55 protein-coding genes and 1 tRNA gene (2 of these 56 only partly in view) are annotated in these 55,844 nt (G+C 67.6%); 35 read left to right on the top strand and 21 right to left on the bottom strand.

Translation table 11 applies throughout. The annotated features are described in order from the left end of the window. Positions 1-575 carry the 3' portion of an efflux RND transporter periplasmic adaptor subunit gene (locus LZ686_RS05215; protein ID WP_349547174.1) on the top strand. Its footprint begins 526 nt before the window's first position, so 575 of the gene's 1,101 nt are visible here — the last part of the coding sequence; its start codon lies beyond the left edge, outside the window; the stop codon is at positions 573-575. After that, positions 572-3,625: an efflux RND transporter permease subunit gene (locus LZ686_RS05210; RefSeq protein ID WP_127897698.1), complete on the top strand. Its 3,054-nt coding sequence runs from the start codon at positions 572-574 to the stop codon at positions 3,623-3,625. Before LZ686_RS05215 ends, LZ686_RS05210 begins: the two co-directional genes overlap by 4 nt. 139 nt (positions 3,626-3,764) lie before the next feature. Here LZ686_RS05210 and msrA read toward each other — a convergent pair whose 3' ends face one another. From msrA to LZ686_RS05195, 3 genes are all read right to left on the bottom strand, one after another. Continuing rightward, entirely contained in the window at positions 3,765-4,271 is a 507-nt protein-coding gene (msrA, locus tag LZ686_RS05205; protein ID WP_046000698.1) for a peptide-methionine (S)-S-oxide reductase MsrA, read from the bottom strand. Continuing rightward, entirely contained in the window at positions 4,264-4,713 is a 450-nt protein-coding gene (msrB, locus tag LZ686_RS05200; RefSeq protein WP_347917774.1) for a peptide-methionine (R)-S-oxide reductase MsrB, read from the bottom strand. The genes msrA and msrB overlap by 8 nt, the downstream gene beginning before the upstream one ends. Positions 4,714-4,778: 65 nt before the next feature. Beyond that, positions 4,779-5,747: an NAD(P)H-dependent flavin oxidoreductase gene (locus LZ686_RS05195; RefSeq protein ID WP_349547173.1), complete on the bottom strand. Its 969-nt coding sequence runs from the start codon at positions 5,745-5,747 to the stop codon at positions 4,779-4,781. Between the two features lie 147 nt (positions 5,748-5,894). Between LZ686_RS05195 and LZ686_RS05190 the strand changes: the two genes are divergently transcribed. Then, on the top strand, positions 5,895-6,785 hold the full coding sequence (locus LZ686_RS05190) for a 5'-methylthioadenosine/S-adenosylhomocysteine nucleosidase (protein WP_349547172.1): 891 nt from the start codon (positions 5,895-5,897) through the stop codon (positions 6,783-6,785). A gap of 38 nt (positions 6,786-6,823) precedes the next feature. On the opposite strand, the gene clpB is transcribed toward LZ686_RS05190, so the two are convergent. Continuing rightward, positions 6,824-9,454: an ATP-dependent chaperone ClpB gene (gene clpB, locus LZ686_RS05185; protein ID WP_349547171.1), complete on the bottom strand. Its 2,631-nt coding sequence runs from the start codon at positions 9,452-9,454 to the stop codon at positions 6,824-6,826. Between the two features lie 147 nt (positions 9,455-9,601). Here clpB and pyrF point away from each other — a divergent pair, with 147 nt between their 5' ends. Next, positions 9,602-10,282: an orotidine-5'-phosphate decarboxylase gene (pyrF, locus tag LZ686_RS05180; protein WP_349547170.1), complete on the top strand. Its 681-nt coding sequence runs from the start codon at positions 9,602-9,604 to the stop codon at positions 10,280-10,282. Positions 10,283-10,330: 48 nt separating this feature from the next. Further along, a complete protein-coding gene (locus LZ686_RS05175) occupies positions 10,331-11,035 on the top strand; it encodes a DUF998 domain-containing protein (protein WP_349547169.1) in 705 nt (234 codons plus the stop codon). On the opposite strand, the gene LZ686_RS05170 is transcribed toward LZ686_RS05175, so the two are convergent. Then, positions 11,016-11,426, bottom strand: a complete 411-nt coding sequence (locus tag LZ686_RS05170; protein ID WP_282028191.1) for an NUDIX hydrolase — start codon at positions 11,424-11,426, stop codon at positions 11,016-11,018. The two genes, LZ686_RS05175 and LZ686_RS05170, sit on opposite strands and share 20 nt — an antisense overlap. After that, positions 11,423-12,286 (bottom strand): N-formylglutamate amidohydrolase, encoded by an 864-nt coding sequence (locus LZ686_RS05165; protein ID WP_232303332.1) that lies wholly within the window; start codon positions 12,284-12,286, stop codon positions 11,423-11,425. Before LZ686_RS05165 ends, LZ686_RS05170 begins: the two co-directional genes overlap by 4 nt. Before the next feature lie 155 nt (positions 12,287-12,441). On the opposite strand from LZ686_RS05165, the gene LZ686_RS05160 reads away from it, so the two are divergent. From LZ686_RS05160 to LZ686_RS05120, 9 genes are all read left to right on the top strand, one after another. Then, a tRNA-Val gene (locus LZ686_RS05160) sits at positions 12,442-12,516 on the top strand. 82 nt (positions 12,517-12,598) lie between these two features. Next, a complete protein-coding gene (gene ykgO, locus LZ686_RS05155; protein WP_042245282.1) occupies positions 12,599-12,724 on the top strand; it encodes a type B 50S ribosomal protein L36 in 126 nt (41 codons plus the stop codon). Between the two features lie 197 nt (positions 12,725-12,921). Continuing rightward, the gene (locus tag LZ686_RS05150; RefSeq protein ID WP_349547168.1) at positions 12,922-13,875 is read left to right on the top strand and encodes a calcium-binding protein; all 954 of its coding nucleotides are present in this window, start codon (positions 12,922-12,924) and stop codon (positions 13,873-13,875) included. A 134-nt stretch (positions 13,876-14,009) separates the two neighbouring features. Continuing rightward, positions 14,010-14,279 carry a 30S ribosomal protein S15 gene (gene rpsO, locus LZ686_RS05145; RefSeq protein WP_045982834.1) on the top strand — a complete coding sequence of 90 codons (270 nt, stop codon included), beginning with the start codon at positions 14,010-14,012 and terminating at the stop codon, positions 14,277-14,279. Positions 14,280-14,578: 299 nt separating this feature from the next. Then, on the top strand, positions 14,579-15,109 hold the full coding sequence (locus LZ686_RS05140; RefSeq protein WP_349547167.1) for a hypothetical protein: 531 nt from the start codon (positions 14,579-14,581) through the stop codon (positions 15,107-15,109). A gap of 230 nt (positions 15,110-15,339) precedes the next feature. Continuing rightward, positions 15,340-17,484 (top strand): polyribonucleotide nucleotidyltransferase, encoded by a 2,145-nt coding sequence (pnp, locus tag LZ686_RS05135; protein WP_046000707.1) that lies wholly within the window; start codon positions 15,340-15,342, stop codon positions 17,482-17,484. Between the two features lie 91 nt (positions 17,485-17,575). After that, on the top strand, positions 17,576-18,700 hold the full coding sequence (locus tag LZ686_RS05130) for a rhamnan synthesis F family protein (protein ID WP_349547166.1): 1,125 nt from the start codon (positions 17,576-17,578) through the stop codon (positions 18,698-18,700). Continuing rightward, entirely contained in the window at positions 18,697-19,488 is a 792-nt protein-coding gene (locus tag LZ686_RS05125; RefSeq protein ID WP_349547165.1) for a hypothetical protein, read from the top strand. Before LZ686_RS05130 ends, LZ686_RS05125 begins: the two co-directional genes overlap by 4 nt. Then, positions 19,485-20,309, top strand: a complete 825-nt coding sequence (locus LZ686_RS05120) for a glycosyltransferase (protein ID WP_349547164.1) — start codon at positions 19,485-19,487, stop codon at positions 20,307-20,309. Before LZ686_RS05125 ends, LZ686_RS05120 begins: the two co-directional genes overlap by 4 nt. Here the strand turns inward: LZ686_RS05120 and LZ686_RS05115 are convergent, their stop codons facing one another. Further along, positions 20,310-20,966, bottom strand: coding sequence for a peroxiredoxin (locus tag LZ686_RS05115; protein ID WP_349547163.1), 657 nt, complete (start codon positions 20,964-20,966; stop codon positions 20,310-20,312). Between the two features lie 142 nt (positions 20,967-21,108). On the opposite strand from LZ686_RS05115, the gene LZ686_RS05110 reads away from it, so the two are divergent. After that, the gene (locus LZ686_RS05110; protein ID WP_349547162.1) at positions 21,109-22,551 is read left to right on the top strand and encodes an aldehyde dehydrogenase family protein; all 1,443 of its coding nucleotides are present in this window, start codon (positions 21,109-21,111) and stop codon (positions 22,549-22,551) included. A 235-nt stretch (positions 22,552-22,786) separates the two neighbouring features. Here LZ686_RS05110 and LZ686_RS05105 read toward each other — a convergent pair whose 3' ends face one another. Both LZ686_RS05105 and LZ686_RS05100 read right to left on the bottom strand, forming a co-directional pair. Beyond that, the gene (locus tag LZ686_RS05105) at positions 22,787-23,488 is read right to left on the bottom strand and encodes a response regulator transcription factor (RefSeq protein WP_045980995.1); all 702 of its coding nucleotides are present in this window, start codon (positions 23,486-23,488) and stop codon (positions 22,787-22,789) included. Then, positions 23,485-25,371, bottom strand: coding sequence for a hybrid sensor histidine kinase/response regulator (locus tag LZ686_RS05100; protein ID WP_349547161.1), 1,887 nt, complete (start codon positions 25,369-25,371; stop codon positions 23,485-23,487). The genes LZ686_RS05105 and LZ686_RS05100 overlap by 4 nt, the downstream gene beginning before the upstream one ends. A gap of 171 nt (positions 25,372-25,542) precedes the next feature. Between LZ686_RS05100 and LZ686_RS05095 the strand changes: the two genes are divergently transcribed. The 12 genes from LZ686_RS05095 to LZ686_RS05040 all read left to right on the top strand — a co-directional run bounded on the left by LZ686_RS05095 (position 25,543) and on the right by LZ686_RS05040 (position 39,769). Further along, a complete protein-coding gene (locus tag LZ686_RS05095; protein WP_295167275.1) occupies positions 25,543-27,519 on the top strand; it encodes an AMP-binding protein in 1,977 nt (658 codons plus the stop codon). After that, the gene (locus LZ686_RS05090) at positions 27,516-28,337 is read left to right on the top strand and encodes an ABC transporter ATP-binding protein (RefSeq protein ID WP_349547160.1); all 822 of its coding nucleotides are present in this window, start codon (positions 27,516-27,518) and stop codon (positions 28,335-28,337) included. Before LZ686_RS05095 ends, LZ686_RS05090 begins: the two co-directional genes overlap by 4 nt. A gap of 33 nt (positions 28,338-28,370) precedes the next feature. After that, entirely contained in the window at positions 28,371-29,354 is a 984-nt protein-coding gene (locus LZ686_RS05085) for a branched-chain amino acid ABC transporter permease (protein ID WP_045980991.1), read from the top strand. Positions 29,355-29,433: 79 nt separating this feature from the next. Then, positions 29,434-30,510, top strand: coding sequence for a branched-chain amino acid ABC transporter permease (locus LZ686_RS05080; protein WP_045980990.1), 1,077 nt, complete (start codon positions 29,434-29,436; stop codon positions 30,508-30,510). A gap of 47 nt (positions 30,511-30,557) precedes the next feature. Further along, a complete protein-coding gene (locus tag LZ686_RS05075) occupies positions 30,558-31,838 on the top strand; it encodes an ABC transporter substrate-binding protein (protein ID WP_045980989.1) in 1,281 nt (426 codons plus the stop codon). A 55-nt stretch (positions 31,839-31,893) separates the two neighbouring features. Continuing rightward, on the top strand, positions 31,894-32,715 hold the full coding sequence (locus tag LZ686_RS05070; protein WP_045980988.1) for an ABC transporter ATP-binding protein: 822 nt from the start codon (positions 31,894-31,896) through the stop codon (positions 32,713-32,715). A gap of 10 nt (positions 32,716-32,725) precedes the next feature. Then, positions 32,726-33,940 carry a phenylacetate--CoA ligase family protein gene (locus LZ686_RS05065; protein ID WP_349547159.1) on the top strand — a complete coding sequence of 405 codons (1,215 nt, stop codon included), beginning with the start codon at positions 32,726-32,728 and terminating at the stop codon, positions 33,938-33,940. A gap of 79 nt (positions 33,941-34,019) precedes the next feature. After that, positions 34,020-34,796, top strand: coding sequence for a flagellar motor protein MotB (locus LZ686_RS05060; protein ID WP_349547158.1), 777 nt, complete (start codon positions 34,020-34,022; stop codon positions 34,794-34,796). Between the two features lie 76 nt (positions 34,797-34,872). Next, positions 34,873-36,171 (top strand): flagellar hook protein FlgE, encoded by a 1,299-nt coding sequence (locus LZ686_RS05055; RefSeq protein ID WP_045980985.1) that lies wholly within the window; start codon positions 34,873-34,875, stop codon positions 36,169-36,171. 36 nt (positions 36,172-36,207) lie between these two features. Next, the gene (gene flgK, locus LZ686_RS05050) at positions 36,208-37,653 is read left to right on the top strand and encodes a flagellar hook-associated protein FlgK (protein ID WP_349547157.1); all 1,446 of its coding nucleotides are present in this window, start codon (positions 36,208-36,210) and stop codon (positions 37,651-37,653) included. Positions 37,654-37,655: 2 nt separating this feature from the next. Further along, on the top strand, positions 37,656-38,669 hold the full coding sequence (locus tag LZ686_RS05045; protein WP_045980983.1) for a flagellin family protein: 1,014 nt from the start codon (positions 37,656-37,658) through the stop codon (positions 38,667-38,669). Continuing rightward, positions 38,666-39,769 carry a flagellar basal body P-ring protein FlgI gene (locus tag LZ686_RS05040; protein ID WP_045980982.1) on the top strand — a complete coding sequence of 368 codons (1,104 nt, stop codon included), beginning with the start codon at positions 38,666-38,668 and terminating at the stop codon, positions 39,767-39,769. Before LZ686_RS05045 ends, LZ686_RS05040 begins: the two co-directional genes overlap by 4 nt. Positions 39,770-39,772: 3 nt before the next feature. Here the strand turns inward: LZ686_RS05040 and LZ686_RS05035 are convergent, their stop codons facing one another. The 10 genes from LZ686_RS05035 to LZ686_RS04990 form a co-directional block, all read right to left on the bottom strand. Further along, positions 39,773-40,699, bottom strand: coding sequence for a glycosyltransferase (locus LZ686_RS05035; RefSeq protein WP_295167295.1), 927 nt, complete (start codon positions 40,697-40,699; stop codon positions 39,773-39,775). A gap of 84 nt (positions 40,700-40,783) precedes the next feature. After that, complete coding sequence (locus LZ686_RS05030; RefSeq protein ID WP_349547156.1) at positions 40,784-41,350, bottom strand: hypothetical protein; 567 nt, start codon at positions 41,348-41,350, stop codon at positions 40,784-40,786. A 10-nt stretch (positions 41,351-41,360) separates the two neighbouring features. After that, a complete protein-coding gene (flgH, locus tag LZ686_RS05025; protein WP_046000723.1) occupies positions 41,361-42,086 on the bottom strand; it encodes a flagellar basal body L-ring protein FlgH in 726 nt (241 codons plus the stop codon). A gap of 11 nt (positions 42,087-42,097) precedes the next feature. Next, the gene (flgA, locus tag LZ686_RS05020; RefSeq protein ID WP_349547155.1) at positions 42,098-42,511 is read right to left on the bottom strand and encodes a flagellar basal body P-ring formation chaperone FlgA; all 414 of its coding nucleotides are present in this window, start codon (positions 42,509-42,511) and stop codon (positions 42,098-42,100) included. After that, complete coding sequence (gene flgG, locus LZ686_RS05015; RefSeq protein ID WP_045980979.1) at positions 42,511-43,296, bottom strand: flagellar basal-body rod protein FlgG; 786 nt, start codon at positions 43,294-43,296, stop codon at positions 42,511-42,513. Before flgG ends, flgA begins: the two co-directional genes overlap by 1 nt. Positions 43,297-43,305: 9 nt before the next feature. Further along, a complete protein-coding gene (locus tag LZ686_RS05010) occupies positions 43,306-44,022 on the bottom strand; it encodes a flagellar hook-basal body complex protein (RefSeq protein ID WP_045980978.1) in 717 nt (238 codons plus the stop codon). A 1-nt stretch (position 44,023) separates the two neighbouring features. Then, on the bottom strand, positions 44,024-44,290 hold the full coding sequence (locus LZ686_RS05005; RefSeq protein ID WP_042250834.1) for a flagellar biosynthetic protein FliQ: 267 nt from the start codon (positions 44,288-44,290) through the stop codon (positions 44,024-44,026). 15 nt (positions 44,291-44,305) lie between these two features. Then, entirely contained in the window at positions 44,306-44,590 is a 285-nt protein-coding gene (gene fliE / locus LZ686_RS05000; RefSeq protein ID WP_127897719.1) for a flagellar hook-basal body complex protein FliE, read from the bottom strand. Positions 44,591-44,602: 12 nt separating this feature from the next. After that, positions 44,603-44,995: a flagellar basal body rod protein FlgC gene (gene flgC / locus LZ686_RS04995; RefSeq protein ID WP_045980976.1), complete on the bottom strand. Its 393-nt coding sequence runs from the start codon at positions 44,993-44,995 to the stop codon at positions 44,603-44,605. Positions 44,996-45,007: 12 nt separating this feature from the next. Beyond that, a complete protein-coding gene (locus LZ686_RS04990; RefSeq protein WP_045980975.1) occupies positions 45,008-45,397 on the bottom strand; it encodes a FlgB family protein in 390 nt (129 codons plus the stop codon). A gap of 99 nt (positions 45,398-45,496) precedes the next feature. Here LZ686_RS04990 and LZ686_RS04985 point away from each other — a divergent pair, with 99 nt between their 5' ends. Both LZ686_RS04985 and LZ686_RS04980 read left to right on the top strand, forming a co-directional pair. Further along, positions 45,497-46,819, top strand: coding sequence for a FliI/YscN family ATPase (locus LZ686_RS04985; protein ID WP_046000726.1), 1,323 nt, complete (start codon positions 45,497-45,499; stop codon positions 46,817-46,819). 113 nt (positions 46,820-46,932) lie between these two features. Continuing rightward, positions 46,933-47,664, top strand: coding sequence for a Crp/Fnr family transcriptional regulator (locus LZ686_RS04980; protein WP_045980973.1), 732 nt, complete (start codon positions 46,933-46,935; stop codon positions 47,662-47,664). Between the two features lie 4 nt (positions 47,665-47,668). Here LZ686_RS04980 and LZ686_RS04975 read toward each other — a convergent pair whose 3' ends face one another. Together LZ686_RS04975 and LZ686_RS04970 are read right to left on the bottom strand one after the other, a co-directional pair. Beyond that, on the bottom strand, positions 47,669-48,490 hold the full coding sequence (locus tag LZ686_RS04975; protein WP_349547154.1) for an extensin-like domain-containing protein: 822 nt from the start codon (positions 48,488-48,490) through the stop codon (positions 47,669-47,671). After that, entirely contained in the window at positions 48,487-49,824 is a 1,338-nt protein-coding gene (locus LZ686_RS04970; protein ID WP_349547153.1) for a L,D-transpeptidase family protein, read from the bottom strand. Before LZ686_RS04970 ends, LZ686_RS04975 begins: the two co-directional genes overlap by 4 nt. Before the next feature lie 145 nt (positions 49,825-49,969). On the opposite strand from LZ686_RS04970, the gene LZ686_RS04965 reads away from it, so the two are divergent. The 6 genes in view from LZ686_RS04965 to LZ686_RS04940 are tightly spaced (at most 13 nt apart) and all read left to right on the top strand, a layout consistent with a single transcriptional unit that may run on beyond the window. After that, a complete protein-coding gene (locus tag LZ686_RS04965) occupies positions 49,970-51,028 on the top strand; it encodes a C4-dicarboxylate TRAP transporter substrate-binding protein (protein ID WP_046000728.1) in 1,059 nt (352 codons plus the stop codon). Between the two features lie 4 nt (positions 51,029-51,032). Then, positions 51,033-51,539, top strand: a complete 507-nt coding sequence (locus tag LZ686_RS04960; RefSeq protein WP_045980970.1) for a TRAP transporter small permease — start codon at positions 51,033-51,035, stop codon at positions 51,537-51,539. Further along, positions 51,539-52,867 (top strand): TRAP transporter large permease, encoded by a 1,329-nt coding sequence (locus tag LZ686_RS04955; protein ID WP_045980969.1) that lies wholly within the window; start codon positions 51,539-51,541, stop codon positions 52,865-52,867. Before LZ686_RS04960 ends, LZ686_RS04955 begins: the two co-directional genes overlap by 1 nt. Beyond that, a complete protein-coding gene (locus tag LZ686_RS04950; RefSeq protein ID WP_349547152.1) occupies positions 52,867-53,700 on the top strand; it encodes an IclR family transcriptional regulator in 834 nt (277 codons plus the stop codon). Before LZ686_RS04955 ends, LZ686_RS04950 begins: the two co-directional genes overlap by 1 nt. Before the next feature lie 13 nt (positions 53,701-53,713). Beyond that, positions 53,714-55,798, top strand: coding sequence for a 3-hydroxyacyl-CoA dehydrogenase NAD-binding domain-containing protein (locus LZ686_RS04945; protein WP_349547151.1), 2,085 nt, complete (start codon positions 53,714-53,716; stop codon positions 55,796-55,798). After that, on the top strand, positions 55,795-55,844 hold the start of the coding sequence (locus LZ686_RS04940) for an acetyl-CoA C-acyltransferase (RefSeq protein WP_349547150.1). It continues 1,126 nt past the right edge of the window; 50 of the gene's 1,176 nt are visible here — the first part of the coding sequence; the start codon lies at positions 55,795-55,797; its stop codon lies off the right edge, out of view. Before LZ686_RS04945 ends, LZ686_RS04940 begins: the two co-directional genes overlap by 4 nt.

Raw genomic sequence — 55,844 nt, 5'->3', positions numbered from 1 at the left:
AGATGACCGCGCCTTTTGCCGGTGTGGTCAGCGCCGTCTATGAGGCGCCGGGCGCGGTCGTGGATGCGGGCGCGCCCGTGATCCAGCTGTCGGCCCAGGACACCCCCGAGGTGGTGATCGACCTGCCCGAACAGGCGCTGGTCGGGCTGGCACCGGGCGCCGACTTTACCGTCTGGCATCGCAGCGACCCCCAGGTCGAGATCGCCGCCACGCTGGACCGGGTCGACCCCATCGCCGACAGCGCCACCCGGACGCGGCGGCTGTACCTGACGCTGCCGCCCGGCGCGCCGTTCCGCCTTGGCGCGCTGGTGCGGGCGCGGTTCGGAACGGTCGATGCGCCATCCCTGTCGCTGCCGGCCGAGGCGCTGGTCGCGACCGAGGGCATGCCCTTCGTCTGGCGGGTGATCCGCGACGATGCGGGGGCGCGGGTCGAACAGGCCCCCGTGCAGGCGGCCGCCCCCTTTCGCGGGCGCGTCTCCATCACCCACGGCCTTGACGCGGGCGACGAGGTCGTGATCCGCGGCGTGAAATCCCTGGCCCCCGGCCAGCCCGTCGGCCGGAGGCTGGAGCCGTGAGCACCCCCAAGACCCGCTTCAACCTGTCCGACTGGGCACTGAAGCATCGCAGTTTCGTGTGGTTCCTGCTGATCGTGTCGATGATCGCGGGCACCATCAGCTATCTGAACCTGGGCCGCGAGGAGGACCCGGACTTCACGATCAAGACGATGATCATCGGCGCGGCCCTTCCCGGCGCCACCATCGACGAGACGCTGAAGCAGGTCACCACCCGGATCGAGACCAAGTTGGAGGAGCTGGACGAGCTGGACTTTACCCGGTCGGTCACGACGCCCGGCCAGGCGGTCGTCTATGTCGAGCTGGACCCCACCATCCGCGGCCCCGCCGTTCCCGAGGTGTGGAAGCGGGTCCGCCAGATGATGGGCGACATCCGCCCCGAATTCCCCCAGGAATTCGCGGGATTTCAGTTCAACGACAATTTCGGCGACGTGTTCGGCAACATCTATGCCTTCACCGCCGACGGATTCACGCCGCGCGAGCTGCGCGACCGGGTCGAGGCGATCCGTCGCCAGGTCGCGGCCCTGGACGCCGCCGGCAAGACCGAGCTGCTGGGCGTGCAGGACGAACAGGTGTTCCTGGAGTTCTCCGCCGCGCGACTGGCGGCCCTGGGCCTGAACCAGGCGCAGGTGATCCAGACCCTGGCCCAACAGAATGCCATCGCGCCGTCCGGCGTGATCCAGGCCGGGCCCGAACGCATCCTGGTGCGCGTCGGCGGCCAGTTCGACGGGGCGGAATCGATCGAGGCCGTGAACCTGCGCGTCGGAGAGCGGTTCTTCAATCTGGGCGACGTGGCTACCGTCACACGCGGCTATCAGGACCCGCCGACATCGCTGTTCCGCCACAACGGCCAGCCCGCGATCGGGCTGCAGATCGGCATGCGCCAGGGCGGCAACATCCTGGAATTCGGCGCCGAACTGGAGGCGCTGATGGACCGCATCGCCGCCGACCTGCCCATCGGCATCGAAATGGCGAAATTCGCCGACCAGCCGCATGTGGTCGAAGACGCCGTGGGCCATTTCGTCAAGGCCCTGGCCGAGGCCGTGGCCATCGTCCTGGTCGTCAGCTTCATCAGCCTGGGCCTGCGCGCGGGGCTGGTGGTGACGCTGACCATCCCGCTGTGCCTGGCGATCACCTTCGTGATCCTAGACCTTTACGGCATCACGCTGCAGCGGATCTCTCTGGGCGCGCTGATCATCGCTCTTGGCCTGCTGGTCGACGATGCGATGATCGCCATCGAGACGATGATCTCAAGGCTGGAGATCGGGGAATCGCTGACCGACGCGGCCAGCTATGCCTGGACCTCGATCGCCTTTCCGATGCTGACCGGCACGCTGGTGACGGTCGCAGGCTTCATCCCCATCGGTCTGAACAGCTCTGCCGCGGGAGAGTTCACGTTCTCGCTGTTCGTGGTCATCGCGGTTTCGCTGATCGTGTCCTGGATCGTGGCGGTGCTGTTCGCGCCGCTGCTGGGGGTCACCTTCCTGCGGGCCGACATGGGGCATGGCCACAAGGGGCCGGGCCGGTTGCGGCGCGCCTTCCACGGCCTGCTGCGGGCGGCGATGCGGTTCAAGTGGCTGACCATCGCGGTGACGCTGGCGATCTTTGCGACATCGGTCTGGGGGATGCGCTTCGTGGAACAGCAGTTCTTCCCCACCTCCGACCGGACCGAGGTGCTGGTCGACATCACGGAACGCCAGAACGCCTCGATCGCGCGGACCCGCGCCGACATGGACCGGCTGGAGGCGAGCCTGGCGGATGATGACGACGTGCTGTTCTGGACCTCCTATGTGGGGCAGGGGGCGCCGCGCTTCGTGCTGTCGATGGACGTGCCCACGGCAGGGCCGCATATGGGCCAGATCGTGATCCAGACCCCCGACCTGGCCGCGCGCGACCGCGTCAAGGCGCGGCTGAGCGCGCTGGCGGCCGCCGAATTTCCGGGCGTCGACATCTATGTAAAGAACCTGGAAATCGGCCCGCCCGTGGGCAAGCCCGTCCAGTACCGCGTGACCAGCCCCGACACCGACGCCGCCCGCGACGCGGCCCAGGGCCTTGCCACGCTGATCGCCTCCGAGCCGCGCCTGCGCGACATCGCGCTGGACTGGAACGAGCCCGCGCGCATGGTTCGTCTGGTCGTCGACCAGGACCAGGCCCGCCGGCTCAGCGTGACCAGCCAGGACATCGCCCAGGCCCTGTCGGCCCTGTTCAGCGGCACCAGCGTGACGCAGCTGCGCGACGACATCTTCCTGATCGACGTGGTCGCCCGCGGCGTGGCCGACGATCGCCAGTCGCTGGCCTCGATCCGCAACATGCAGCTGAACCTGGCGGACGGGCGGGTCGTGCCGCTGGCCGCGCTGGTGACTCTGGAATACGGATCCGAACAGCCGCTGATCATGCAGAGAAACGGCCTGCCCACCGTCACGGTCAAGGCCGCCATCGGCACCGCCGACCAGCCCGCGACCCTGGTCACGGCGCTGGCTGCGCAAGTGGCCGAATACCAGGAAACCCTGCCCCCCGACGTCCGCATCGAGGTCGGCGGCAGCGTCGAGACCTCGGCCGACAGCCAGGCGCCCATCGCCGCGGTGGTGCCAGTGATGCTGCTGATCATGGCCGTCCTGGTGATGGCGCAGATGCAAAGCTTTCGGATGTCGCTGGTGGTGATCGCCGCGGCCCCCCTGGGCCTGATCGGCGTGGTGGCGGTGCTGGTGCCCTTCGGCGTGCCGATGGGCTTCGTGGCGATCCTGGGGATCCTGGCGCTGATCGGCATCCTGATCCGTAACTCGGTCATCCTGGTCCACGAGATCCAGGAGCTGCTGCACAAGGGCCGCAGCCAGTGGGACGCCGTGTTCGAGGCCTCTGACAGCCGCGCCCGCCCCATTCTGCTAACCGCGGCTGCGGCGTCGCTGGCGCTGATCCCGATCTCGCGGCAGGTGTTCTGGGGGCCGATGGCTTATGCGATGATGGGCGGCATCATCGCCGGCACGCTGGTCACGCTGGTCTTCGTGCCCGCGCTCTACTGCGCGGTGTTCCGGGTCAGGCCGCCCCGCTCCTGAAACGTCCGTCCCGGAACCAATCGGGCCTGAACCGTTTTGACCTGAACCGTCCGGGCTGGGGGTCCGGGGGGCGGCAGCCCCTCGGCCGTCGCGGGACGCAAGAGAACGCCCCGGAACCGCGTTCCGGGGCGCCCGCGCCTCACTCGGCCGCGTCGCGTTTGGGCAGCACCCAATCGGGGCGCGGGAAATGGCAGGTATAGCCGTTGGGGAACCGCTCCAGGTAATCCTGGTGCTCGGGCTCGGCCTCCCAAAAATCGCCCACCGGCTCGACCTCGGTCACGACGCGTCCCGGCCAGATGCCGGATGCGTCCACATCCGCGATCGTATCCAGCGCCACCTGCTTCTGTGCCTCGTCCGCGTAATAGATCGCGGAACGATAGCCCGGCCCGATGTCGTTGCCCTGCCGGTTCGGCGTGGACGGGTCGTGGATCTGGAAGAAGAACTCCAGCAGCCGGCGATAGCTGATCAGGTCGGGGTCGAACATGATCTCGATCGCCTCGGCATGGGTGCCGTGGTTGCGATAGGTCGCGTTGGGCACGTCGCCGCCGGAATAACCGACGCGCGTCGCGATCACGCCCGGCATGCGCCGGATCAGGTCCTGCATGCCCCAGAAGCAGCCACCGGCCAGAACCGCACGTTCAACCATGATGCGCCTCCTCGATCTGGGCCAGATAGTCGCCGTAACCCTCGGCCTCCATCCGGTCCTTGGGGACAAAGCGCAGCGACGCCGAATTGATGCAATAGCGCAGCCCGCCCTGATCGCGCGGACCGTCCGGGAAGACGTGGCCCAGATGGCTGTCGCCGTGCTTCGAGCGCACCTCGACCCGGACCATGCCGTGGGTGGTGTCGCGATGCTCGGTCACGTTGCCGTCGATGGGCTTGGTGAAGGCGGGCCAGCCGCAGCCGGAATTGTATTTCGTGCTGCTGACGAACAGCGGCTCTCCAGAGACGACATCGACATAGATGCCCGCATCGAAATGGTGGTCGTATTCGCCGGTGAAGGCCCGCTCGGTGCCGTTCTCCTGGGTGACGCGATACTGCTCCGGGGTCAGCCGGGCGATCGCGTCGGGGGTTTTCTCATAGGCCATCTGGTCCTCCACGGATGGGACGGTTCGATCCCCTATATGGGAAGCGTCCCGCCCATCCGCAAAGGTCACAGCCGCGAAACGGCCTCTTTCGCGGCTTGATATTCCGCAGCCAGCCGGTCGATGCGCGCGCCCGCCGGTTCCACCGCCCGCACCGCGCCGATCCCCTGGCCCGCGCCCCAGATGGTGGACCAGGCCTTGGGCTTCGACGATCCGTCGCTGAAATTCATCGCGCTGGCATCCGCCCCCGCCAGATTGTCCGGGTCCAGCCCCGCCTTGCGGATCGACGGCGCCAGATAGTTGCCCGACACGCCCGTGAACAGCGACGATGTCACGATGTCGGCCGCCGTGCTGTCCACGATCATCTGCTTGTAGTCGGGCTGGGCGTTCGCCTCCTCGGTCGCGATGAACGGGCTGCCGATATAGGCCAGATCCGCCCCCATCACCTGCGCCGCCAGCACCGCGCGCCCCGTGGCGATCGAGCCCGACAGAAGCAGCGGCCCGTCGAACCATTCGCGGATCTCCTGGATCAGGGCGAAAGGCGATTGCGGCCCGGCATGGCCTCCCGCACCCGCCGCCACCGCAATCAGCCCGTCGGCGCCCTTCTCGATGGCCTTCTTCGCGAACATGTTGTTGATCACGTCATGCAGCGCGATCCCGCCGCAGTCATGGGCGGCCTGGTTCACCTCGATCCGCGCACCAAGCGAGGTGATCCAGATCGGCACCTTGTGGCGGTGACAGATCTCGATGTCGCGCTCCAGCCGGGCATTGCTGCGATGGACGATCTGGTTGACCGCGAAGGGGGCGGCGGGGTGGTCGGGGTTCGCCTGGTTGTGACGGTCCAGCTCCTCTTCGATCCGGGTCAGCCAGGCGTCCAGCATGGAGGGCTCGCCGTCCTTCTCGCGGGCGTTCAGCGCCGGAAAGCTGCCGACGATGCCCGCCTTGCACTGCGCGATGACCAGATCGGGCCCCGAGACGATGAACATGGGCGAGGCGACGACCGGAATGCGCAGGCCCTGCAGGATCGGTGGCAGCATGGATGATCTCCCTTGGATTTGCGTCACGATGCCCGCGCCTTGGGCAACGGGCAAGCCGTGACGCGGCGACAGGGTGGCGGCTCTGGCCATCGCGGGTGCCGCAGCGTAAGCCGGGGGCGGAATTGCATATCGTGAAAGGCCCGCCCCATGATCCGTCCCGTCCTTGCCCTGATGCTGTCTGCCGCGCCCCTGGCCGCGCATGGCGTCGACGACACGCCCCGCATCGCCGTCATGTCGGCCTTCGAGCCGGAATGGATCAGCCTGCAGGCTGACCTGGAGGGCGCGGAAACCCAGACCATCAACGGTACCGACTTCATCACCGGCACCCTGTCAGGGCAGGAGGTCGTGCTGTTCCTGTCGGGCGTGTCGATGGTCAACGCGGCCATGACCACCCAGATGGCGCTGGAGCGGTTCGACATCGAGGCGATCGTGTTCTCGGGCATCGCGGGCGGGGTCGATCCGGCGCTGAACATCGGCGACGTGGTCGTGGCCGACCAGTGGGGCCAGTGGCTGGAGACGGTCATGGCGCGCCGGACCGAGGACGGCTTCGCCCTGCCGGGGTTCCTGGAATCGCCCTTTCCGAATTATGACATGATCTACACGCGCGAGACGACCGTGGCCTCGGACCGGGGCGAGCCCGAGACGCGGTTCTGGTTTCCCGCCGACCCGGCCCTGCTGGAGGTCGCCGCCCGCGTGGCCGAGGCGACCGATCTGGCCGACTGCAATGCCCAGAACGACTGCCTGACCACCGCGCCGCAGATCCGCGTGGGCGGGAACGGCGTGTCGGGGTCGTCCTTCATGGACAATGCGGGGGTGCGCGACTGGCTGTCCACGACCTTCGAGGCGCAGGTGGTCGACATGGAATCGGCCGCCGTGGCGCAGGTGGCCTGGGCGAACCAGGTGCCGTTCATCGCCTTCCGCTCGCTGTCGGACTTGGCCGGCGGCGGCGAGGGCGAGAACGAGATGGGCGTCTTCATGTCGCTGGCCTCCGACAATTCGGCGGCGCTGGTCAAGGCCTTCCTGGCCGAGATGCCCTGACGGAAACGGCCCCCGGATCGCTCCGGGGGCCGTCTTCCTTAGTGGATCGGCGGACGTGGGCCTTCGCCGATCGCGCCAAGCCGCGGTCCCGCCTGGCCCACACGGTTGCCGACCAGCAGGCCGTCCGGCCCGGCGCTGACATGGACGGTCGCCCCGTCCATGACCTCTCCGGACAGCAGCAGTTCCGCCAGCGGATCCTGCAGGGCGCGCTGGATCACACGCTTCAGCGGGCGCGCGCCGAAGACCGGGTCGTAACCCTGATCGGCCAGCCACATCCGCGTCGCGTCGTCCATGTTCAGCGTGATCTTGCGACCCGCCAGGCGCTTTTCCAGCCGCGCCATCTGCACCTTGACGATCCCGTCCATGTTCGTCCGCGAGAGCCTGCGGAAGATGATGATCTCGTCCAGGCGGTTCAGGAATTCGGGGCGGAAATGGCCGCGCACCGCCTCCATCACCTGATGGCGGGCGTCCGACGCATCCGCCTCCTCGGGCAGATGCGACAGCGCCTGAGAGCCCAGGTTCGACGTCAGGATGATCAGCGTCTGCTTGAAGTCCACCGTCCGGCCCTGGCCGTCCGTCAGCACCCCGTCATCCAGCACCTGCAACAGCACGTTGAAGACGTCCGGATGCGCCTTTTCGACCTCGTCAAACAGGATCACCTGATAGGGACGCCGCCGCACGGCCTCGGTCAGCACGCCGCCCTCGTCGTAACCCACATAGCCCGGAGGCGCGCCGATCAGCCGGGCCACGGAATGCTTTTCCATGAACTCGGACATGTCGATGCGGACCATCGCGCTGTCATCGTCGAACATGTATTCGGCCAGCGCCTTGGTCAGTTCCGTCTTGCCGACGCCGGTGGGCCCCAGGAACAGGAAGCTGCCAAGCGGCCGGTTCTCGTCGTTCAGACCCGCGCGGGCGCGGCGGACGGCATTGCTGACCGCGGTGACGGCCTCCTGCTGGCCGATCACGCGCTTGCCGATCTGCTCTTCCATCTTCAACAGCTTGTCGCGCTCGCCCTCCAGCATCTTGGCGGTGGGGATGCCGGTCCAGCGTTCGACGACCTCGGCGATCTGCTCGGGGCGGACGGCCTCCTCGACCATCAGACCGTCGCCCTGCTCGGCTTCGGCCAATTGCTTCTCCAGCCCGGGGATGATGCCATAGGACAGCTCTCCGGCGCGGGCCAGGTTCCCCTCGCGTTTGGCCTGATCCAGGTCGGCGCGGGCGCGGTCAAGCTGCTCCTTGAGGTCGCGCGATCCCTGCAGCTTGTCGCGTTCCGCCTGCCAGCGGGCGGTCATCTCGGCGCTGCGCTCCTGCAGGCCGGACAGGTCCTTCTCCAGCCGTTCCAGCCGGTCCTTCGATGCCGCGTCGTCCTCCTTCTTCAGCGCCTCGGCCTCGATCTGCAGCTGCAGGATCTGGCGATCCAGCTGGTCCAGCTCCTCGGGCTTGCTGTCGACCTCCATGCGCAGGCGCGAGGCCGCCTCATCCATCAGGTCGATGGCCTTGTCGGGCAGGAAACGGTCGGTGATGTAGCGATGCGACAGCGTCGCAGCCGCGACCAGGGCCGCGTCGCTGATCCGCACGCCGTGGTGCAGCTCGTACTTCTCCTTGATGCCGCGCAGGATGCTGATCGTGTCCTCGACCGTCGGCTCCTCGACCAGCACGGGCTGGAAGCGCCGGGCCAGGGCCGCGTCCTTCTCGATATACTTGCGGTATTCGTCCAGCGTGGTCGCGCCGACGCAATGCAGCTCGCCCCGCGCCAGGGCCGGCTTGATCAGGTTGGCGGCATCCATCGCGCCGTCGCCCTTGCCTGCGCCGACCAACGTGTGCAGCTCGTCGATGAACAGGATGATCTCGCCGGCGGCGGTCTCGATCTCCTTCAGGATCGACTTCAGCCGCTCCTCGAAATCGCCGCGATATTTGGCGCCCGCAATCAGCGCGCCCATGTCCAGTGCCATCAGCCGCTTGTTGCGCAGCGATTCCGGCACGTCGCCGTCGATGATGCGCAGCGCGAGGCCCTCGGCAATGGCGGTCTTGCCGACGCCGGGTTCGCCGATCAGGACGGGGTTGTTCTTGGTGCGCCGCGACAGGACCTGCATGGCGCGGCGGATCTCCTCGTCGCGGCCGATGATCGGGTCGATCTTGCCGTCGCGCGCGGCCGCCGTCAGGTCGCGGGCATATTTCTCCAACGCCTCATAGCTGTCCTCGGCGGATGCCGTGTCAGCGGTGCGTCCCTTGCGGATGTCGTTGATCGCGGCGTTCAGCGCCTGCGCGTTGACCGAACCCGCGGCCAGCGCATCGCGGGCGTTCGTGTTGACCATGGCCAGCGCCATCAGCACCCGTTCGGCGGGCACGAAGCTGTCGCCGGCCTTCTTGGCCACGGACTCCGCCTCGTCCAGCACGCGGACCAGCGTGGGGTCGACATAGACCTGACCGCTGCCCGACCCGCTGACCTTGGGCTGTTTCGCCACGGCGGCATCCACCGCCTCGCGCACGCGCTTGGCGTCGCCGCCCGCACGGGTGATCAGGTTCGAGGCCAGTCCCTGGTCGTCATCCATCAGCGCCTTCAGCAGATGCTCGGGCATCACGCGCTGCTGATTCTCGCGGATCGCGATGGTCTGGGCGGATTGCAGGAAGCCGCGCGACCGTTCCGTGAACTTTTCCATGTTCATCGGCAGTACTCCTTTTGCAAAGCCCCCGTGCTGGTGGCGCCCTGTTGCGGCACGCCCCGGTCCGGGTCTGATGGATCAGATTTGGGGGGGTCGCGGGGTGGTTTCAAGCATGTCATAAGGCCCGCGGAACAAAGAAGGGGATGGGTGATGGATGACCGGCTGATCGTGGCGCTGGACGTGCCGAATGCCGTGGCGGGGCTGGACCTGGCGGGACGCCTGGGCGACGCCGTGGGCTTCTACAAGATCGGGCTGGGCATGCTGACCGGCGGCGGCCTGGCCCTGGCCAACGAGCTGAAGCAGGAGCACGGCAAGCGCATCTTCCTGGACATGAAGCTGTTCGACATCGGCGCGACCGTCGAGGCCGCGGTGCGCGGCCTGGCGCAGTTCGACCTGGACTTCCTGACCGTGCATGGCGACCCGCATGTGGTGGCGGCGGCAAAGCAGGGGGCTGCGGGGTCGAACCTGAAGATCCTGGGCGTGACTATCCTGACCTCGCTGGACCGTGCCGACCTGGACGCGGGGCTGATGCAGGCGGGCGATTTGCACGACATCACCGTGGAACGCGCCGCCCGCGCCTTCGAGGCGGGGGCCGACGGCATCATCTGCTCCCCGCGCGAGGCGGCCGACATCCGCGCCCTGCCGGGATCGCGCCTGATCGTGACGCCGGGCGTGCGCCCCGCGGGCAGCGCCCTGGGCGACCAGAAGCGGGTCGAGACGCCCGCATTGGCCATCGCCGCCGGGGTCGACCACATCGTGGTAGGCCGCCCGGTCTGGCAGGCCGCCGATCCGCGCGCGGCGGCGCAGGCGATCCTGGCCGAACTGGCTTGACGCCCGGCGCCCCCGCGTCCCAGCATGGCGCGAAACGCGGGGGTGGCGATGGACGATGACGGCGGCGTGCAGAAGGTCCGCAACGAGTTGGTCCTGTCCTTCCTGGCGGTGCGCCGCGCCATCGGCGCCCTGGGGTTCTTCCTGCCGCTGGCGCTGATCGACTATGCGGTGCTGTGGCCCGAGCCGCTGCGGACCAGCATCTCGGCCTACTATTACTCTCCGATGCGCGAGGTCTTCGTCGGCACGCTGATCGCGCAGGCCGTGTTTCTGTGGAGCTATGAGGGGTTCCGCCCCGATGCGGGCGAATGGATCACCGACAAGGCCATGGCGCGGCTGGCGGCGGTCTCCATCGCGCTGGTGGCCCTGGTGCCCACCGACGGGCCGGACGGACCCTGCACCGCGCTGGAATGCATCGCGGGTCCGGGCCTGTCGGCGCTGATCCATGTCGTCGCGGCGGGGCTGTTCTTTGCCGCGCTGGCGGTGTTCTGCCTGGTGCTGTTCGTCAGGGGTACCGTGGACGGCCCGGAAAAGGCCGCGTCGAACCGCATCTATCGCATCTGCGGCTGGACGATCATCGTCAGCATCGGCCTGATCGGGCTGCTGTTCGCGACGGGCCTGGACGATACGCTGGCGCGCCTGCGTCCTGTCTTCTGGCTGGAGACGGCGGCCACCTTCGCCTTTGCGACCAGTTGGGCGGTCAAGGGCGACAGCCTGCGCCCGCTGACCCGCGCCGTCATTGCCGCATCGCGGTGATCCAGCGGCAGAAATGCGGGATAGCGCGCGGATGGGTCAGATAGTCGGCCACCGGCATCATGCACCACCCCTGACCTTCGTCCCCGAACCGGATCGCGGCGATCTGGGCCGCGCTGATCTGCCCCGCGAACAGCCAGGACATCAGTCCGGGCGCGGAATGCGACGGAAACGCCCGACCGGTCAGCGCCTGCGGTGACAGGTGCAGCCCGAACTCCTCGTCCAGCTCGCGCAGGGCGCATTGGACGGGCGTCTCCTGTCCTTCGCGGCCGCCGCCGGGCAGGTCCCAATGCGCCGGAAAGGGAATGTCGGGGCGATCGTCGCGCAGGCAGGTCAGCAACCGGTCGCCATGGGTCAGCAGCAGCTTGGCACCGTTGAAGGCCGCAGCGGTCATTCCGCGGCGACGCGCCCGCCCGACTGATCCTGGCCCAGGCCGGACAGGCGGCCGATCACCCGGGCGATTCGCGCCGCGAAGTCGTCGAAGTCGGGGCGGGGGGTGATCGTCGCCTCGTCCATGTAGAGCGAGCGGTCGATCTCCAGCTGCACGACATGGACGTTCTGGGCGGGGCGGCCATAGGCCGAGCAGATGTAGGCCCCCGAGAAGGGAGCATTGCGGCGCAGGGTCCAGCCCTCGGCCTCGACCGCGGCGCTGACCGCGTCCGAGATGCGCGCCGCCGCCGACAGGCCGTGACGGTTGCCCAGCACCATGTCGGGCCGCGTCCCCTGCAGATGCGACAGCGCATCATGGGGCATGGAGTGCATGTCGATCAGGATCGCCTGCCCGAATCGGGCGCGGGCCTGCGCGATCAGCCCGGCCAGCGCCGCGTGATAGGGGCGCCAGCAGGCGTCGATCCGGCGGTCGGCCTCGGCCCGGTCGATCTGGCGGTCGTGAATCACCCGGCCCTGGCTGACCACGCGGGGAATCACCCCCAGCCCGGCCAGGGTGCGCTGGTTCAGCGGGTGGCGCGGCACGCCGCGCACGACCAGGGGGTCGATCTCGTCCGCGCCGCGGTTGAGGTCCACGATGCAGCGCGGGATGCGCGCGGCCAGCGTGACCGCGCCGAAGGCCGTGGCGGGCGCGATCAGGCGATCGATGAAGGCGTCCTCGGACGATCGCAGGGTCTGGATGGGCAGGCGGGTGCCCTGCAGGAACCAGTCGGGATAGTCGTGGCCCGAATGCGGGGATGCAAAGATCACCCCCGAAAGCCAGTGGCGGGGGCGGGTCACGACATAGGGCAGATCAGGCTGGGACAAGGCAGACCTCGGCATCCGGCGCGTCATCGCATATAAACCTGAAAAATTGCCCACCGATAGGCCTTGAATACCCCAGACACCTCGGTTAAAGACCTGCGGACCGAGGGGATTGCACCGGGTTTTCGCAAGGAAGCGTGATGGAATCACCAAGGAACGGGCGGTTAGCTCAGCGGTAGAGCACTACGTTGACATCGTAGTGGCCACTGGTTCGATCCCAGTACCGCCCACCATTATTTCGCCGCCCCCGGCCAAAACCGGGGGCATTTCGTTTTCCAATGCGGCTGCGACGCGCCGCGACGATGGAGAAAACCGATGAAGGTTCGCAACTCGCTCCGCTCGCTCAAGAGCCGGCACCGCGACTGCCAGGTCGTGCGCCGCAAGGGCCGCATCTACGTGATCAACAAGACCAACCGCCGCTTCAAGGCCCGCCAGGGCTGATCGGTCGGGTCCTGGCCGGATCATCCGGCAGGTCACGCGGAAACGACAGTACCACCCGCCCCTCACAGGGCGGGTTTTTTCATGCCGGGCCGCCAACCCGCATTAAGGTTTTATTAACTTTTCCGTACGATGCCGGGCCATGGCGCGTTAGTATCGGGGCATCGGCATGGGGCCGGTCGCGAACGGGGTCTGGGTCGATGATCATTCTGGGCGGGATTCTGGGCGTGCTGATGGCCGGGATGATGGTCGATGTCAGCGCGCTGACCAGTCGGCATGCAGAGGATGACGACGACGACACCCCCGTCCCCGATGAGGAGGAGGGCGAGAGCCTGCCCCCCACCATGCCCGAACCCCAGCCGGAGCCCGAGCCCGAACCGGAGCCCGAGGTGCCGGCCGCGCCGGACGAATCGGTGATCGACGGATCGGACGGGTTGGATTTCCTGATGGGGACGCCCGGCGACGATCTGATTCGCGGTCAGGGCGGCGCGGACGACCTGCGGGGCGGCCTGGGCGCCGACACGATCGAGGCGGGGGCCGGCGATGACTGGGTCCAGGGCGACGCGGTCTATGGGCCTGGCGGCGACGACCTGATCTATGGCGGCGAGGGTGACGACCTGCTGGCCGGTCAGGGCGGCAATGACATGCTGTTCGGAGAGGATGGCGACGACACCCTGATGGGCGGCGAGGGCGATGATTCGCTGTTCGGAGGTGAGGGCGACGACATCCTGGCCGGGCACGAGGGAAACGACCTGCTGGTCTCGACCGGCGGCACGGATGATCTGGACGGGGGCGCGGGCGACGACGTGCTGATCGGCCATGACGGCCCCGAAACGGTCTGGATGAACGGCGGGGACGGCAACGACACGCTGATGCCCGGCGCGCATGACTTTGCGTCGGGCAACGCGGGCGACGACACCTTCTTGCTGCGCCAGGTCCAGGAGGGCTTTCCGACGCTGGCCGATTTCCACGGCGATCACGACCAGTTGGTCCTGCATCTGGATGCGCAGGTCGCGCGCGACGTGCAGCTGTCGCTGCGCGAGGACGCGGATGGCAGCACGCTGCTGGAGGTGAACGGCCAGGCCGTGGGGCGCCTGCTGAACCCCGAGGCCCTGCGCCTGGGCGACATTCGCATCGTGGCCATCGGCGGCTGAACGGGCTTTCCTTTTCGCCCCTGATAGGCTAGACGCGCGCATCCGCCGGACATCCGGTCCGTGCGGTGTTTCATGGACCTTGCTGGACGACATCCCGGCCTGTGCCCTCACCCTTCATCCGAAAGGAGATCCCGATGTCGATCACCGTCGAAGAAAAAGCCCGCGTCATCGCAGAGTTCGGCACCAAGGAAGGCGATACCGGTTCGCCGGAAGTGCAGATCGCGATCCTGTCCTCGCGCATCGCCACCCTGACCGAGCACTTCAAGTCGCACAAGAAAGACAACCACTCGCGTCGTGGTCTGCTGATGATGGTCGCACAGCGCCGCAAGCTGCTGGACTATCTGAAGAAGAAGGAAGAGGCGCGTTACACCGCCCTGATCGGCAAGCTGGGCCTGCGTCGCTAAGACCGGCACCCCGCATTTCCCTGGCGCCCGCGACCCTGTCGCGGGCGTTTTGCATTGCGGGCAGCGGCTGTCCTTAAGGGCAGGTCGCCTGGCGATCCCCGAACGGCCCGGTGGTGCCGCCTGGGCAGTCACCCGGAAAGAATCAAAATCAAATCAATATGCTGTCGAAAACAGCCTGCATGCCCGGCAATCGCGGGGCTTTGCCGCGTCCCGGCAATCGCTAAAACTTTCAGGACCGTCTTCTGGATCGTGTGGTGACTGAAACGTTAACAGCCCGCCATCATCGTAGGAGAGTTGACATGTTGATCAGTGGCCTGACCAGTGGCTGGCGTACGAACACCGCACCGGCACCCAGCAGCCCCCCGCCGCAGCAACCGCAGGAAACCGCCCTGGCGCAGCAGACCCAGCCCGTCCCGGCCGAGGAGCAGGCCGTGGCGGTGCAACCGGAACCGACGCCGGACGTCGAGGCCGGTTATGATCCCGACGCGATGGCACGCGCCGCCGAAGGCAGCCAGGTGGCCCGGACGGAGCCTGCCCCCGATGCGACGCCCGCGGCAGCCCCCGCCGCCCCGCGCCCCGCGCCGCTGGGCGAGGCCGCCCCTGTCGCGGATGCCGTACCCGCTGCCGTCAAATCCGAGGAGCCGCGTCTGGGTGAGGAGGCGCAGGCGCGCAGCTTTGCCGAAAGCCAGCTCCAGCGCGACCGCCTGCTGAACCTTGCCAGGACGGGCTATGCCGAACTGCGCGACCTGTTCCGCGCGCCAGAGGCCGCGGCCCCGATTTCGGCCACCGCCGCCCCGGTGGCCGATCGCCGTGTTCCGGTCGCCGCCTGACGCGACCGCCCGGTCGGCGGGCCGGAAACGGGCGGCCGCACCGTGGTCCGGCCGCCTTTGGCGCATCCGTCGCCGCCCTTCCCAAATCCGGCGTTTTCCTGTATGGCCCCTGTCATCTGTGACGTGAGGTCCTGCCCCGGGGCACATGCAAAGGATAGGGGCGGCGGCAATGGGGCCGCGATACATGACATGGGTGGCCGGAGGGCCGGAGCACCCTTTGAGGAAATCAGATGTTTGATGAAGTGAAGAAATCGATCCAGTGGGGCCAGGAAACCCTGACGCTGGAAACGGGCAAGGTTGCCCGTCAGGCCGACGGCAGTGTCATCGCCACTTTGGGCGAGACCAGCGTCATGGCCAACGTCACCTTCGCGAAGGCGCCGAAGCCCGGACAGGACTTCTTTCCGCTGACGGTGCATTACCAGGAAAAATACTATGCCGCCGGCAAGGTCCCGGGCGGCTTCTTCAAGCGCGAGGCGCGTCCGTCCGAAAAGGAGACGCTGACCGCGCGCCTGATCGACCGTCCGATCCGCCCGCTGTTCGCCCCCGGCTTCAAGCATGAAGTGCTGGTGATGTGCACCGTGCTGAGCCACGACCTGGTCAACGATCCCGACATCGTCGCGATGATCGCGGCCAGCGCCGCGCTGACCATCTCGGGCGTGCCCTTCATGGGCCCGATCGCAGGCGCCCGCGTCGGCTTCTCGAACGGCGAATACGTGCTGAACCCCGAGGTTCAGGACATGGACGGCCTTCGCAACAACCCCGAACAGCGCCTGGACTTGGTCATTGCCGGCACCGCCGACGCCGTGATGATGGTCGAATCCGAGGCCTATGAGCTGACCGAGCAGGAGATGCTGGGCGCGGTCAAGTTCGGCCATGACGCGATCAAGCCGGTGATCGACCTGATCATCGACCTGGCCGAGGATGCCGCCAAGGAGCCGTTCGACTTCCAGTCGCCCGACTACAGCGCGCTCTACAACCGCGTGAAGTCGCTGGGCGAGGCCGACATGCGCGCGGCTTACGCGATCCGCGACAAGTCCGAACGTCAGGACGCCATCGCCGCCGCCAAGACAAAGGTCAAGGACGCCCTGACCGAGGAAGAACTGGCCGATGCCAACCTGGGTTCGGCGCTGAAGAAGCTGGAATCGGGCATCCTGCGCGGCGACATCATCAGCGGGGGCGCCCGCATCGACGGCCGCGACACCAAGACCGTTCGTCCGATCGTCAGCCAGGTCGGCATCCTGCCGCGCACCCACGGTTCGTCGCTGTTCACCCGTGGCGAGACGCAGGCGCTGGTCGTGACGACCCTGGGCACCGGCGATGACGAACAGATCATCGACGCGCTGCACGGAAACTCGCGCTCGAACTTCCTGCTGCACTACAACTTCCCGCCCTATTCGGTCGGCGAGGTTGGTCGCGTGGGCAGCCCCGGCCGTCGCGAAATCGGCCATGGCAAGCTGGCATGGCGCGCGCTGCAGGCGGTTCTGCCCGCGGCGACGGACTTTCCCTACACCATCCGCGTCGTGTCCGAGATCACCGAATCGAACGGGTCGTCCTCGATGGCGTCGGTCTGCGGCGGTTCGCTGTCGATGATGGATGCGGGCGTGCCGCTCAAGGCGCCGGTCGCGGGCGTGGCGATGGGCCTGATCCTGGAAGAGGACGGCCGCTTTGCCGTGCTGACCGACATCCTGGGTGACGAAGACCACCTGGGCGACATGGACTTCAAGGTGGCGGGGACCGAGAACGGGATCACGTCGCTGCAGATGGACATCAAGGTCGCGGGCATCACGCCCGAGATCATGGAGCAGGCCCTGGCCCAGGCCAAGGACGGTCGTCTGCACATCCTGTCGGAAATGGCCAATGCCCTGACCGCAGGCCGGACCGAGTTCAGCGCCCATGCACCGCGCATCGAGACGATGCAGATCCCGACCGACAAGATCCGCGAAGTGATCGGTTCGGGCGGCAAGGTCATCCGCGAGATCGTCGAGGTTTCGGGTGCCAAGGTCGACATCAACGACGACGGCATCATCAAGATCGCGTCGGCCAACGCCGATTCGATCAAGAAGGCCTATGACATGATCTATTCGATCGTGGCCGAGCCGGAAGAGGGCAAGGTCTATACCGGCAAGGTCGTCAAGCTGGTCGACTTTGGCGCCTTCGTGAACTTCTTCGGCAAGCGTGACGGGCTGGTCCATGTCAGCCAGATCGCCAACCGCCGCCTGGGTCATCCGAATGAGATCCTGAAGGAGGGCCAGGAGGTCAAGGTCAAGCTGCTGGGCTTCGACGATCGCGGCAAGGTTCGTCTGGGCATGAAGATGGTCGACCAAGAGACCGGTGCCGAGATCGAGGAAAAGCAGGACCAGTCGGCCGAAGGCTGATATCCGCACCGAAAGACAGAAGGGGGCAGGGCATCTGCCCCCTTTCGACGTTCCGCACGCCGTGGCGTGCACGCTGCACAAGGCCAGTGTCGTGACCGAAAAACCCTTCATGCCGCCCGAGAAGACGCTTTCCGAAAAGCTGGTCCGAGAGACGCGGCGCGTCGGTCGTCAGATCGCGGCCTTGGTGCTGCCGTCCTGGGGCCACGTCGCGCGGGCGGCGCACGATCTGCGGCGCCACAAGACGGTTCACGTGACAGAAGGCACCCAGCCCCTGATGGACGAGGTCGCGGTCCTTCTGATCTATCAGCCGCGCGGGTTGCTGGATTCGACGCTGTGGCAGCTGCGCTGGATGGCGTCGCAGGGCGTGTCGGTGGTCGTGGTGACCAATGCACCGCTGGCGGCGGATGACCGCGCGCGTCTGGCAGAGCTGTCCCATCTTGTCGTCGAACGGCCCAACCTGGGCTATGATTTCGGCGGATACCGCGAGGGCGTGCTGCAGGTTCTTGACCGCGGCATTCGCCCCAAGGCGCTGTACATCATGAACGACAGCATGTGGTTCCCCCTGTCCGAGAATTCCGACGTGCTGAAGCGCAGCCGTGCCGCGCCCGAGGATCTGTGGGGCCTGTTCATCGACCTGGACCAGCAGCATCGAGAGACGGGCGACATGAACGCCCAGCATGTGCAGTCATATTTCTTCCGCTTTTCGGGCCGGATGGTGCGCGACCCGGATTTCGACCGCTATTGGCGCAAGATGTCGTTGGTCAACGAGAAGCGCATCGTGATCCAGCTGCGCGAGCTGGGTCTGACCCGCCATTTCCGCAAGCTGGGTTATTCCGTCGGCGGATTGCACAGCTGGCGCGAGGTGGTGCAATTCCTGCTGACGCTGGATGACGAACAGATGATGCGCGACATCCTGCACCACCAGGCGCAGGTGAACCGCAAGGATTCGCGCCTGCTGGATCCGCTGCTGGCGGACCCGACGCTCAGCGCGCTGCAGATCCGCGACATGCTGCGCGAGCGTATCGACAACACCGAACTGCTGGTCTTTTCGACCGCGCTGCATCCGGCGGTCATGACCTCGCTCGGGTTTCCGTTCCTCAAGAAGCAGCGCGTCGAGATGATGGTCGGCAAGCGTGCCAAGATGATCGAGCTGGGCCTGCACGCCGCCTATCCCGAACCGATCCGGCGCGAAGTCGAAATGTGGGACAAGCGATGACCGAACCCCTGCTGATCCTGACGATGAAATGGGGCACGCTCTACAGCAGTGCCGATGTGAACCGGCTTGCGGCACAGGTCCGGCGGCATCTGGACCGGCCGCACCGGTTCATCTGCTTCACGGACGATGCGGCGGGCCTCGATCCGCAAGTCGAGGCGTTGCCGCTGCCGGAGCTGGGGCTGCCCGAGGGCCATTCGGACACCCGCTGGCGCAAGCTGGCCCTGTTCCGGCGCGACTTGGGCGGCGCCGATGCGGCCCTGTCGGGGACGGCGCTGTTCTTGGACATCGACCTGGTGGTGGTGGATGACCTGGGCCCGTTCTTCGATCTGCCGGGCGACTTCCTCATCATCCGTGACGACGACCTGTTCCGGGCAAAACCCCTGCGCAAGGTGAATCCGAACCGCGACCGGTTCCTGCACAGCGTCGGCAATTCCAGCGTGTTCCGCTATCGGGTGGGCGATCATGGCTATGTGCTGGACGCCTATCTGGCCGATCCGGCGGCCGCGACCCGGGACTATGAGATCAGCCAGCAGTTCCAGTCGGCGCAGCTGGCCGCGCATGGGAACCTGCATTACTGGCCAAAGGGCTGGTGCGTCAGCTTCAAGAACGACTGCGTGCCGCGCAATCTGGCCAGCTATCTGCGCGACCCGTCGCTGCCCCAGGGGGCAAGGATCGTGCTGTTCGCGGGCGCGCCCAAGATGGAGGACGTCTTTGCCGGGCGTGGGCACAAGTGGTATCGCCGCATCGGCGACATTGGCTGGCTGCGCCGCGCGTGGGAAAACCCGTGATCCGCGACGCGTTCCGCCGGTTCAAGCACCGCCGCAGGCTGGCCAGCGCGCTGACGGAAACCGCCAGCCGCCCGGACCGTCCCGGCAGGCCGCACGGCCTGCCTGCGCCGCTGATCGTGTCGCTGACCAGCCACCGCGCGCGGTTCGCGACGCTGGCGCCGACGCTGCGCGCGCTTCTGCGCCAGACGGTGCAGCCCGATCGCGTGATCCTGTGGCTGGACGAGGGCGATCAGCAGCACCTGCCCGCCGAAGTCCGGGCGATGTCCCGGTTGGAGATCCGCGTCTGCCCGCTGTGGCGGTCCTACAAGAAGATCGTGCCGACCCTGCTGGAGCACCCCGACGCCTATGTCGCCACGGCGGATGACGACCTGTACTACCCTGCCGACTGGCTGGAGCGTCTGGTCGAAGCCGCGCATCGGGGCGCGGGCGTCGCCTGCCTGCGGGCACACGGCGTGGTGATGGAAGGCAGCCGTCCCGCCCCTTACGAGGGCTGGGATCACAATCTGCGGACGCCACAGACCGGGCCGCTGGTCTTTCCGACCGGCGTGTCGGGGGTGATCTATGCCCCCGGCGTGTTCCATGCCGACGTCACGCGCGACGACCTGTTCATGCGACTGTCACCGGGCGCGGACGACATCTGGCTGTACTGGATGCATCGCATGGCCGGATCTCAGCCCGTCAAGATCGGCGAACGTGCCCGCATCTTTGAATGGGAAGGCAGCCAGGCGGTCAGCCTGCGTTCGGTGAACCGCCCCGCCGCAGGGCAGGGCGGCAATGACCGTGCCATCGCCGCCCTGCTGGATCATTACGGTTGGCCGTGATCAGGCCGGGTCCTTGGCATAGCGCAGATAGGGCAGCTTGATGTCCAGGGGGCCGTATTTCGCCTCGGCCGCGGCATCGTCCAGGGACAGTGCCACGATCACGTCCTGGCCCGGCATCCAATTGGCAGGCGTGGCGATCGGCACGCCGTCGGTCTTCTGCACCGCGTCCAGCGCGCGCAGGATCTCGGCAAAGTTGCGGCCCACGGACATGGGATAGGTCATGGTCAGGCGGACCTTCTTGTCCGGCCCGATGATGAAGACGGTGCGCACGGTCGCGGAATGGGCGGGCGTGCGGCCTTCGGTCGGCAGGTAGTATTCGGCCGGCAGCATGTCATAGGCCTTGGCGACGCCCAGGTCGCTGTCGTCGATGATGGCGAAGTTCGCAGGAACGCCCGCGACCTTGCCGATATCGGCCTTCCATTTCTGGTGGTCATCCACGCTGTCCACAGACACGCCCAGCACCTTGGTGTTGCGCTTTTCGAATTCGGGGGCCAGTTGCGCCACGGCGCCGAATTCGGTGGTGCAGACCGGGGTGAAGTCGCGCGGATGGCTGAAGACGATGGCATAGCTGTCGCCGATCCAGTCGTGGAAGCGGATCTGCCCTTCGGTCGAATTGGCGGTGAAGTCGGGGGCCGTGTCATTGATGCGCAGGGACATGGGCGCTCCTTTTCCGGTTGGTTGCGTCGCCCCATAGATAAGCGCCGCGGCGCGGAATGCCAGTGGGGGCGCCATGCGGCCGGGGTTGCGGCGCGGCCTGCGGGGTGACAGGCTTTGCCCGAATGCCAGTCAGGAGGACCAGATGCTGGACCAGCGAGAATTCTATATCGACGGAGCCTGGGTCGACCCCGTGCAGGCACGCGACCTGGAGGTGATCGACCCGTCGACCGAGGATGCGGTCGCGGTGATCTCGATCGGCGATCAGGCGGATACCGATGCCGCGGTGGCCGCGGCCAAGCGTGCCTTTCCGGCCTGGGCCGCGACGCCGCCCGCCGAACGCCTGGCCGTGGTCGAGCGCATCCTGGCGATCTATGAGCGGCGCATGCCCGACATCGCCCGTGCGATCAGCCTGGAGATGGGCGCGCCCGAGGACATGTCCTTGGCCGACCAGGCCGAGGCCGGGGCATGGCACACCCGAAATTTCATCACCGCCTTCAGGGAGTTCCAGTTCGTTCGGCCCTTGGGGGCGCATGCGCCGACCAGCATGGTCGCGTGGGAGCCGGTGGGCGTGGTGGGCCTGATCACGCCCTGGAACTGGCCGATGAACCAGGTGACGCTGAAGGTGATCCCGGCGCTGCTGGCGGGGGATACCTGCGTGCTGAAGCCCTCCGAGATCGCGCCTTTGTCGTCGATGGTCTTTGCCGAGGTGCTGGACGAGGCGGGCGTGCCAGCGGGCGTCTTCAACCTGGTGAACGGCGACGGGGCGGGGGTCGGCAGCCAGCTGTCGGTGCATCCGGATGTCGAGATGATCAGCTTCACCGGCTCGACCCGCGCCGGCATCGCGATCAGCAAGGCCGCGGCCGACAGCCTGAAGAAGGTCGTGCTGGAGTTGGGTGGCAAGGGCGCCAACATCGTCTTTGCCGATGCCGACGACAAGGCCGTGGTGCGCGGCGCACGGCACTGCTTCTACAACAGCGGGCAGTCCTGCAACGCCCCGACGCGGATGCTGGTCGAACGCTCGGTCTATGACCGCGCGGTCGAGGTTGCGGCCAAGGTGGCCGAGGAGATCGCCGTGGCGACGGCCCATCAGCCGGGCAAGCATATTGGCCCGGTGGTCAGCCGCCAGCAATGGGACAAGATCCAGGGCCTGATCCAGGCCGGCATCGACGAGGGCGCGCGGCTGGTCGCCGGCGGGCCGGGCCTGCCGGAGGGGGTCAACCGCGGCTATTTCGTGCGGCCGACGGTCTTTGCGGATGTGTCGAACGTCATGACCGTCGCGCAGCAGGAGATCTTTGGCCCGGTTCTGTCGATCATCCCCTTCGACAGCGAGGAGGAGGCCGTAGCCATCGCCAATGACACCCCCTACGGGCTGACGAACTATGTCCAGAGCCAGGATGGCGCGCGCCGTAACCGCGTGGCGCGGCAGCTGCGGGCGGGCATGGTCGAGATGAACGGCGAATCGCGCGGGGCCGGATCGGCCTTTGGCGGGGTCAAGAAATCCGGCCGGGCGCGCGAAGGCGGCGTGATGGGGCTGGAGGAGTTCATGGACAGCAAGGCCATCAGCGGATGGGACCGCGACGCCTGACCGTCGGGCCATCTGCGTCCCGCGACGTGCCGGGGGGACTTCCCGTCCCCCCGGACCCCCCTGCGGGGATACCCCAAGGGCCGGGTCAAGATGCGACAGCGGTGCAGGATTGCGACGACGTCGACGGTGTAGGGCCTGCGGGGGCAGGGCCCCCGCGCGCAAGCCGGCCCCCCTCGATGGGGGCCGGCTTGCGCCGCTACCGCCCGGCAGGGCAATCGGCGATCCGCTGCGGAACTCAGCCGATCTCGGCCAGAAAGATGTAGCCCGCGCCATAGATCGTCTTGATCAGCCGCGGGTTCTTGGGATCCTCGCCCAGCTTGGTCCGCAGGCGCGAGATGCGGACGTCCATCGCCCGATCAAAGCTGTCGCCGGCCGTGCCGCCCAGGGTTTCCAGCATCTGTGCGCGGGTGATCAGGCGGCGGGGATTGTCGGTGAACAGGCGCAGCACCTCTGCCTCGGCGTGGCTCAGCGGTGTCTCGATGCCGTCGGGCGCGGTCAGCAGGTAACGGTCGAAATCCGCCGTCCAGCCCGCAAAGCGCAGCGTCTGGGGGCGTTGGGTCGCGTTCTGGGACGGCCGTCGCAGGCGGGCGCGGATGCGGGCCACGACCTCGGCCGGCTCGAAGGGCTTGGTGATGTAGTCGTCGGCCCCCAGCTCCAATCCCGTCACCCGGTCCTGGACCTGCGCCCGTCCCGACACGATGATGATCACCGCCCCCGAATCGGATGCCAGCCGATGGACCAGCGCCAACCCGTCCCGGTCCGGCAGGCCCAAATCGATCAGGCAGGCATCCGGCGTGATGCGGCGCAGCGCGGCCTCGAACTCGGTCGCACGGCCGAAGCTTTGCGTGCGAAAGCCTGCCTGCTCCAGCGCGGCGGACAGGATGCGGCGGATCTGCGGCTCGTCGTCCAGGATCGCGATCAGGGGGGCGTCGGTCATGGCATCTCCTTTACGGGGGCTGCCAGTGCGGCGGCCAGGCGCGGGGCCGTTACGGGCTTGGTCAGCACCGGCCCCGGCGCGCGGGCGCGCAGCGGATCGCCCGGTGGCAGCGATGTCATCATCACCAGGGGTACCGTCCCCGCCAGATCCAGTCCCAGCCCGTCGCCCAGCTGGATGTCCGACAGGATCACCTCCAACCCCGGCAGGTCCGTCAGGGCGCGGGCCTCCGACAGGGACGCGGCCTCGATCACCGCATGGCCCAGCCCGGTCAGCTGGTCGCGGACCTGAGCGCGGATCTGGTCGTCATCCTCGACCAGCAGCACCATCCGCCGCGCCACGGGCCGCCAGGGCAGGCGCAGCATCACCTGCGCGCCCCGTGGCCCGTTCGACAGGCGCATGGTGCCCCCGACCATCTTGGTCTGGTCATAGACCATCGACAGGCCCAGACCCGATCCCTGGCCCTTCTTGGTGGTGAAGAACGGCTCGGTCGCGCGGGATAGGGCTTCGGGGGTGAAGCCGGGTCCGGTATCGCCCACCGTCAGTTCCAGCCAGTCGCCGCTGCGCCGCGCCTTCAGCGTGATGACGCCGGGCGGGGTGATCGCGGCATTGGCGTTCAGGATCAGGTTCAGCGCCGAATCCTGCAGCGCGCCGGGGTCCAGCAGCAGTTGTCCGGGCGGCAGGGCCACGGCCAGGTCCAGCCGCGTCCCCTCGGACAACGACGGGCGGGCCAGCACCGCCAGATCGGACAGCAATGTCGGCAGGTCCGTCGGCTCCAGCGCGGGTTCGCGCGCGCCGGTGATCTGCGCCAGCCGGTCCAGAAGCGAGGCCCCGCGGCGGGCTGCCGCCAGCGTCGCCTGGACATCCTCGGCCGCGTCCGGTGGCAGGTCGCGGGCGGCCAGTCGGGCCTGCAGGCCCAGGATGATCGTCAGCAGGTTGCCGAAATCATGCGCCATGCCGCTGGTAAGCTGGGCGGCCAGGTTGCGCCGCGCGGCATGGGCCAGCGCCTCTCGCGACTGGACCTCGGCGCTGACATCGGTGGAGAGGATATAGACCCCCTGACCATCGCGGTCCGGCGTCAGCGCGATGCGGATGCGTCGGCCCGAGGTGGGGTGGGTGATCTCGAACACCTGGGGATCGCCCGCCAGCGCGCGCTCCATGAACGGGTGCAGGGTTCGCGCGGTGGCCGCCCCCAGGGCCTGTTCCAGCGTCAGCCCGACGATGTCGCCCTCGGCCCCCGGAAAGATCACCGGCAGCCGCCGGTTGGAGAAGGTATAGCGGAACTGCGCGTCCATATGCGCGATATGGGCCGGGACCATCTCGGTCACCTGGCGGGTGCGGGCCTCGGTCCGGGTCAGGATGCGCTGCGCTTCGGACAGGGCGGCATTCGTCGCGGCCAACTTGCGGTTCGCCGCCGCCAGCCGTTCGGCATTCAGCAGCACCTGTTCGGACAGCGCGTCCGACCGCGCCCGAAGGAGCGCTTCCTGGCGCTTGATGTCGGTGATGTCGGTATAGACGGTGACCCAGCCCCCTTGCGACAGCGGTGCGCCCTCGACCGCGACCCACCGGCCGTCGGCGCGTTCGCGTTCGAAGTAGTGCGGCTGGAACGTGCGGGCCTGGGCCACGCGCAGGGCGACGGCCTGTTCGGGGTCCTCGGTCGGGCCGTATTCGCCGCGCCGGGCCAGAAAGCGGATCGTGTCCTCGAAATGGCTGCCCGGCAGGGTCAGGTCGTCGGGCAGGTCGAACATCGTCTGGTACTGCCGGTTGGCCACCGCCAGCCGCAGGTCCGCGTCGAAGATGGACAGCGCCTGACCGATCAGGTTCAGCCCCGACCGGGTCAGGTCGGCGCGAATCTCGGCCCGCGTGACGGGGTCGGGGTGGTGCATGGCGGTCTCCTCCGCCCGTTGGCCTAGCACCGGTGTGCAGCGTGCGAAAGCGTCGTAACATTTCGTAGGAATCGCGTAAAACTGGCGCAAGGTTTGGCGCCAATGGTATGTGTGTCGCGGGGCACGGGGAGGTGCCGTGCGACAGGGCGTCCGCGCCTTGAGGGAGGATACATGACCGTTCAGCACACGCCCCCGGGCGATCTGCAATCCGTGCCCGCGCTGCTGGCGCGCAACGTCGCCCGCTTTGGCGACCGCCCCGCCTATCGCGAGAAGGAATACGGGATCTGGCAAAGCTGGACCTGGACCCAGGCCGCGGACGAGATCCGCGCCCTGGCGATGGGGCTGATGGCGCAGGGGCTGGCGCCGGGCGATCACATGGCGATCATCGGGCGCAACCGTCCGGCGCATTACTGGGGCATGATCGCGGCGCAGATGTGCGGCGCGATCCCGGTGCCCCTGTACCAGGACGCCGTGGCCGAGGAGATGGCCTATGTCCTGGATCATTGCGGCGCGCGCTTCGTGCTGTGCGGCGATCAGGAGCAGGTCGACAAGGTGCTGGAGGTCGAGCAGACCACCGGCGCGCGGGCCCGCATCATCTATACCGACGGGCGGGGCCTGAGGAAGTACGACCATGCCAACATGGCGTCGCTGGCCGACGTGCAGGCGCAGGGCCGGGCGGGTGCCGCGACCTTGGGTCCGCGGCTGGACGCGATCATCGCCGGGCTGGATTACGACAGCACCTGCGTGATGCTGTACACCAGCGGCACGACGGGCAAGCCCAAGGGCGTGGTCCTGTCCAACCGCAACATCATCGAGACCGCCCGCAACACCGCCGATTTCGACCATCTGACCGAGGTCGAGGAGATCGTGGCCTATCTTCCGATGGCCTGGGTGGGCGACTTCATCTTTTCGATGGGCCAGGCGATGTGGTCGGGCTTCACCGTGAACTGCCCCGAGGGCGCACACACGATGATGACCGACATGCGCGAGATCGGCCCGACATACTTCTTTGCCCCACCCCGCGTCTTCGAAGGGCAGCTGACATCCGTGATGATCCGCATGGAAGATGCCAGCCGCCTGAAACGCTGGCTGTTCAAGCGCGGCATGGCGGTGGCGCATCGCGCGGGCCCCGCGTTGCTGGACGGCAAGACGGTCGGCTTGGGCGACAAGCTGGCCTATGCGCTGGGCAAGATCTTCGTCTTCGGCCCGCTGAAGAACACCCTGGGCCTCAGCCGCGTGCGCGTGGGCTATACCGCCGGAGAGGCGATCGGCCCCGAGATCTTTGATTTCTACCGCAGCCTGGGCATCAACCTGAAGCAGCTTTACGGCCAGACCGAGGCAAGCGTTTTTATCACCCAGCAGCCCGACGGGCAGGTGCGCTCTGACACGGTGGGCGTTCCCAGCCCCGGGGTCGAGGTCCGCATCGGAGAGAACGGCGAGGTCTATTACCGCAGCCCCGGCACCTTCGTCGAATATTACAAGAACGCCGACAGCACCGCATCGACCAAGGATGCCGAGGGCTGGGTCGCCACGGGCGATGCGGGCTTCTTCGAGGAGGGCAGCGGCCATCTGCGCATCATCGACCGCGCCAAGGATGTGGGCCGCATGGCCAGTGGCGCGATGTTCGCCCCCAAATATGTCGAGAACAAGCTGAAGTTCTATCCCAACATCCTGGAGGCCGTGGTCATCGGCAACGGCCGCGACTTCTGCACCGCGATGATCAACATCGACCTGACCGCGGTCGGCAACTGGGCCGAACGCAACAACATCGCCTATGGCAGCTATCAGGAACTGGCCGGCCACCCGCAGGTCTATGAGACCATCCGCGGCCATGTCGAGGCGGTGAACGAATCCGTCGCGCAGGACCCGATGCTGTCGGGCTGTCAGGTCCACCGCTTCCTGGTGCTGCACAAGGAGCTGGACCCCGACGACGGAGAGATGACCCGCACCCGCAAGGTCCGCCGCGCCGTCATCACCGAGAAGTTCCACGACCTGGTCACCGCGCTCTATGACGGATCGTCCAGCGTCCATACCCGGACCGAGGTCACCTACGAGGACGGCCGCAAGGGCGCCATCAGCGCGACCCTGCGCATCGAGGATGCCCGCGTCTTCGGCGACGCGGCCCGTCAGAAGGTAGCAGCCCAATGAACGCGATGACCCAGGACGGCTATGTGACCGCCGACGGCCGCCAGATCGGCCCCGTGGTGATGGAGCTGCGAAACATCACCCTGCGGTTCGGCGGCGTGACAGCCATCAAGGACATCAGCTTCGACATCCGCCAGGGAGAGATCCGCGCGATCATCGGCCCGAACGGCGCGGGCAAGTCGTCGATGCTGAACATCATCTCGGGGTTCTACAACCCGCAGGAGGGGCAGGTCATCTTCAAGGGCCAGCCGCGCCCGGCGATGAAGCCCTATCAGGTCGCGCGCCTGGGCATCGCCCGTACCTTCCAGAACATCGCGCTGTTCGACGGCATGTCGGTCCTGGACAACATCATGACCGGGCGCCTGAACAAGATGAAGGCGGGCTTCCTGTCCCAGGCCCTGTGGTGGGGCCCGGCCGAGCGCGAGGAGATCGAGAACCGCGCCGTGGTCGAACGCATCATCGACTTCCTGGAGATCCAGAACATCCGCAAGACGCCCGTCGGCCGTTTGCCCTACGGCTTGAAGAAGCGGGTCGAGCTGGCCCGCGCGCTGGCGGCGGAACCGAACCTGCTGCTGCTGGACGAGCCGATGGCCGGCATGAACGTCGAGGAGAAGGAGGACATGTCCCGCTTCATCCTGTCGGTGAACGACGAGTTCGGCACCACGATCTGCCTGATCGAACACGACATGGGCGTGGTCATGGACCTGTCCGACCGCGTCGTCGTGATGGATTATGGCAAGAAGATCGGCGACGGCACGCCCGCCGAGGTGCGCAGCAATCAGGCGGTGATCGACGCCTATCTGGGGGTGGCCCATGACTGATCCGATCCGTGCAGAAGTGAAAGGACGCGCCCCATGGACCAGCTGATCTTCGCCGCCGAGGTCGTGCTGAACGGCCTGATGACCGGGGTCATGTACGCGCTTGTGGCGCTGGGCTTCGTGCTGATCTTCAAGGCGTCCGGCGTCTTTAACTATGCCCAGGGGGTGCTGGCGCTGTTCGCGGCACTGACGCTGGTGGGCATCCAGAACGGCCAGGTGCCCTTCGCGCATCTGATCAACGCGGCCTTCGGCACCTCGCTGCACCATTTCGGCTGGACGGTGCCCGCGGTCCTGGCCGTGGCCCTGACCGCGCTGGTGATGGTCGGCCTGGCCTTCCTGATCGAGAAGCTGGTTCTGCAGCACCTGGTGGGGCAGGAACCGATCATCCTCTTCATGGCGACCATCGGCCTTGCCTATTTCCTTGAAGGCCTGGGCGACGTGATGTGGGGCGCCGACATCAAGACGCTGGACGTGGGACTGCCGCAGGGCATCTCGGACGGGATCGAGGCCGTCACCGCGCAATGGTTCGGCTATGGCTTCTTCATCGACCGGCTGGACCTGTGGGCCACGCTGATCGCGGCGATCCTGGTGGCCGCACTGGTGGCCTTCGCGCAATACACCAAGCAGGGCCGCGCCATGCGCGCCGTGGCCGACGACCACCAGGCGGCGATGTCCGTGGGCATCTCGCTGCGCTTCATCTGGGTGATGGTCTGGTCGATCGCAGGCTTCGTGGCGCTGGTCGCGGGCATCATGTGGGGCACGAAATCGGGGGTGCAGTTCAGCCTGTCGCTGATCGCGCTCAAGGCGCTGCCGGTGCTGATGCTGGGGGGCTTCACTTCGATCCCCGGTGCCATCGTGGGCGGGCTGATCATCGGCGTGGGCGAGAAACTGTTCGAATTCACAATCGGCCCGATGGTCGGCGGCGCGACCGAGAACTGGTTCGCCTATGTCCTGGCGCTGATCTTCCTGGTGTTCCGGCCCCAGGGCCTGTTCGGCGAACGCATCATCGAACGGGTGTGACCATGGCGCTTCTTCATTGCAGAAATACCCCGGGGGTGCGGGGGCTGGCCCCCGCCGACCGCGCTGAAAGGAACACCCGATGATCTATCGTGAGGCCGGCGACTTCAAGACCAGCTACCGCGACGACAGCCAGACCTTTCCGATCCGTCTGGACCGCTGGGGCTATTACGCGATCCTGGCCGTGGCCTTCGGGATCATCCCCTTCGTCATCAACGACTATTGGGCCAATGCGGTCCTGGTGCCCTTCCTGATCTATGCGATCGCCGCCCTGGGGCTGAACGTGCTGACCGGTTATGCCGGCCAGGTCAGCCTGGGAACCGGCGGCTTCATGGCGGTGGGGGCCTATGCGGTCTACAAGCTGATGACGGCATTCCCGGATGTCAGCATCGTCATCCACATCCTGCTGGCGGGCGGCATCACCGCCGGGGTGGGCGTCCTGTTCGGTCTGCCCAGCCTGCGGATCAAGGGCTTCTATCTGGCCGTCGCCACGCTGGCCGCGCAGTTCTTTCTGGTCTGGCTGTTCAACAAGGTGCCGTGGTTCTACAACTATTCGGCCTCGGGCCAGATCACCGCGCCGACGCGCACGGTGTTCGACCAGGCGGTGACCGGCCCGGCCGCGACCGCGCCCGCGAAATACCTCATCTGCCTGGTCTTCGCCTTCGTGCTGGCCTGGGTCGCGCGCAACCTGACGCGCGGCAGCCTGGGGCGCAAGTGGATGGCGATCCGCGACATGGACATCGCGGCCGAGATCATCGGCGTGAACCCCCTGCGCGCGAAACTGTCGGCCTTCGCCGTCAGCAGCTTCTTCATCGGCATCGCCGGGGCGCTTCTGTTCGCGGTCTATCTGGGGGCTGCCGAGGTCGGCGAGGCCTTCGGCATCAACAAGAGCTTCCTGGTGCTGTTCATGATCATCATCGGCGGCCTGGGCAGCATCTTCGGCAGCTTTGCCGGCGCGGCCTTCCTGGTGCTGCTGCCGGTGCTACTCAAGAACTTCCTGGTCGGCAACATGGGCTGGCCCACCGACCTGGCCGCCCATATCGAGCTGATGATCGTGGGCGCGCTGATCGTGACCTTCCTCATCGTCGAGCCGCACGGCCTGGCGCGCCTGTGGCGCCTGGCCAAGGACAAGCTGCGCCTGTGGCCGTTCCCGCATTAACGTCAAGACCGGGCAACCGGCATCGCATCTCTGGGAGGAGACCCGCAATGAAACTGACCCTTGCCGCCCTGGCCACCACGATGATGGTCGCAAGCCCCGCACTGGCGGACCTGATCGTGCCGAACATGTCCTATCGGACCGGCCCCTATGCCGCGAACGGCATCCCCTATGCCGACGGCTTTGCCGATTACTTCACGCTGCTCAACGAACGCGACGGCGGCATCGGCGGCCAGCGCATCCAGGTCCCGGAATGCGAGACCGCCTACAACACCGAGAAGGGGGTCGAGTGCTATGAATCGCTGCGCACCCAGAACCCGCTGGTCCTGAATCCGCTGTCGACCGGCATCACCTATCAGCTGATCCCGCGGATCACCCAGGACGGCATCCCGCTCTACACGCCGGGCTATGGCCGCACCTCGGCCAAGGACGGCTCTGTCTTCGAATGGGTGTTCAACGCGCCGGCGAACTATTGGGACGGCGCCTCGGTCGCGGTCAAGCATATCCTGGACCAGGAGGGGGGCGACCTGTCCGGCAAGAAGATCGCGCTGGTCTATCACAACTCGGCCTATGGCAAGGAGCCGATCCGTACGCTGGAGGAGCTGTCCGAAAAGCACGGGTTCGAACTGAGCCTGCTGCCCGTGGACGCACCCGGCCAGGAGCAGAAGTCGCAATGGCTGCAGATCCGCCGCGACCGGCCCGATTACGTGATCATGTATGCCTGGGGCGTGATGAACCAGGTCGCCATCCAGGAGGCCGTGAATATCCGCTTCCCGATGGACAAGTTCATCGGCATCTGGTGGTCGGGATCGGAGAACGACGTGCGCGCGGCGGGAGCCGGGGCCGAGGGCTACAAGGCGCTGACCTTCCACGGCGTGGGCCGCGACTATCCGCTGTACGAGGACCTGCAGACGCATGTCTATGACAAGGGTCTGGCGGCCGGTGCGGGCGATCAGGCGGGCAGCGTGCTCTATTCGCGCGGCGCCTATGCGGCGCTGGTGATCGCCGAGGCCATCGCCAAGGCGCAGGAGCTGGCCGGCACCCCCGAGATCACGCCCGCACAGATGCGCGACGGCTTCGAGGCGCTGGACATCACCGCCGAGCGCATGGCTGAGCTGGGCCTGCCCGATTTCGGCGCGCCCATCGCGCTGTCCTGTCAGAACCACGGCGGCGACGGCCTGGCCCGCGTGCAGCAGTGGAACGCCGCCGAGGGGACGTGGTCGCTGATCACCGACTTCATCGAGCCGGATGCCGAGATCCTGGACCCGCTGATCAAGGAAGACAGCGCCGCCTATGCCGCCGAGGCGGGCCTGACCGCGCGCTGCAACTGATCCACGACCGGCGGCGGTCATCCCGCCGCCGGTTCCGCATCCAAGGGGGCTGCCCATGTTCGATACCCGGACCCAAGAGACGCTGCTGGACGTCAACAACATCGAGGTGATCTACAACCACGTCATCCTGGTCCTGAAGGGTGTCAGCCTGACGGTCCCCAAGGGCGGCATCACCGCGCTGCTGGGGGGCAACGGGGCGGGCAAGACGACGACGCTCAAGGCGATCTCGAACCTGCTGGCCAGTGAACGCGGAGAGGTGACCAAGGGGTCGATCACCTATCAGGGCGACGACATCACCGCGCTGGACCCGGCCGCCCTGGTGCGGCGCGGCGTCATCCAGGTGATGGAGGGCCGCCACTGCTTCGAGCACCTGACGGTCGAGGAGAACCTGCTGACCGGCGCCTATACCCGCCGCGACGGATCGGCCGCCATCAAGCGCGACCTCGAGATGGTCTATGACTATTTCCCGCGCCTGCGCGAGCGGCGGAAGAGCCAGGCGGGATACACCTCGGGCGGCGAACAGCAGATGACCGCGATGGGTCGCGCGCTGATGTCGCGCCCGCAGATGATCTTGCTGGACGAGCCGTCGATGGGCCTGGCCCCGCAGCTGGTCGAGCAGATCTTCCAGATCGTCAAGGCCGTGAACGAGGGCGAGGGCGTCACCTTCCTTCTGGCCGAGCAGAACACCAACGTCGCGCTGCGCTATGCGCATCAGGGCTATATCCTGGAGAACGGGCGCGTCGTGATGGAGGGTCCGGCCGCGCAGCTGCGCGAGAACCCGGACGTCAAGGAATTCTACCTGGGCATGTCGGACGAGGGGCGCAAGTCCTTCCGCGAGGTGCGCAGCTATCGCCGGCGCAAGCGCTGGCTGGCCTGAGGGGGTCATCATGGGATATTACGACGATCTGGAAACGCGCGACGAGGGTCAGCGCGCCGAGGCGCTGGCCCAGGCCCTGCCGCTGGCGCTGAGCCGCGCCAAGCTGGCCCCCGCGATGGCGCGCCTTCTGCGCGACGTGGAGCCGGAGGCGATGACCGACCGCGCCGCGCTGGCCCGCCTGCCGGTGATCCGCAAGGCCGAGCTGTCCGAGGCGCAGCGCAAGCAGCCCCCCTTCGGCGGCTACACCACCCGCCCCGCCGCGCAATTCGACCATATCTTTCAAAGCCCCGGCCCGATCTATGAACCCGGTCGGCGCGACGGCGACTGGTGGCGGCTTGGCCGCTTCCTGCATGCCGCGGGCGTGGGGCAGGGAGACATCGTCCAGAACTGCTTCGGCTATCACCTGACGCCTGCCGGGATGATGTTCGAATCGGGCGCGCGGGCCGTCGATGCTGCGGTCCTGCCCGCCGGCACCGGGCAGACCGAGCTGCAGGTGCGCGCGGCCGTCGACATCGGCACGACCTGCTATGCCGGCACGCCCGATTTCCTCAAGGTGATCCTGGACCGTGCCGACGAGATGGGCGAGGTGCTGTCCTTCACCAAGGCCGTGGTGGGCGGCGGCGCGCTGTTTCCGTCGCTGCGCCAGATGTACGCCGACCGGGGGATCGTCACGCGGCAATGCTATGCCACCGCCGATCTGGGCAACATCGCCTATGAGAGCGAGGCGATGGAGGGAATGATCGTGGACGAGGGCGTGATCGTCGAGATCGTGCGCCCCGGCACCGGCGATCCGGTTCCCGACGGCGAGGTCGGCGAAGTGCTGGTGACCACGCTGAACCCGGATTATCCGCTGGTTCGTTTCGCGACGGGTGACCTGTCTGCGGTCCTTGCAGGCACCAGTCCTTGTGGTCGTACCAACATGCGCATCAAGGGGTGGATGGGGCGCGCCGATCAGACGACCAAGATCAAGGGCATGTTCGTGCGCCCCGAACAGGTGGCGGCCCTGGTCGCGCGCCATGCGGACGTGTGCCGCGCCCGCGTGATCGCCGATCGTCGCGGAGAGATGGACGTGATGACCGTGCAACTGGAAACCGCGGGTCAGGGGGGCGACTATGCCGCATCGGTCATGGACACGCTGAAGCTGCGCGGCGACATCGAACTGGTGGCACCGGGCAGCCTGCCCAATGACGGCAAGGTCATCGAGGATCGCCGCAGCTATGAATAGGACGCATTTGATCCGTTAACTTGATCGAAACCTTTGCCCCGGCGACAAGGATGCCTGACCGGAACGAAGGGTAGACATCATGGCTGCGGGCAAGGGGCTGAACGGGCCGTCCATCATCATCAAGCGCGTCGAGGCGTCGTCCGACGGCGGCCATCACGGCGGCGCGTGGAAGGTCGCCTATGCGGATTTCGTGACCGCGATGATGGCGTTCTTCCTGCTGATGTGGCTGCTGAACGCCACCACCGAGGAGCAGAAGACCGGTCTGGCCGACTACTTCGCGCCGACGGTGATCCAGACGCCGAACGCCACCACCAGCGGCGGCGGCGACGGGACCGAGGACGGCATCCGTCACGCGGTCGAGGCGCCGCTGCCCGACAGCGACAGTGCAGGCGACTTCGAGGAGGTCGCCCGCGCCGTCCAGGACAGCCTGACCGGCACGGGCGCCGAATCGTCCCAGCTGACCAACCTGCTGCAGCATGTCGTGACCCGCATGACCGACGAAGGGCTCGTGATCGAGCTGGGCGATCTGACCGACGCCCCCCTGTTCGTCGAGGACACCGCCCAGCCCCAGCCCGCCCTGTCCGAACTGATGGGAATCATCGCGCGGGTCATCCGGCATGTCAGGAACGATGTGGCGATCTCGGGCCATGTGCGCGCCTATCCCGAAACACTGGTCGCGTCGCCGGTCTGGCCGCTGTCGGATGCCCGGGCGCATACGGTGCGCAACCTGCTGGAACAGCAGGGTTTCGACGGCAAGCGCGTGCAGCGGGTCAGCGGCTATGCGGACCGCAAGAACCGGCAGGGCAACCCGATGGACCCGCTGAACAACCGGATAGAGTTGATTTTACTCAGGTAGCCGTCGCGGTTAGCCTTATCTTAAGCGTTCACGGGCAGGGTGACGGACAAGACCGAAATCAGAAGGGTGTCTGTCCATGTCCATCTCCTCTGCGATGAATGCCGGCGTGTCCGGCCTTGCCGCGAACTCGTCGCGGCTGGGAACCATCTCGGACAATATCGCGAACGCATCGACCTTCGGGTACAAGCGCGTCGAGACCGACTTCAATGCGCTGGTCGTGGGGCAGGGGGCGGGCCTTTACACCGCAGGTGGCGTTCGCGCGTCCACGACGCGATCGGTGTCGCAGGACGGTGCGATCGTGACCACCTCGAATGCGCTGGATCTTGCGATGACCGGGCGGGGCATGCTGCCCGTGACGACCCTGAACGATGCAACCGGTGGGGGGACGCCGTCGCTGATGATGACGCGGACCGGTGCGTTCCGTCCCGATGCGGGCGGCTTGCTGCGCACCGAAAGCGGGCTGGTGCTGATGGGCTGGCCCACGGCCGCGGACGGTAGCATGCCGCTTGTCGCGCGCGACACGTCGGCCGCACTGCAGCCCATCCGCATCGAATCGAACCGCCCTGTCGGGGATCCGACGACGCAGGTGTCGCTTGGCGCCAACCTACCCGCAACAGAGACCCTGCCCACCGGCTCGGGCGACCCGCTGCCGCTGCGCGTCGAGTATTTCGGCAACCTGGGAACCTCGGAATCGCTGGACATCACCTTCACGCCCGACACCAGCGATCCAACCGGCATGTCGAACACCTGGACGGTCAGCATCAGCGACAGTGCCAGTGATCCCGCAGCCAACCCGATCTCAACCTTCCAGGTGACGTTCGACGACAGCCAGGGGGCGGGCGGCGCGCTGCTGAACGTCGTCGGCGGCGGCTATGATCCGGCAACCGGGGCGATCCCGCTGACCGTCGGGGGCGGCAACATAGAGCTTTCCATCGGCGTGCCGGGCGGGGCCTCGGGCCTGAAGCAGCTGGCGGCCAGCTTCTCTCCGTCGAACGTGGTCAAGAACGGCTCTCCGGTGGGGCAGCTGGTCGCGGTCGAGGTTGACCCGCAGGGCTATGTCAAGGCGACCTACGACACCGGTTTCGTCAAGGCGCTGTACAAGATCCCCGTCATCGACGTCCCGAATCCCAACGGCCTGGTGGCGGTCGAGGGGCAGGCCTTCAAGACATCGCCCGATTCTGGCGGTTTCTTCCTGTGGGATGCGGGCGACGGGCCGACGGGCGCCATCGCCGGCTATGCCCGCGAGGCGTCGACCACCGACATCGCGCAGGAACTGACGCATCTGATCACCACGCAACGCGCCTATTCGTCGAACGCCAAGATCATCCAGACGGTCGACGAGATGCTGCAGGAAACCACGAACATCAAGCGCTGATCCGCCCCGCAGGGGATCGGGTGAAGGAGGCCGGACATGAGCATTGCCAAGGCGATATCGAACGCGATGTCGGGGCTGACTGCCACCGCGCGCGGCACCGAAACGGTGGCGTCGAACATTGCCAACGTCATGACGCCCGGTTATGCCCGGCGCGACATGGTAGTGTCCGCCCAACTGCACGGCGGGGGCGTGCGCATCGACGGCATCACCCGGATCGTCAATTCCAGCCTGCTCTCCGAATCGCGCCTGGCGGCCTCGTCCGTCGGTGACGGCACCGCACGCGCGTCGTTTCACCGGTCTATGGAAAAGGTCATCGGCCTTCCCGGAGAGGCGCATTCCTTGTCGGGTGCGCTGACCGATTTCCAGGCCGCGCTCAGCAGTGCGGCGACGCGGCCCGATGACGAGATCCGCCTGTCGCAGGTCGTCAGCACCGCCTCGGCGCTGGCGGACCGGCTGAATGCGGCGTCGACCGCGGTGCAGGGTGCGCGCAGCGCCGCGCAGCAGGGCATCACGTCCGACGTGGCGACGGTGAATGCCTCGCTGGAGCGGGTGGCCTATCTGAATGCGCGCATCTCCATCCTGGATTCCGACGGCAAGGATGCCACCCCGTTGATGGACGAACGCCAGCAGGTGATCGACCGCATCGCAAGCATCATTCCCATCCAGGAGGTCGCGCGCGACTCGGGCAAGGTCGCCCTGTTCAGCGCCGAGGGGGCGGTGCTGCTGGATGGCAGCGTGCCGGCCCGGCTGGGATTTTCAGGCGCGGATCAGGTGACCGCGGGCCAGGTCGTTGGCGCACCCCTGGAACTGCTGACCCTGAACGGGACGCCGGTCACCGCGGCGCAGATGCGCCTGTTCGGCGGCGGGTCCTTGGCCGCCAACTTCCAGATTCGCGATCAGCTGGCCCCGCAGATGCAGTCGGAACTGGACGACATGGCCTTTGACCTGCACCAGCGTTTGGTCGATCCCGCCGTTGATCCGTCCCTCGGGGCTGCCGATGCCGGGCTGTTCACCGACGGCGGTGCGCGCGCGACCGCGGCGACGGTCGTTGGCCTGTCCGGTCGGATCGCGCTGAATGCGACGGTCGATCCGGGACAGGGGGGCCAGCTGTGGCGCCTGAGGTCGGGCCTGCAGGCGGCGAACGGCGAACCGACGGGCCAATCCGCGATTCTTTCGGCGCTGGTCCAGGCACTGGACGCGCCGCGCCCGGCGCAGGCGGGCAGCGGCTTCGAGGGGAACGGCACGCTGACCGTCCGGTTCGGATCGGTCGAGTCGCGGGTGTCGACGCGGCGCGTCGAGGCCGAGGCCGACCTGACCATCCGCAGCAGCCGCCAGTCGACCATCGCCTCCAGCCTGATGGCCGAGGGCGTGGACAGCGACGCCGAGATGCAACGCCTGCTGCAATACGAACAGTCCTATGCCGCCAATGCCCGCGTGCTGGTCGCCGTGGACGAGATGATCAACCAGATCCTGAGGATGTAGCCGTGACCCTGAACAGTATCGGTGACCAAGCCCGCGCCTATGCGCTGCAGGTCGCCTCGAACCGGATCAAGACGACCCTGTCCACCCTGACCCAGGAGGTCGCGTCCGGGCAGGTCGCGGATGTAGGCCAGCGCGTTGGCGGCAACACCCGCGCCCTGAACGAGATCGAAGGCCGCATCCAGCTGGCCGGGCAGTTGCGCCAGAACGGTCAGGATGCGGGCATCCGGCTGCAGGCGGTGCAGGACATGTTCGACGCCGTCCGGCTCAGCACGACGGAGCTGGGCCTGGCCCTGGCCACCGACCCGTTCAACGACCAGGCCCTGCTGGGGACACGGTCGACAGAAGTGGCCAATGCGTTCGATTCGGTGATCCAGAGGCTGAACGGCACGAACAGCAACCGGTACCTTTTGTCCGGAGAGGCATCAGACGTGGCCCCCCTGTCGGACGCGACCAGCATCCTGGACAGCCTGCAGGCCATCGTCGCGCCGCTGACCACGGCCGCAGACGTCGCGCAAGCGGTGTCCGACTGGTTCGACGCTCCGGCCGGGGGCGGCGGGTTTCTGGACACGGCCTATCACGGGACCCTTGGCCAGCCGCAGCGGATCACCGTCGGAGAGGGAGTCTCGGTCGAGATGCAGACGACCGGTGCGTCCGGCCCGGTGCGCGACCTGCTGAAGGGCCTGGCGACCGCAGCCATCCTGGACCGCGGTATCCTGGCGGGCAACGTGGCCGAGCGGAGGGAGCTGTTGTCCACGGGCGGCACCCTGATGGTCGCCGCGGACAGCGCCGTTCTGGGAGAGATGGGGCGTGTGGGCCTTGCCCAGCAGACCGTCGAGCGCGCGCAGGTCACCGGGACCTCGACCCTGAACACGCTGGAACGGGCCCGCGGCGACATCCGCAGCGCCGACCCGTTCGAGACGGCAGCAGCCCTGACCGAAGTGCAAAGCCAGCTGGAATCTCTCTATGCGGTCCAGGCGCGGCTGGCGAACCTCAAGCTGGTGGATTTCCTGCGATGAAGACAGTTCTGCAAGCACTGATCCTGTGGATGGCCGTGGCGACCTCGGCCCTGGCTGTGCCCGTGCGCATCAAGGATCTGGCCGATTTCGACGGCGTACGGGGCAACGACCTGGTCGGCTATGGGCTTGTCGTCGGCTTGGACGGGTCGGGCGACGGCATGCGCAATGCCCCCTTCACCGAAGAGATGCTGGCCGGCCTGCTGGAACGGCTTGGGGTGAACGTCACCGATGACGCCCTGAGGTCCAAGAACGTGGCGGCGGTGATCGTGACGGCCACCCTGCCGCCCTTTGCGCGGTCGGGCAGCAGGATCGACGTGAGCGTCTCTGCGATCGGCGACGCGAAAAGCCTGCTGGGCGGTACGCTGGTGATGACCCCGCTGAAGGCCGCGGATGGCAACATCTATGCCGTGGCCCAGGGATCGATCATCGCGGGCGGGGTCGCGGCGCAGGGCGACGCGGCCCGCGTGGTCGAAGGTGTGCCCACCACCGGAAGCATCCCGGTGGGCGCCCGGGTCGAGCGCGAGGTAGAGTTCGATTTCGCCGGCATCGACGACATCCGCATCGCGCTGCGCAATGCCGACTTCACCACCGCCACGCGGGTCGAGGACGCGATCAACCGCGACTTCAACCGCCAGCTGGCAGTCACGCTGGACAGCGGCACGGTCGTCGTGAACTTCCGCGGCCTGGGCGACGTGAACCCCGCTCGCGTCGTCGGCCGGATCGAGAACCTGCTGATCGAACCCGAAGACCGGGCCAAGGTCGTGATCGACCACAAGTCCGGGACGATCGTGGTGGGCGAACGCGTGCGCATTTCCCGGGTGGCGGTGTCGCAGGGCAACCTGACCCTGCGCGTGGCCGAGGCACCGCTGGTATCCCAGCCCAACCCCTTTGCCGCTGGAGAGACAGTGACCGTGCCCCGCACCGCCGTCGACGTGAACCAGGAACCCGGCATCGGCTTTGTGGAGGTGGCCGGAGAGACCAACCTGTCGGATCTTGTCGACGGTCTGAATGCCTTGGGTGTGCGGCCTCGCGACATGATCGACATCCTGAAGTCGATCCATTCGGCAGGTGCCCTGCACGCGGACCTGATCGTCGAATAGCGATCAGGCGCGCAGGGCGCCGGTTAGCGCCGACAGCGCAAGGGCCGCCGTCCCGGGCCGCGTCTGCCGATAAAATCCGCCACGCCGCATGGCCATCACGGCCTGCGGCCCGGTGCTGTCCAGCATCCGGCCCAGATGCGCCAGCGTCGCGCGGCTGTCGGACGGAAGATCCAGGGGCAATAGGCTGGCGCGGTTGGCCCGCAGCCAGCCGCCGAACTGCCCGGCCATCAGCTTGCGCAGCCGCGCAGCCAGCGCAGGCAAGGTATCGTTGCGCCCGACTTCGGATCGGGCATGCTGGCGGTACAGCAACCCAGGTTCCGGGTCGTGGATCAGCGTCGCGCCGTGGCCCGCGCTGACCTGATAGGCCCACCAGTCATGAGAGATCACCCCCGCCCGCATTGCATGCGGCGCGGCGTGCTGCAGCAGCGCCACGGCATGCCGGTTGAACACCGAGGTGTTGCCCGCCATGCAGGCCTGGACCAGCGCGTTGCGAAAGCCCAAGGGACGCAGGAACCGGCGCGATGGTGCCAGGGGGCGCAGGTCCGCATCGGTGATGATGGTCCGGGCGGCGTAATGGGCGGGTCCGGCCAACCCCTGCAGGGCGGACACCGCGCGGGCCAGCTTGTGCGGCAGCCACTGGTCGTCCTGATCGCAGAACGCGGCCGATGCATCGGGGGGCACGTGATCCAGCAGCGACAGGAAGTTCCGCGTGGCGCCCGCGCGCGGTCCGTCGACCAGGCGCACCTGTCCTGCGGGCCGATCCGCCGCGAACCGTTCGACGATCTGCCGGGTTTCATCGGTCGACCCATCATCGGACACGATCAGCGACCAATCCGCGTGCGTCTGTGCCGCGATGCTGTCCAACTGCGTGCCCAGATGCGGCGCGCCCTGCCAGGTCGCCATCAGGATCACCACGTGATGCGCGTGCAACGGCCCCTCCGGAAAAGCAGACACCCGAAGCGGTCGCTCCGGGTGTCTGCGGTTCTGGCCCGAAGGCGCGGCAAGGGCAAGCGGTCAGCCCGGCTGGCGGGCGATATCCTCGATCAGGACGGCGGTGACGGGGGCATCCGTCGCGGTCTTGGCGGCCTGCAGCAGACCCTCGCGCAGGGTGACAAGGTTGCGATCCGCGGTGAAGTTGCCGTCGAAACCGCCGGTATTGGCGTGGATCATCAGCTGGCGCAGCAGGGCGTCGCGCAGGATGTGCTCCTTCTTCGACAGCGCCTGGAGGTTGGCCCCGTCGGTCTGCAGGGTCACCGTCAGGATCATCACGTCGCGCAGGTCGCCCTGACGCATCAAGGGCACGAAGAACTGGGTCGGGAACTGGAAATAGGCGGCCTCGGTGGGGTCACCCCCGCCACCATGATCGCCGCCCCCGTGGTCTCCGCCCCCGTGATCGTCGCCGCCATGATCCTCGCCACCGCCGTGGCCGTCATCGGCGGGGGCCGCGCCGTGATCGTCCGCGGCTGCGGCCTCGGTTGCGGGATCGGCCGGTGATGCGGGGGCGCGCAGCATGTCGCCGCCGAATGCGCCGCCGACCAGGGCCAGCACGGGCAGGGCGATGGGAATGATTTTCTTGATCACGGGAACACCTTCAATAGGGCAGGACGATGTCGGCGATCTGCTGGCCATAGCGCGGCTGCTGCACATCGGTGATCTGGCCGCGGCCGCCATAGCTGATGCGCGCACCGGCGATGCGGTCATAGGCGATCTCGTTGCTGCGATCGATGTCGGCGGGGCGTACGAAGCCGCTGACGGTCAGCTCGCGCAATTCGAAGTTCACGCGGACCTCTTGCGTGCCCTGGATCTGCAGCGTGCCGTTGGGCAGGGTGTCCACGACCGTCGCCGCCACCCGCAACGTCAGCTGATCGCGTCGCGAGATGTTGCCGTTGCCGCGATAGGATGACGACGACGACGCGTCGGCCAGGTTGTCGAAGCTGGCACCTTCGGGCAGCTTCTCGCCAAGACGCTGCGGAATGCCGACCATCTGCGGGATCGACAGGCTCTCGCTGCTGGAGCGGTTGCGACCGCTGCTGTTGCTGATCGTGGCCTCGTCGTCGATCTCGATCACGACGGTCAGGATGTCGCCGCGGATGGCCGCGCGACGGTCGCTGATCAACGAAGACTGGGTGCCGGCCCACAGCGAGGCCGCGGCCTCGGGGCGGCCCGAATCCAGCGGCAGGTTCAGGGGCGGATTGGTCATCGCCAGGAATTCCTCGGTCTCGCGGGGCGAGGTCAGTTCGGGCGGCTGGCCGATATTGGCGGCGCGCGAACAGCCCGCGGCGGCAAGGGCCAGGCACAGCAGATAGGCGGGTTTCATCGTCGTTCCTCTTAATTGGTGACGGCCAGCGTGCCGTCCGGCATCACCTGGGCGGTGACCGTGCTGCGCGAGCCTATGTTCATGACGCGGATCAGTTCTCCGGCGGCGCCGTCCGACATGGCGCGCCCCTCGGTGTCGATCTGCAGGGCGCCCCGCTGAAAGCGCAGGCGCACGATCTGGTTGCGGCCGATCACGCGGGGCGCCTGCAGCATGTTGGCGTGCAGTGGCCGGCCTTCGTAGATGGTGATGCGGGTCTGCATCCCGATCGCGGCGGACGGGTCTGTCAGGCCGGGCCGGTCGCTGTCGATCACCGTCAGGTCGCCCGCCGCGATCACGTGCCCGACCGGCAGGGTGTGCGCCGCGCCCAGGGCGCCTGCGAAGGCCGCCCCCGGCAGCAGCGCCAGCATCACGATCAGCGCCCGCATCACCGCACCTGCGTCGTGGCGCCGAGCATCTGGTCGGCAGCGGTGATGACCTTGGCGTTCAGCTCGTAGCCGCGCTGCGCCTTGATCAGGTCGGTGATCTCGCGAACCGCATCGACCGAGCTTTCCTCCAGATAGCCCTGGCGCAGGGTGCCCAGGCCGTCCTGGCCGGGATTCACGACCTGCGGGCCGCCCGAGGCTGCGGTCTCGATGAACAGGTTGGACCCGATCGCCTCGAGGCCCTTCTCGTTTGCGAAACCGGCCAGGGTCAGCTGGCCCAGCAGCTCGGCATCGACCCGGTCGGCGAAGTAGGCATAGACCTCTCCGCCGGCATTGATGGTGATGGCGCGGGCATCCTCGGGGATGGTGATGTCGGGGACGACCGGATAGCCGTCCGAGGTCACGATCTGCCCCTCGGGCGAGCGCTTCAGCCCGCCGTCGCGGGTATACCCCGAGACCCCGGACGGCAGCGTCACCTCAAGATAGCCGTCGCCCTCGATGGCCAGGTCCAGGTCGCCGCCCGTCTGCGTCAGCGCGCCCTGCTGCAGGTTCACGCTGACCGCTGTGGGGCGCACGCCAAGGCCCAGCTGGACCCCGGCGGGGATCACCGTGCCGTCGGCGGCGGTGACGCTGCCCGGACGAGCGGCCTGCTGGTAGTGCAGGTCCGCGAACTCGGCACGGCGGGCGTTGTAGCCGGTCGTGGACATGTTCGCGAGGTTGTTCGAGATGACCTCGACGCGGGTCTGCTGCGCGCTCATGCCGGAGGCGGCGATCTGCAGGGCTCTCATGGTGGCTCCTTATCGGGTCATGGCGGTGATCGCGCCGCGGATCCGCTGATCCTCGCGATCCAGGAAGGTCTGGCCCAGCTCGTAGGCGCGCTGGACCTCGATCATGCGGGTGATCTCGAAGATCGGGTCGACGTTGCTGTCCTCCAGGAAGCCCTGGCGGATGCGGCCTTCCTCGACCAGCTGCGGCTCGCCCTCGACGGCGAAGCCGGTGCCGCTCTGGCGGGTCAGGTCGGTGCCTTCGGGCGGGGTGAACAGGCCGATGCGCCCAAAGGGCAGGCCGTTCGACGACAGCGTGCCGTCGGCACCGATGGCCACCGCATTGGCGCCGGCCGGCAGGATGATCGGCGCCTGACCCTCGTCCAGCAGACGGTGGCCGTCGGCGGTCATCAGTTCCCCCTCGGCCGAGGGAATGAAGGCGCCCGCGCGGGTCAGGCGCAGCCCGTCGGGCGCCTCGACCAGAAAGAACCCCTCGCCCTCGATGGCCAGGTCCATGCTGTTGTTGGTCTGCGTCAGCCCGCCCTGCTGCAGGTCCAGCAGGCGGCCGCGGGCGTGGGCCATCGACAGCGTGTCGCCCTGCCGGTCCAGCGCGGACAGGTGTTCGGCAAAGATCACCCCCTCGCGCCGGTAACCGGTGGTGTTGGCGTTGGCGATGTTGTTGGCCACGACGCGCATTTCGGCCATCAGGCCGGATTGCCGCGAAAGGCTGGCATAGATTGCGTTGTCCATCTCAGCTGCCCGCGATCATCGGGATGATTTCGCCCAGGTAGAAATCCGCCAGGGCGGTCGTCATGAAGCTCATCGAGACCCAGAAGACGACCAGCATCAGCCCCACCTTGGGCACGAAGGTCAGCGTCATCTCCTGAACCGAGGTCAGCGCCTGGAACAGGCCGATCACCACCCCCGCGATCAGCGCGACCCCCAGAAGCGGGGCCGAGATCCGGACCGAGATCAGCAGCGCCTGGCGCAGCATGTCGAAAAGGACCGTCTCTCCCATCACGACGTTCCTCCCCTACACCGGCATCCGCAGGATTTCCTGGTACGCCTCGACGACCTTGTCGCGGATCGCCACGACGGTGTTCATGGTCAGCTCGGCCTCGGCGATGGTCTGGACCAGCTGCTGGGTGCTGGTCTGGCCGGTCATGGCGCCGGTGGCGACCTGGTCGACCTGGGCCATCTGGGCGGCGAAATCCTCGGCGGCCTGGCCCACGCGGGCCAGGGCCTCCGATCCCTGCTGGGGGGCGACGGCGGTACGGGCGGCGGAATAGGCGTTGGCGGCGTTCAATCCGGAAATCATGGGTCGGCCTTTCTAGCGGCGAAGAAGATCAAGAAGCGATCCGTTCATCTGACGGGTCTGTTCGAACATGCGCAGGTTGGCCTCGTAGCTGCGGCCCGCCTCGCGGGCGTCGGCCAGCTCGATCACCAGATCGACGTTGGATCCGTCGTAATAGCCGTCCTGGTCGGCCATCGGATGCGCGGGGTCGTGGATGCGCGGCAGCGCCGACTGGTCCAGCTGCATGCGGCCGGCCTGGACCTCGCCCGTCGTGCGGCCGAAACGGACGGCCTCCTCGAAGGCCACCAGCTTGCGGCGATAGCCGGGCGTGTCGGCGTTCGCGATGTTCTCGGACGTGTGGCGCAGGCGTTCGGTCTGCGCACGCATCCCCGACGCTGCCATGCGCAGCGGTGAAATCTGATCGGTCATGGTGGTGGTTCCTTACCTGCGTCCCAGACTGGACCGCAGCAGGTCCAGCCCCGAGCGATAGATGGTCAGCGAGCGGTCATGGCTGCTCTTGACCTCGGCGGCGCGGACCATCTCCTCCTCCAGCGACACGGAGTTGCCGTTCGGAGAGACGGGGCCCGCGACCTCGATCACCCGCGCCCCGCCGGGCGACCATTGCGGCGCATCCAGGTGGCGGGCGTTCGACACGCGCAGCGTGCCGCCCTCCTCGGCCTGCCGATAGGTCTCGGCAAAGGGCTGCAGGTCGTGGGCCCGGAAACCGGGCGTGTCCGCATTGGCGATGTTGCGCGCCACCTCGATGTGGCGGGCCTGCGTGTGCTGGCCCATCGCGCGGGCCATCCGCAGCATTTCGATCTTCTCAAACATGAGGCTTCTCCTCAATCTCGATAAACCCGGTCTTAACCCCAATTGGTTTAGAAACCGTTTCAGCCGCCGGATTTTCGACACGCGGCGAAAGGAGACCGGATGGACAAGCTTGAATCGATCGCGCGCCGGCTGTCGCAGCTGCGCCTGGCCACGCATTACGGTCGCGTGCAGTCGATCCGCGCGGGCCTGATCGCCGCCGAGGGGCTGAACGGGCGCGCATCGGTCGGCGACCGGGTGCGAATCGCTCTGCAATCGGGCGATCTGGGCGGAGAGATCGTGGGCCTGTCGCCCCGCGCCGCCCAGATCCTGCCCGAGGGCCCGATCGAGGGGCTGTCGGTCGGCGCCCAGGTGCAGCTGGACTTCGCGCCGCGAATCGCCCCCTGCGATGCCTGGATCGGCCGGATCATCGACCCGTTGGGACAGCCCCTGGACGGCCGCCCGCTGACCCAGGGCCTGACGCGCCGCAGTTTTCGGACCGAAGCGCCGCCTGCCGCCACGCGCAAGCGCCTTGGGGCGCGGCTGGCCACCGGAATGGCTGTCTTCGACACGCTGCTGCCCATCGTCGCGGGACAGCGGATCGGCCTGTTCGCGGGGTCGGGGGTGGGAAAATCCACGCTGCTGTCGCAGATGGCGCGCGGGGTACAGGCCGATGTCGTGGTGATCGCCATGATCGGCGAACGCGGTCGCGAGCTGCGCGAATTCGTCGAAAAGACGATGGGTCCGGAGGGCATGGCCCGTGCGGTGATCGTCGCGGCGACCTCGGATCAATCGCCGCTGATCCGGCGGCGCTGTGCCTGGGCCGCGATGGCCGTGGCCGAGCATTTTCGCGACCAGGGCCGCCACGTCCTGTTCTTGGCCGATTCGATCACCCGCTTTGCCGAGGCGCACCGCGAGATCGCCCTGGCCGCGGGCGAGCCGCCCAGCTATCGCGGCTTTCCGCCATCGGTGTCGAACCTGATCATGGCGCTGGCGGAACGCGCAGGCCCCGGCCCGGAAGGGTCGGGCGACATCACCGGCATCTTCAGCGTGCTGGTCGCGGGATCGGACATGGAGGAGCCGGTGGCCGACATCCTGCGGGGGACGCTGGACGGCCATGTCGTGCTGGACCGCACCATCGCGGAACGGGGCCGCTTTCCGGCGGTCGACGTGGTGCGGTCGGTGTCACGGTCGCTGCCCGACGCCGCCAGCGCGGTCGAGAACGCGGCCATCGGGCGTGCCCGCGCGGCGCTGGGCGCCTATGCCGAATCGGAACTGATGATCCGCGCGGGCCTCTATGCGCCCGGTTCGGACGCCAAGCTGGACGAGGCGGTGCGATTGTACCCCCAGCTGGACGAATTCGTGACGCGCCGCTGCCCCGGCATCGCGGACAGCTTTGCCGCGTTGGAGGCCGCGCTGCGCCTGCCCATGCGCGCGCGCGCGTGAAACCAAGCGGCGCCGCGTTGCGTTGGCTTAATCAATGTTAGAACGCAAGGGGGGACCATTGCGTCCAGAATCCCGATTTGCAACTGTCCGGCTGCCTTAGAAGGAGGGGCGGAATGGCGATTACCGAGTATTTTATCCGCTTCCTTCAACGACGTGACAGCTTGCCCGAACGCGATCTGGCCCGTCTTCGCGCCTTGCGCACCCAGCATGTCAGCTTCGCCTCCGGAGAGGTGATCGTCCCCGTCGACCGGGTGGCGAAACGCAGCTGCATGATGCTGCGCGGCATGTCGGCGCGTTCGCACCGCCTGGTCGGGCGGCCCGACGAACGGGTTATCACCGCCCTGCACGTGCCGGGCGATTTCGTCGATCTGCACGGGTTCGTTCTGGCCGGGCTGGAACATTCCGTCGTCGCTGTTGGTCCCGCCGAGGTCGAGTTCGTCGATCACGACGAACTGGTCGAGATTACCGAGAATTTTCCGCACCTGACGCGCCTGTTGTGGATGGCGACGCTGATCGACGCGGCGGTGCACCGGCAATGGCTGGTCGCGGCAGCCTCGTTGCGCTCCAGCGCGCATCTGGCCCACCTGCTGTGCGAGGTCTATACCCGCCTGAACGCCGTCGGCGCCGCGGCCGACCATCAGTTCTCTCTGCCTTTGCTGCAACGGGAACTGGCGGATATCCTGGGATATTCACCCATCCACGTGAACCGGGCCGTGCGCGATCTGCGCGATCGCGGCCTGCTACGCTGGTCGGGGGCCGATGTGTCGATCCTGGACTGGAAGGGCCTGGCGATGCTGGCCCGGTTCGACCCGACCTATCTGGACATGGAGCGTCAGAGCCGCTGAGGCGTCATTCACACAGCCGCCAGCCGCCGTTCCGGGCCGCCATGTCCAGATGCAGGTGGTCGTCATGCGCGGCGTTCGATCCTGGTCCCAGAACGGTGGTGAACAGCAGGCATCCGGTCCCCTGCGCTGCCTTTTGAAAGCTTTCGGCGGCATCGCCGTCGCCTTGGCGCGGCTGCACCAGCACGGGATCGCCATCGTCGAAGCGAAAGCCCATCACGTCGATCGCGTTGCCATAGCCGTGTTCCGACGGTTTCGGATCGGCCTCTCCGGTCCCCACGCGGTCGCGGCAGGAATAGGCCGGTCCGGTCTCCAGCGCGGTCAGGCGCGGCGTTTCGGGCAGAAGCCCCGCGGCAGGCTGCAAGAAATCCCGCGTCCACAAGGCCAGCGACAGCGCGGCCGCACAGCGCATCACCGGCTCGCCCGACAGGGCGACGTCTGGCAGGATGCGGCTGACCTGCAGCGGACGGGCGATGCCGCAGTCGCGGTTGTCCGGGTCGGTCACTGGGGGCTGGGGGCGGAATTGCGCGCCCATCACCGACAGCGCCAGTCGGCAGGCGTCATATTCCGCGTCCGTCTCGCCCAAGGTGAACCAGACCGGCGGGGGCGGCGGGCCGAAGGGCTGCGCCGCAGGTTCGTCCGGTACCGATTCGCTGATCGCATCAGGGACCGGGTCCGGCACGGGCGCCGGTTCCGCAGCTTCGGGCTTTTCGGGCGGGCGGTCGGCGGTCTGGGCGGTGTCAGGCTCTGCCTCAGGGGGGCGCTCCTGCGCCAGGGCGGGGACCACCGCCAGCGTCAACGCGATGATCGTCCCCGCCGCGCGGATCATGGCTGCGCCTCTTCCAGAGGCGGGACGACGAACCCTTCGGGCAGCGCGCCGCTGAGGGCATCGCTGAGCGGATCGGGGGTCACGGGCGCGGCGGCATCCGGCGCGGCGGGGATGGCCGCTGGATCCGTGGCCGCGGGGGCCATCGGCGTCGGGGCAGTGGGGGTCGGGGTCGTCGGGGTCGTCGGGGCGACGGTGGCAGGCGCCTGAGGATCGGGCAACGACAGCGGCTGCGCGGGATCTGGCGTCGTGATCTGGTCTGTCGTGCCTTCGGGCAGCGCGATTTCGGCCACGGGCGGGCTGACCGCGGTGCCGCTGCCGGTCACGTCGGCGATGGTGACCCCGGCATCCAGAAACTGGACCTCGGTGCCGCCGATGGTGACCATGCCGGCCAGCTCCTCGGCATCCCAGTTGGTCAGGCGCACGCAGCCCATCGACTGGTTCGCAAACAGCTGCGACGGGGTGGGCGTGCCGTGGATGCCGTAGGTGGGCTTGGTCAGCCCGATCCAGACGGTGCCCACCGGCCCGTTCGGCCCCGGCGGGATGACCAGCGGACTGTCGTTGCCTTCCTGGCGGAAATTGACGTTGGGATTGTAGGTATAGTTCGGGTTGATCGCCACGGTCCGCACGTTGTGCGCCCCCTGCGGCGAGGGGGTGGCGCTGCTGCCGATGGTCGCAGGGTAATCCACGACCATCTGGCCGCGGGCGTTGTATCCGGCGACGCGGCGGTTGTCCTTGTCGATGATGATCCGCGTGACCTGGCCGCGCAGGCGGGGATTCGGCGCCATCACCTGGATGGTCGCGCCGGGTACCAGGGCCACGCCGGGGTTCAGGAACTCGATGAACTTCTCGTCCATGTGGAACCGCTCGCCCAGGCGTTCGGCGACGCTGGTATGGGCCATGGCGGGCATCAGCGCCTTTTCCGCGTAATCCGTGGGGATCGACGCGGCCAGCCCGGCGGCGTCCTCGGCGGTGACGACATAGGTCTGGGTGACGGGGCGCGTCGCGAAGGACTGCAGCAGGTTCCAGACATGGGGGTCCATCACGCCGTCCTGGGGCAGGCCCGTGCGGCGTTCGAACGCCTTGATCGCGCTCTGGCTCATCCCGCCCTTGAAGCCGTCGATGACGCCCGGAGAGGTCCCGGACCGGTCCAGCAACAGCTGCACCTTGGCGGTCAGGGCCGACCGGCCCCGGGGCAGATCGCTGCCGTCATACTGCGCGGCCTCGATCTCGGCGGCGGTGAAGGGCAGGTCCGGGGTCTGGGCCGCGGCGGGCCAGGCCCAGCCCAGGGACAGGCCAAGGGCCAGCAGCAGCGGTCGGACGGGGTGGGGCGTCATGGGAAGCTCCGATGGTGAGGGCGCAACATCCGGCATCAGGCGGAAAACCGCCAGATAGCGCAGTGGTCACAATCAGGTCAATTCAAGGTTGCGTTCCGCAGTGCGGAATGGCAGCCTGCTAAGTGGAACTGGGAGGAGTTTTATCATGACCACACCGTCGTATCGCACGGCGCTGATGGCTGCCGGCTTGACCGCAGCCCTTGCCGCCCCCGCCATGTCGCAGACCACGCTGATCTATGGCGAGCCCGGTCCCAACCGCGGCGCGCGCGCCGAGGCGACGCAGTGGTTCGCCGATCAGGTGGCCGAACAGTCGGGCGGCGACCTGACGCTGGACATCACCTGGGGCGGGGCGCTCTTTTCGGAGAAGGCCGCCGTCCAGTCCCTGCGCGACGGCGTGGCCGACCTGGGCAGCGTCATCGGCGTCTATTTCCCCCAGGACATGGTGGCCTACGGCATCGCCGACCTGCCGCTGGACAACCCCGATCCGTGGGTGGGCATGAAGGCCACCGATGCGCTGATGCGCAACAACGAGCAGATCAAGGCCAACCTGGCCGCGCAGAACCTGGTCTATGTGGGCACCTACACGACCTCTGCGGTGCAGATGGGCTGCAAGGGGCCGGCGGTGACCTCGGTCGACCAGCTGGCGGGCAAGAAGGTCCGCGGCGTCGGCGCCTATGGCCAGACCTTCCGCGACCTGGGCGCGACCCTGGTCGACATGAGCGTCTACGAGGCCTATCAGGGCATGGAGAACGGCCTGCTGGACTGCACCCAGACCTATTCCTACCTGGTCGCGGCACTGAAGTTCGACGAGGTCTTCGACAGCTACACCTTCATCGACTGGGGCCAGGTCGGCGCGCTTGGCATTGTCATGAACAAGTCGATGTTCGATTCGCTGTCCCCTGAGCAGCAGCAGGTCATCATGACCGCGGGCGAGGGGCTGGCCGATGAATTCGGCCGTATCATCGAACAGGCGAACGCCGAATCGATCAAGATCCTGGAGGATGCCGGCAAGGAGATCGTCAGCTTCTCGGACGAGGATCGCGCGCGGCTGACCGAGGCGGGCCAGCCCTACCTGGACGAATGGGTCGCACGGGCGGACGCCGCGGGCCTGGACGGACAGGCGCTGCTGGACGAATACCGCGGGCTGATCGCGCAATACACGCAGGAACTGGAAACGCAGGGTTATCCCTGGGAGCGCGGCTGATCCCATGCGCGTGATCGAACGGACACTTCTGGACCTGGCCGTCTTGGCGCTGATCGCGCTGGGGCTGGTGATCTTTGCCAACGTGGCGATGCGCGCGTTCTGGGGAACCAGCGTGCCCGATGCGATCATCCTGGTCCGCGAACTGATGGTCGCGGCCATCCTGCTGCCCATGGCGGCGGCGACGGCGGCGCGCAGCCACGTCGCCGTCACCTTCCTGTCGGACCGCATGCCGCCGCGCCTGCGCGCGACCCTCATCGTGCTGGGCCATGTCGTTGGCCTTCTGGCGCTGATGCCGCTGATCTATGCGTCCTGGCGGGTGGCCGGTCAGGCCTTCGCCTCGGGCGAGTTCTACTATGGCGACCTGAACCTGCCGCGTTGGCCGGGCGTGGCGCTGTTCATGGCCGGGCTGCTGCTAATGTGGGTGCGGCTGGCGATGCTGCTGGTGGGTGACCTGCGGCAGCTGCGCCACGGCGACGTGATCCTGGATGCCGACGGAAACGAGGTGAACTGATGGACCCGATGACGATCGGCCTTGTCGCGATGGCGGCGGTTCTGGTGCTGCTGGCGATGCGCGTGCCCATCGCGTTCGCCCTGGCGGGCGTGGCCAGCGTGGGCACGTTCCTGGTCTATGCCACGCGCACCGGCGCGTGGATGCCGGAACGGGCGCTGAACCCCACCAGCTCGGTGGTCTTCTCGAACTTCTTCGATCTGGTCCATTCCTACGATCTGTCGATGGTGCCGCTGTTCGTGGCCCTGGGCAACATCGCGTTCTATGCCGGCATCACCACGCGCATCTATGACGCGGCGGCGGTCTGGCTGCGGCCGGTGCGGGGCGGCGTGGCGATGGCATCGGTGCTGGGATGCGGCGGGTTCTCGGCCATCTCGGGGTCGTCGATCGCCTGCGCCTCGACGATGGGACGCATCTGCGTCCCCGAGATGCTGCGCATGGGCTATGACCCCAAGCTGGCCACCGCATCGGTGGCGGTGGGCGGCACCCTGGGGTCGCTGATCCCGCCATCCGTGCTGTTCATCCTGTATGGCATCTTCACCGAGACATCGATCGCGCAACTGTTTCTGGCGGGCATCCTGCCGGGCATCCTGTCGCTGGCGGGCATGCTGCTGGTCATCGCCTGGTGGGTGAACCGCGACCCGGACGCGGCCCCCCGCGGCGAACGCGGCGATGCCAGCCGGACCGATGCGGCCATCGCGGCCTGGCCCGCGCTGCTGCTGTTCGTGGTCATCGTCGGCGGCATCTATGGCGGCATGTTCACCGCGACCGAGGCCGCGGCCGTCAGCGTCGTGCTGACCACGATCATCGGCTTTGCCCAACGCCGCCTGACGATGGGCGTGATGTGGCGCGCGGTCCGCGAAAGCCTGGTGCAGACCGCGGCGATCTTCCTGATCGCGGGCGCCGCCAAGATCTTCGTCAGCTTCGTCGCGCTGACGGGCATGGCGGGGGCGGTCGTGGGCATGGTGTCGGACGCCGAACTGTCGCTGGCCATGCTGATGCTGGTCGTCGTGGTGATCTATCTGGTGCTGGGCATGTTCCTGGACCCGATCGGGATCATGGTCCTGACGCTGCCCTTCATGGTGCCGCTGATCGAGGGTTACGGCCTGAACCTGATCTGGTTCGGCGTCATCGTCGTCAAGCTGCTGGAGATCGGGCTGATCACGCCGCCCGTGGGCCTGAACGTCTTCGTCGTCAGCAACGTCACCAAGTCGGTGGGCATCGACAAGATCTTTGCCGGCGTCACGCGGTTCCTGGCCGTGGACATGCTGGTCCTGCTGCTGCTGATCCTGTTCCCCATCCTGTCGCTGCTGATTCCGGGGTCCATGTGATGACCCCGGCCCCGGACACGCGCCCCGATTATGAGGAAGACCGCAATTTTGCCACCGCGCTGGCACGCGGGCTGTCGGTGCTGCGGGCGTTCCGGACCGATGACGACGGGCTGAGCAACGCGCAGATCGCGGAACGCACCGGCCTGCCGAAATCGACCGTGTCGCGGCTGACCTACACGCTTGGCTGCTTGGGCTACCTGACGCAGCCGCAGCGCAACGACCGCTATCGTCCCGGCCCGACGCTGCTGGCGATGGGGCATGTGGCGGCGGCATCGCTGGCCTTCCTGGATTCGGCGCAGGGCATGATGCAGGCCCTGGCCGACCAGACCGGCACGCTGGTCCTGTTCGCGGTGCGCGACCGCGACAAGGTCGCCCTGATGCGCACCTGGCGGCCGCAGCGCGCGGCGTCGATCTGGCTGGAGGTGGGCCACCGCCTGCCCATCGCCGGATCGTCGTCGGGCCTGGCCCTGCTGGGCGCCACCACGCGCGAGGAATTCGCGGGCCTGCTGGCCGATCATCCCGAACCGCCGCTGGACGGCGGCACGCTGGAGGATCTGCGGCTGGAGGCGCGCGGCCAACTGATCGCCAAGGGCTATACCGTGGTGCGCCAGGGGCTGCGCTATTCGTCCAACATCTCGGCGGTGTCGGTGCCGTTCCGGTCGGCGCGGCTGGCCGGCCCGGTGATGTTCTCCTGCGGGGCGCTGGACGACGTGCTGCCCGATGACCGCATCCATGCCCATGTCGGCCCCGTGCTGCGCGAAACGGTCGCCCGCCTGCAACGGCTGGTCGGTGCCGACGGCGTGCCCGCCTGGCCCGGCAGCCCGAATGACTGAGAGGTTTTCCCAGATGTCCGTATCCTATGCCCGCCAAGGCCGCATCGGCCTGATCTCCATCGACAATCCGCCCGTCAACGCCACGGGCCATGCCGTGCGGCAGGGCCTGATGGACGCGGCGCGTGACTTTGCCGCGGACACAGGCGCAGACGCTGCCGTGATCCTGTGCGGCGGCCGCACCTGGGTCGCAGGTGCCGACATCTCGGAATTCGGCAAGCCTTCGCAGGCGCCGATCCTGCCCGACGTGATCGCCGCCATCGAGTCCCTGGACAAGCCCGTCGTCGCGGCGCTGCATGGCACCGCCCTGGGCGGGGGGCTGGAACTGGCCCTTGGGTGCCATGCGCGGATCGCGGCCCCCGGCACCCGCATGGGCCTGCCCGAGGTGACTCTGGGGCTGCTGCCCGGTGCGGGCGGCACGCAACGCCTGCCGCGCCTGATCGGCACCGCCGCCGCCCTGGACATCATCACCAGCGCCCGCCAGGTTCCTGCCGCGCAGGCGCTGGACCTGGGGCTGATCGACGCGCTGTCGCAGGGCGATCTGACCGCGGACGCGATCGCGCTGGCCGAAACGCTGGCGGGCCAGCCGCCGCGCCGGACGCGCGATCTGCCCGCACCCGCCCCGGACCCGGATGCCGCGCAGGCGCTGAAGGCCACCCTGGCGCGCAAGCTGCCCGGCCAGATCGCGCAGGCGACGGCGGTGGACGTGGTGACCGACGGCCTGGCGCGGCCCTTCGACCAGGGCATGGCGATTGAGCGCGCGGGCTTTATGGCGCTGATGGACAGCCCGCAGCGCGCCGCGCTGATCCATGCCTTCTTTTCCGAACGCGCCGTGGCCCATCTGCCGCAGATCAAGGGCGTGGCACCCCGCCCCCTGGACCGGATCGGCGTGATCGGTGGCGGCACGATGGGCGCGGGCATCGCGGTGTCCTGCCTGCTGGCCGGGCTGGACGTGACCCTGATCGAACGCGACGACCAGGCGACCGCCCGCGCGCAGGCGACGGTCGGCGACCTGCTGGCGGGGGCCGTCAGCCGCGGCAAGCTGGCCGCGGCGCGCCGGGAAGCGATCCTGTCCGGGGCATTCCGCACCGACACGGATTACGCGGCCCTGGGTCAGGCCGACCTGATCGTCGAGGCCGTGTTCGAATCGATGGAGGTCAAGGAACAGGTCTTTGCCGCCATCGACCGCGTGGCAAAGCCCGATGCGGTGCTGGCGACCAACACGTCCTATCTGGACGTGGACCGCATCGCCGACGCGACGCGCCGCCCGCGCGACGTGATCGGCCTGCATTTCTTCTCTCCGGCCCATGTCATGCGCCTGCTGGAGGTCGTGGTCGCGGACCGCACCGCCCCCGAGGTCGTGGCCACGGGCTTTGCCCTGGCCAAGCGCCTTGGCAAGATCGCGGTGCGCGCGGGCGTCTGCGACGGTTTCATCGGCAACCGCATCCTGTCGCATTACCGCGCGGCGGTCGATGCGATGGTGCTGGACGGTGCGTCGCCCCAGCAGGTCGACCGCGCTCTGACCGATTTCGGGTTCGCCATGGGCCCCTATGCGGTCAGCGACCTGGCGGGCCTGGACATCGGCGCGATGACCCGCCAGCGCAAGGCGGCAGACCGCCATCCGCGCGACCGTGTTCCGGTCTTTGCCGACCGTCTGTACGAACAGGGCGATCTGGGCCGCAAGACGGGGCGCGGCTATTATGTCTATGCCGACGGCAAGCCGCAGCCGAACCCGGACCTGCCCGCGATCCTGGACGCGGTGCGGTCCGATCTGGGCATCACGCCCCGCGATTTCGACGACGCCGAAATCGTCGCCCGCACCATGGCCGCGATGGTGAACGAGGCTGCCCGCACGGTCGCCGACGGCACCGCGCTGCGGCCGCTGGACGTCGATGTGGTGATGCTGAACGGATACGGCTTTCCGCGCTGGCGGGGCGGGCCGATGCATTGGGCCGACGCCCACGGGCTGGATCGCATCCTGTCCGACATCCGCCGATTTGCCGAAGACGACGACCATTTCTGGCAGCCCGCGCCGCTTCTGGCCGAACTGGTGGCCGACGGCCGCGGCTTTGCCGACCTGAACCAAGGAACCTCTGCATGAAACAGCCCGTGATCGTCTCGACCGCCCGCACCGCCATCGGGCGCGC

Origin of the sequence: Paracoccus sp. NFXS7, assembly GCF_040148865.1 — a bacterium.
Classification (GTDB): domain Bacteria; phylum Pseudomonadota; class Alphaproteobacteria; order Rhodobacterales; family Rhodobacteraceae; genus Paracoccus; species Paracoccus marcusii.
Note: the sequence above shows the minus strand (reverse complement) of the source record. Positions and strands in the feature narration are given on the sequence as shown.

Coding starts and splice junctions, on each gene's coding strand:
- ykgO (WP_042245282.1), top strand. CDS start 12,599: ATGAAGGTTCGCAACTCGCTCCGCTCGCTCAAGAGCCGGCACCGCGAC.
- pyrF (WP_349547170.1), top strand. CDS start 9,602: ATGGATGACCGGCTGATCGTGGCGCTGGACGTGCCGAATGCCGTGGCG.
- LZ686_RS04980 (WP_045980973.1), top strand. CDS start 46,933: ATGGCGATTACCGAGTATTTTATCCGCTTCCTTCAACGACGTGACAGC.
- LZ686_RS04975 (WP_349547154.1), bottom strand. CDS start 48,490: ATGATCCGCGCGGCGGGGACGATCATCGCGTTGACGCTGGCGGTGGTC.
- LZ686_RS05065 (WP_349547159.1), top strand. CDS start 32,726: ATGGGATATTACGACGATCTGGAAACGCGCGACGAGGGTCAGCGCGCC.
- LZ686_RS05010 (WP_045980978.1), bottom strand. CDS start 44,022: ATGGACAACGCAATCTATGCCAGCCTTTCGCGGCAATCCGGCCTGATG.
- fliE (WP_127897719.1), bottom strand. CDS start 44,590: ATGATTTCCGGATTGAACGCCGCCAACGCCTATTCCGCCGCCCGTACC.
- LZ686_RS04990 (WP_045980975.1), bottom strand. CDS start 45,397: ATGTTTGAGAAGATCGAAATGCTGCGGATGGCCCGCGCGATGGGCCAG.
- LZ686_RS04985 (WP_046000726.1), top strand. CDS start 45,497: ATGGACAAGCTTGAATCGATCGCGCGCCGGCTGTCGCAGCTGCGCCTG.
- LZ686_RS05110 (WP_349547162.1), top strand. CDS start 21,109: ATGCTGGACCAGCGAGAATTCTATATCGACGGAGCCTGGGTCGACCCC.
- LZ686_RS05090 (WP_349547160.1), top strand. CDS start 27,516: ATGAACGCGATGACCCAGGACGGCTATGTGACCGCCGACGGCCGCCAG.
- LZ686_RS05040 (WP_045980982.1), top strand. CDS start 38,666: ATGAAGACAGTTCTGCAAGCACTGATCCTGTGGATGGCCGTGGCGACC.
- LZ686_RS05125 (WP_349547165.1), top strand. CDS start 18,697: ATGACCGAACCCCTGCTGATCCTGACGATGAAATGGGGCACGCTCTAC.
- LZ686_RS04965 (WP_046000728.1), top strand. CDS start 49,970: ATGACCACACCGTCGTATCGCACGGCGCTGATGGCTGCCGGCTTGACC.
- LZ686_RS05115 (WP_349547163.1), bottom strand. CDS start 20,966: ATGTCCCTGCGCATCAATGACACGGCCCCCGACTTCACCGCCAATTCG.
- LZ686_RS04960 (WP_045980970.1), top strand. CDS start 51,033: ATGCGCGTGATCGAACGGACACTTCTGGACCTGGCCGTCTTGGCGCTG.
- flgC (WP_045980976.1), bottom strand. CDS start 44,995: ATGACCGATCAGATTTCACCGCTGCGCATGGCAGCGTCGGGGATGCGT.
- LZ686_RS05175 (WP_349547169.1), top strand. CDS start 10,331: ATGGACGATGACGGCGGCGTGCAGAAGGTCCGCAACGAGTTGGTCCTG.
- LZ686_RS05005 (WP_042250834.1), bottom strand. CDS start 44,290: ATGGGAGAGACGGTCCTTTTCGACATGCTGCGCCAGGCGCTGCTGATC.
- flgG (WP_045980979.1), bottom strand. CDS start 43,296: ATGAGAGCCCTGCAGATCGCCGCCTCCGGCATGAGCGCGCAGCAGACC.
- LZ686_RS04970 (WP_349547153.1), bottom strand. CDS start 49,824: ATGACGCCCCACCCCGTCCGACCGCTGCTGCTGGCCCTTGGCCTGTCC.
- LZ686_RS05070 (WP_045980988.1), top strand. CDS start 31,894: ATGTTCGATACCCGGACCCAAGAGACGCTGCTGGACGTCAACAACATC.
- LZ686_RS05075 (WP_045980989.1), top strand. CDS start 30,558: ATGAAACTGACCCTTGCCGCCCTGGCCACCACGATGATGGTCGCAAGC.
- LZ686_RS05095 (WP_295167275.1), top strand. CDS start 25,543: ATGACCGTTCAGCACACGCCCCCGGGCGATCTGCAATCCGTGCCCGCG.
- clpB (WP_349547171.1), bottom strand. CDS start 9,454: ATGAACATGGAAAAGTTCACGGAACGGTCGCGCGGCTTCCTGCAATCC.
- LZ686_RS05105 (WP_045980995.1), bottom strand. CDS start 23,488: ATGACCGACGCCCCCCTGATCGCGATCCTGGACGACGAGCCGCAGATC.
- LZ686_RS05080 (WP_045980990.1), top strand. CDS start 29,434: ATGATCTATCGTGAGGCCGGCGACTTCAAGACCAGCTACCGCGACGAC.
- LZ686_RS05100 (WP_349547161.1), bottom strand. CDS start 25,371: ATGCACCACCCCGACCCCGTCACGCGGGCCGAGATTCGCGCCGACCTG.
- LZ686_RS05170 (WP_282028191.1), bottom strand. CDS start 11,426: ATGACCGCTGCGGCCTTCAACGGTGCCAAGCTGCTGCTGACCCATGGC.
- LZ686_RS05140 (WP_349547167.1), top strand. CDS start 14,579: ATGTTGATCAGTGGCCTGACCAGTGGCTGGCGTACGAACACCGCACCG.
- flgA (WP_349547155.1), bottom strand. CDS start 42,511: ATGCGGGCGCTGATCGTGATGCTGGCGCTGCTGCCGGGGGCGGCCTTC.
- msrB (WP_347917774.1), bottom strand. CDS start 4,713: ATGGCCTATGAGAAAACCCCCGACGCGATCGCCCGGCTGACCCCGGAG.
- LZ686_RS05060 (WP_349547158.1), top strand. CDS start 34,020: ATGGCTGCGGGCAAGGGGCTGAACGGGCCGTCCATCATCATCAAGCGC.
- LZ686_RS04950 (WP_349547152.1), top strand. CDS start 52,867: ATGACCCCGGCCCCGGACACGCGCCCCGATTATGAGGAAGACCGCAAT.
- flgK (WP_349547157.1), top strand. CDS start 36,208: ATGAGCATTGCCAAGGCGATATCGAACGCGATGTCGGGGCTGACTGCC.
- LZ686_RS04945 (WP_349547151.1), top strand. CDS start 53,714: ATGTCCGTATCCTATGCCCGCCAAGGCCGCATCGGCCTGATCTCCATC.
- LZ686_RS05190 (WP_349547172.1), top strand. CDS start 5,895: ATGATCCGTCCCGTCCTTGCCCTGATGCTGTCTGCCGCGCCCCTGGCC.
- rpsO (WP_045982834.1), top strand. CDS start 14,010: ATGTCGATCACCGTCGAAGAAAAAGCCCGCGTCATCGCAGAGTTCGGC.
- flgH (WP_046000723.1), bottom strand. CDS start 42,086: ATGAAACCCGCCTATCTGCTGTGCCTGGCCCTTGCCGCCGCGGGCTGT.
- LZ686_RS05195 (WP_349547173.1), bottom strand. CDS start 5,747: ATGCTGCCACCGATCCTGCAGGGCCTGCGCATTCCGGTCGTCGCCTCG.
- LZ686_RS05150 (WP_349547168.1), top strand. CDS start 12,922: ATGATCATTCTGGGCGGGATTCTGGGCGTGCTGATGGCCGGGATGATG.
- LZ686_RS05085 (WP_045980991.1), top strand. CDS start 28,371: ATGGACCAGCTGATCTTCGCCGCCGAGGTCGTGCTGAACGGCCTGATG.
- pnp (WP_046000707.1), top strand. CDS start 15,340: ATGTTTGATGAAGTGAAGAAATCGATCCAGTGGGGCCAGGAAACCCTG.
- msrA (WP_046000698.1), bottom strand. CDS start 4,271: ATGGTTGAACGTGCGGTTCTGGCCGGTGGCTGCTTCTGGGGCATGCAG.
- LZ686_RS04955 (WP_045980969.1), top strand. CDS start 51,539: ATGGACCCGATGACGATCGGCCTTGTCGCGATGGCGGCGGTTCTGGTG.
- LZ686_RS05055 (WP_045980985.1), top strand. CDS start 34,873: ATGTCCATCTCCTCTGCGATGAATGCCGGCGTGTCCGGCCTTGCCGCG.